The 57,671-nt window shown below is 31.6% G+C and carries 67 protein-coding genes (2 of these 67 cut by a window edge); 38 read left to right on the top strand and 29 right to left on the bottom strand.

What is annotated here, in order from left to right; genetic code table 11:
- Positions 1 to 603, top strand: the final stretch of a protein-coding gene (locus LQ617_RS12810) for a phosphate--AMP phosphotransferase (protein WP_239740515.1). 825 nt of this gene lie to the left of the window's left edge; the window shows 603 of its 1,428 coding nt (coding positions 826-1,428); the start codon falls outside the window, past its left edge; the stop codon is at positions 601 to 603.
- Positions 604 to 844: 241 nt separating this feature from the next.
- Here the strand turns inward: LQ617_RS12810 and mroQ are convergent, their stop codons facing one another.
- The gene (gene mroQ / locus LQ617_RS12805; protein ID WP_239740514.1) at positions 845 to 1,615 is read right to left on the bottom strand and encodes an intramembrane glutamic endopeptidase MroQ; all 771 of its coding nucleotides are present in this window, start codon (positions 1,613 to 1,615) and stop codon (positions 845 to 847) included.
- Positions 1,616 to 1,788: 173 nt separating this feature from the next.
- Here mroQ and groES point away from each other — a divergent pair, with 173 nt between their 5' ends.
- The 3 genes from groES to LQ617_RS12790 all read left to right on the top strand — a co-directional run bounded on the left by groES (position 1,789) and on the right by LQ617_RS12790 (position 4,435).
- Positions 1,789 to 2,073, top strand: coding sequence for a co-chaperone GroES (gene groES, locus LQ617_RS12800; RefSeq protein ID WP_025905068.1), 285 nt, complete (start codon positions 1,789 to 1,791; stop codon positions 2,071 to 2,073).
- Positions 2,074 to 2,116: 43 nt separating this feature from the next.
- Positions 2,117 to 3,742: a chaperonin GroEL gene (gene groL / locus LQ617_RS12795; protein ID WP_037589599.1), complete on the top strand. Its 1,626-nt coding sequence runs from the start codon at positions 2,117 to 2,119 to the stop codon at positions 3,740 to 3,742.
- A 129-nt stretch (positions 3,743 to 3,871) separates the two neighbouring features.
- Positions 3,872 to 4,435: a GNAT family N-acetyltransferase gene (locus LQ617_RS12790; RefSeq protein ID WP_239740513.1), complete on the top strand. Its 564-nt coding sequence runs from the start codon at positions 3,872 to 3,874 to the stop codon at positions 4,433 to 4,435.
- A gap of 31 nt (positions 4,436 to 4,466) precedes the next feature.
- Here LQ617_RS12790 and LQ617_RS12785 read toward each other — a convergent pair whose 3' ends face one another.
- On the bottom strand, positions 4,467 to 4,985 hold the full coding sequence (locus LQ617_RS12785) for a methylated-DNA--[protein]-cysteine S-methyltransferase (RefSeq protein WP_037589576.1): 519 nt from the start codon (positions 4,983 to 4,985) through the stop codon (positions 4,467 to 4,469).
- A 115-nt stretch (positions 4,986 to 5,100) separates the two neighbouring features.
- Between LQ617_RS12785 and LQ617_RS12780 the strand changes: the two genes are divergently transcribed.
- Entirely contained in the window at positions 5,101 to 5,913 is an 813-nt protein-coding gene (locus LQ617_RS12780) for a MetQ/NlpA family ABC transporter substrate-binding protein (protein ID WP_107577452.1), read from the top strand.
- 50 nt (positions 5,914 to 5,963) lie between these two features.
- Here LQ617_RS12780 and LQ617_RS12775 read toward each other — a convergent pair whose 3' ends face one another.
- Positions 5,964 to 6,140 (bottom strand): hypothetical protein, encoded by a 177-nt coding sequence (locus LQ617_RS12775; RefSeq protein ID WP_025905073.1) that lies wholly within the window; start codon positions 6,138 to 6,140, stop codon positions 5,964 to 5,966.
- A gap of 164 nt (positions 6,141 to 6,304) precedes the next feature.
- On the opposite strand from LQ617_RS12775, the gene LQ617_RS12770 reads away from it, so the two are divergent.
- From LQ617_RS12770 to LQ617_RS12715, 12 genes are all read left to right on the top strand, one after another.
- Positions 6,305 to 7,588, top strand: a complete 1,284-nt coding sequence (locus tag LQ617_RS12770) for an aminotransferase class I/II-fold pyridoxal phosphate-dependent enzyme (protein WP_239740512.1) — start codon at positions 6,305 to 6,307, stop codon at positions 7,586 to 7,588.
- Between the two features lie 158 nt (positions 7,589 to 7,746).
- Positions 7,747 to 8,124, top strand: a complete 378-nt coding sequence (pmtR, locus tag LQ617_RS12765; RefSeq protein ID WP_025905075.1) for a PSM export ABC transporter transcriptional regulator PmtR — start codon at positions 7,747 to 7,749, stop codon at positions 8,122 to 8,124.
- Between the two features lies 1 nt (position 8,125).
- Positions 8,126 to 9,001: a phenol-soluble modulin export ABC transporter ATP-binding protein PmtA gene (gene pmtA, locus LQ617_RS12760; protein WP_239740511.1), complete on the top strand. Its 876-nt coding sequence runs from the start codon at positions 8,126 to 8,128 to the stop codon at positions 8,999 to 9,001.
- The gene (locus LQ617_RS12755; RefSeq protein ID WP_126477676.1) at positions 9,002 to 9,658 is read left to right on the top strand and encodes an ABC-2 transporter permease; all 657 of its coding nucleotides are present in this window, start codon (positions 9,002 to 9,004) and stop codon (positions 9,656 to 9,658) included.
- On the top strand, positions 9,655 to 10,320 hold the full coding sequence (gene pmtB, locus LQ617_RS12750; RefSeq protein ID WP_239740510.1) for a phenol-soluble modulin export ABC transporter permease subunit PmtB: 666 nt from the start codon (positions 9,655 to 9,657) through the stop codon (positions 10,318 to 10,320). Before LQ617_RS12755 ends, pmtB begins: the two co-directional genes overlap by 4 nt.
- 17 nt (positions 10,321 to 10,337) lie before the next feature.
- Positions 10,338 to 11,210 (top strand): phenol-soluble modulin export ABC transporter ATP-binding protein PmtC, encoded by an 873-nt coding sequence (gene pmtC / locus LQ617_RS12745; RefSeq protein WP_037589567.1) that lies wholly within the window; start codon positions 10,338 to 10,340, stop codon positions 11,208 to 11,210.
- The gene (locus LQ617_RS12740) at positions 11,207 to 11,935 is read left to right on the top strand and encodes an ABC transporter permease subunit (RefSeq protein WP_198471941.1); all 729 of its coding nucleotides are present in this window, start codon (positions 11,207 to 11,209) and stop codon (positions 11,933 to 11,935) included. Before pmtC ends, LQ617_RS12740 begins: the two co-directional genes overlap by 4 nt.
- A gap of 61 nt (positions 11,936 to 11,996) precedes the next feature.
- Positions 11,997 to 12,200, top strand: coding sequence for a hypothetical protein (locus tag LQ617_RS12735; RefSeq protein ID WP_025905081.1), 204 nt, complete (start codon positions 11,997 to 11,999; stop codon positions 12,198 to 12,200).
- A 50-nt stretch (positions 12,201 to 12,250) separates the two neighbouring features.
- Positions 12,251 to 13,441, top strand: a complete 1,191-nt coding sequence (locus LQ617_RS12730) for an amidohydrolase (RefSeq protein WP_239740509.1) — start codon at positions 12,251 to 12,253, stop codon at positions 13,439 to 13,441.
- A gap of 144 nt (positions 13,442 to 13,585) precedes the next feature.
- Positions 13,586 to 14,293, top strand: a complete 708-nt coding sequence (locus tag LQ617_RS12725; RefSeq protein ID WP_037589561.1) for a GntR family transcriptional regulator — start codon at positions 13,586 to 13,588, stop codon at positions 14,291 to 14,293.
- Between the two features lie 9 nt (positions 14,294 to 14,302).
- Positions 14,303 to 15,838, top strand: coding sequence for a gluconokinase (gene gntK / locus LQ617_RS12720; RefSeq protein WP_198471943.1), 1,536 nt, complete (start codon positions 14,303 to 14,305; stop codon positions 15,836 to 15,838).
- 12 nt (positions 15,839 to 15,850) lie between these two features.
- Positions 15,851 to 17,209: a gluconate:H+ symporter gene (locus tag LQ617_RS12715; RefSeq protein WP_239740508.1), complete on the top strand. Its 1,359-nt coding sequence runs from the start codon at positions 15,851 to 15,853 to the stop codon at positions 17,207 to 17,209.
- A gap of 82 nt (positions 17,210 to 17,291) precedes the next feature.
- Here the strand turns inward: LQ617_RS12715 and LQ617_RS12710 are convergent, their stop codons facing one another.
- The 3 genes from LQ617_RS12710 to LQ617_RS12700 all read right to left on the bottom strand — a co-directional run bounded on the left by LQ617_RS12710 (position 17,292) and on the right by LQ617_RS12700 (position 20,876).
- Positions 17,292 to 18,530 carry an L-lactate MFS transporter gene (locus LQ617_RS12710; RefSeq protein WP_204168745.1) on the bottom strand — a complete coding sequence of 413 codons (1,239 nt, stop codon included), beginning with the start codon at positions 18,528 to 18,530 and terminating at the stop codon, positions 17,292 to 17,294.
- A 675-nt stretch (positions 18,531 to 19,205) separates the two neighbouring features.
- Positions 19,206 to 19,757 (bottom strand): thioredoxin family protein, encoded by a 552-nt coding sequence (locus LQ617_RS12705; RefSeq protein ID WP_025905087.1) that lies wholly within the window; start codon positions 19,755 to 19,757, stop codon positions 19,206 to 19,208.
- 81 nt (positions 19,758 to 19,838) lie between these two features.
- On the bottom strand, positions 19,839 to 20,876 hold the full coding sequence (locus LQ617_RS12700) for a S66 family peptidase (RefSeq protein WP_239740507.1): 1,038 nt from the start codon (positions 20,874 to 20,876) through the stop codon (positions 19,839 to 19,841).
- 154 nt (positions 20,877 to 21,030) lie between these two features.
- On the opposite strand from LQ617_RS12700, the gene LQ617_RS12695 reads away from it, so the two are divergent.
- Together LQ617_RS12695 and LQ617_RS12690 are read left to right on the top strand one after the other, a co-directional pair.
- Positions 21,031 to 21,579 (top strand): HAAS signaling domain-containing protein, encoded by a 549-nt coding sequence (locus tag LQ617_RS12695; RefSeq protein WP_239740506.1) that lies wholly within the window; start codon positions 21,031 to 21,033, stop codon positions 21,577 to 21,579.
- A complete protein-coding gene (locus tag LQ617_RS12690; RefSeq protein WP_239740505.1) occupies positions 21,576 to 22,415 on the top strand; it encodes a DUF4097 family beta strand repeat-containing protein in 840 nt (279 codons plus the stop codon). The genes LQ617_RS12695 and LQ617_RS12690 overlap by 4 nt, the downstream gene beginning before the upstream one ends.
- Positions 22,416 to 22,458: 43 nt before the next feature.
- Here the strand turns inward: LQ617_RS12690 and LQ617_RS12685 are convergent, their stop codons facing one another.
- Together LQ617_RS12685 and LQ617_RS12680 are read right to left on the bottom strand one after the other, a co-directional pair.
- The gene (locus LQ617_RS12685; protein ID WP_481816977.1) at positions 22,459 to 23,496 is read right to left on the bottom strand and encodes a C45 family autoproteolytic acyltransferase/hydolase; all 1,038 of its coding nucleotides are present in this window, start codon (positions 23,494 to 23,496) and stop codon (positions 22,459 to 22,461) included.
- Positions 23,497 to 23,829: 333 nt separating this feature from the next.
- Positions 23,830 to 24,801, bottom strand: a complete 972-nt coding sequence (locus tag LQ617_RS12680) for a bile acid:sodium symporter family protein (protein ID WP_037589548.1) — start codon at positions 24,799 to 24,801, stop codon at positions 23,830 to 23,832.
- Between the two features lie 224 nt (positions 24,802 to 25,025).
- Between LQ617_RS12680 and LQ617_RS12675 the strand changes: the two genes are divergently transcribed.
- Positions 25,026 to 25,214, top strand: coding sequence for a hypothetical protein (locus tag LQ617_RS12675; RefSeq protein WP_037560030.1), 189 nt, complete (start codon positions 25,026 to 25,028; stop codon positions 25,212 to 25,214).
- Between the two features lie 71 nt (positions 25,215 to 25,285).
- Positions 25,286 to 25,858, top strand: coding sequence for a hypothetical protein (locus LQ617_RS12670; RefSeq protein WP_204253049.1), 573 nt, complete (start codon positions 25,286 to 25,288; stop codon positions 25,856 to 25,858).
- Here the strand turns inward: LQ617_RS12670 and LQ617_RS12665 are convergent.
- A complete protein-coding gene (locus LQ617_RS12665; RefSeq protein ID WP_239740503.1) occupies positions 25,848 to 26,783 on the bottom strand; it encodes an LPXTG cell wall anchor domain-containing protein in 936 nt (311 codons plus the stop codon). The two genes, LQ617_RS12670 and LQ617_RS12665, sit on opposite strands and share 11 nt — an antisense overlap.
- 242 nt (positions 26,784 to 27,025) lie before the next feature.
- Between LQ617_RS12665 and LQ617_RS12660 the strand changes: the two genes are divergently transcribed.
- On the top strand, positions 27,026 to 27,244 hold the full coding sequence (locus tag LQ617_RS12660) for a hypothetical protein (RefSeq protein WP_025905095.1): 219 nt from the start codon (positions 27,026 to 27,028) through the stop codon (positions 27,242 to 27,244).
- A 60-nt stretch (positions 27,245 to 27,304) separates the two neighbouring features.
- Here the strand turns inward: LQ617_RS12660 and agrA are convergent, their stop codons facing one another.
- From agrA to LQ617_RS12640, 4 genes are read right to left on the bottom strand one after another with little or no spacing between them, the layout of a single operon-like run.
- Positions 27,305 to 28,021: a quorum-sensing response regulator AgrA gene (agrA, locus tag LQ617_RS12655; RefSeq protein ID WP_103360855.1), complete on the bottom strand. Its 717-nt coding sequence runs from the start codon at positions 28,019 to 28,021 to the stop codon at positions 27,305 to 27,307.
- On the bottom strand, positions 28,018 to 29,334 hold the full coding sequence (gene agrC, locus LQ617_RS16155) for a quorum-sensing sensor histidine kinase AgrC (RefSeq protein ID WP_107596810.1): 1,317 nt from the start codon (positions 29,332 to 29,334) through the stop codon (positions 28,018 to 28,020). Before agrC ends, agrA begins: the two co-directional genes overlap by 4 nt.
- Positions 29,335 to 29,363: 29 nt before the next feature.
- On the bottom strand, positions 29,364 to 29,504 hold the full coding sequence (agrD, locus tag LQ617_RS12645; RefSeq protein ID WP_107565491.1) for a cyclic lactone autoinducer peptide AgrD: 141 nt from the start codon (positions 29,502 to 29,504) through the stop codon (positions 29,364 to 29,366).
- On the bottom strand, positions 29,501 to 30,076 hold the full coding sequence (locus LQ617_RS12640) for an accessory gene regulator AgrB (protein WP_239740502.1): 576 nt from the start codon (positions 30,074 to 30,076) through the stop codon (positions 29,501 to 29,503). Before LQ617_RS12640 ends, agrD begins: the two co-directional genes overlap by 4 nt.
- A 475-nt stretch (positions 30,077 to 30,551) precedes the next feature.
- Here LQ617_RS12640 and pglS point away from each other — a divergent pair, with 475 nt between their 5' ends.
- The 4 genes from pglS (at position 30,552) to LQ617_RS12620 (ending at position 33,998) form a co-directional block, all read left to right on the top strand.
- A complete protein-coding gene (gene pglS, locus LQ617_RS12635; RefSeq protein WP_037589539.1) occupies positions 30,552 to 31,586 on the top strand; it encodes a 6-phosphogluconolactonase in 1,035 nt (344 codons plus the stop codon).
- A 16-nt stretch (positions 31,587 to 31,602) separates the two neighbouring features.
- Positions 31,603 to 32,379 (top strand): carbon-nitrogen family hydrolase, encoded by a 777-nt coding sequence (locus LQ617_RS12630; protein ID WP_239740501.1) that lies wholly within the window; start codon positions 31,603 to 31,605, stop codon positions 32,377 to 32,379.
- 123 nt (positions 32,380 to 32,502) lie between these two features.
- A complete protein-coding gene (locus LQ617_RS12625; RefSeq protein WP_239740500.1) occupies positions 32,503 to 33,243 on the top strand; it encodes an ABC transporter ATP-binding protein in 741 nt (246 codons plus the stop codon).
- Positions 33,240 to 33,998, top strand: a complete 759-nt coding sequence (locus tag LQ617_RS12620) for an ABC transporter permease (RefSeq protein ID WP_239740499.1) — start codon at positions 33,240 to 33,242, stop codon at positions 33,996 to 33,998. The genes LQ617_RS12625 and LQ617_RS12620 overlap by 4 nt, the downstream gene beginning before the upstream one ends.
- A 97-nt stretch (positions 33,999 to 34,095) precedes the next feature.
- Here the strand turns inward: LQ617_RS12620 and LQ617_RS12615 are convergent, their stop codons facing one another.
- The gene (locus LQ617_RS12615; RefSeq protein ID WP_424355183.1) at positions 34,096 to 35,475 is read right to left on the bottom strand and encodes an aldehyde dehydrogenase; all 1,380 of its coding nucleotides are present in this window, start codon (positions 35,473 to 35,475) and stop codon (positions 34,096 to 34,098) included.
- 114 nt (positions 35,476 to 35,589) lie between these two features.
- Between LQ617_RS12615 and LQ617_RS12610 the strand changes: the two genes are divergently transcribed.
- Entirely contained in the window at positions 35,590 to 36,564 is a 975-nt protein-coding gene (locus LQ617_RS12610) for a Gfo/Idh/MocA family protein (RefSeq protein ID WP_239740497.1), read from the top strand.
- Positions 36,557 to 36,859 (top strand): hypothetical protein, encoded by a 303-nt coding sequence (locus tag LQ617_RS12605; protein WP_126477122.1) that lies wholly within the window; start codon positions 36,557 to 36,559, stop codon positions 36,857 to 36,859. Before LQ617_RS12610 ends, LQ617_RS12605 begins: the two co-directional genes overlap by 8 nt.
- 42 nt (positions 36,860 to 36,901) lie before the next feature.
- Here the strand turns inward: LQ617_RS12605 and LQ617_RS12600 are convergent, their stop codons facing one another.
- Genes LQ617_RS12600 through LQ617_RS12590 form a run of 3 tightly spaced genes read right to left on the bottom strand, consistent with a single transcriptional unit; the run spans position 36,902 to position 38,733 of the window.
- Positions 36,902 to 37,177 (bottom strand): GNAT family N-acetyltransferase, encoded by a 276-nt coding sequence (locus LQ617_RS12600; protein WP_025905106.1) that lies wholly within the window; start codon positions 37,175 to 37,177, stop codon positions 36,902 to 36,904.
- A gap of 21 nt (positions 37,178 to 37,198) precedes the next feature.
- Positions 37,199 to 38,125, bottom strand: a complete 927-nt coding sequence (locus LQ617_RS12595; RefSeq protein WP_239740496.1) for a manganese-dependent inorganic pyrophosphatase — start codon at positions 38,123 to 38,125, stop codon at positions 37,199 to 37,201.
- 59 nt (positions 38,126 to 38,184) lie between these two features.
- On the bottom strand, positions 38,185 to 38,733 hold the full coding sequence (locus LQ617_RS12590; protein WP_239740495.1) for a cysteine hydrolase family protein: 549 nt from the start codon (positions 38,731 to 38,733) through the stop codon (positions 38,185 to 38,187).
- Between the two features lie 88 nt (positions 38,734 to 38,821).
- Between LQ617_RS12590 and LQ617_RS12585 the strand changes: the two genes are divergently transcribed.
- A complete protein-coding gene (locus LQ617_RS12585; protein WP_239740494.1) occupies positions 38,822 to 39,928 on the top strand; it encodes a glycoside hydrolase family protein in 1,107 nt (368 codons plus the stop codon).
- 14 nt (positions 39,929 to 39,942) lie between these two features.
- Entirely contained in the window at positions 39,943 to 40,395 is a 453-nt protein-coding gene (locus LQ617_RS12580; RefSeq protein WP_345773053.1) for a DUF1801 domain-containing protein, read from the top strand.
- A gap of 255 nt (positions 40,396 to 40,650) precedes the next feature.
- Here the strand turns inward: LQ617_RS12580 and LQ617_RS12575 are convergent, their stop codons facing one another.
- From LQ617_RS12575 to LQ617_RS12520, 12 genes are all read right to left on the bottom strand, one after another.
- Positions 40,651 to 41,463: a prephenate dehydratase gene (locus LQ617_RS12575; protein WP_239740493.1), complete on the bottom strand. Its 813-nt coding sequence runs from the start codon at positions 41,461 to 41,463 to the stop codon at positions 40,651 to 40,653.
- Positions 41,464 to 41,477: 14 nt separating this feature from the next.
- Complete coding sequence (locus LQ617_RS12570) at positions 41,478 to 42,536, bottom strand: nitric oxide synthase oxygenase (RefSeq protein WP_239740492.1); 1,059 nt, start codon at positions 42,534 to 42,536, stop codon at positions 41,478 to 41,480.
- 65 nt (positions 42,537 to 42,601) lie between these two features.
- Entirely contained in the window at positions 42,602 to 43,234 is a 633-nt protein-coding gene (gene hisIE / locus LQ617_RS12565; RefSeq protein WP_239740491.1) for a bifunctional phosphoribosyl-AMP cyclohydrolase/phosphoribosyl-ATP diphosphatase HisIE, read from the bottom strand.
- Complete coding sequence (hisF, locus tag LQ617_RS12560) at positions 43,231 to 43,989, bottom strand: imidazole glycerol phosphate synthase subunit HisF (RefSeq protein WP_126477116.1); 759 nt, start codon at positions 43,987 to 43,989, stop codon at positions 43,231 to 43,233. Before hisF ends, hisIE begins: the two co-directional genes overlap by 4 nt.
- Positions 43,986 to 44,690 carry a 1-(5-phosphoribosyl)-5-((5-phosphoribosylamino)methylideneamino)imidazole-4-carboxamide isomerase gene (gene hisA, locus LQ617_RS12555; RefSeq protein ID WP_037589520.1) on the bottom strand — a complete coding sequence of 235 codons (705 nt, stop codon included), beginning with the start codon at positions 44,688 to 44,690 and terminating at the stop codon, positions 43,986 to 43,988. Before hisA ends, hisF begins: the two co-directional genes overlap by 4 nt.
- Entirely contained in the window at positions 44,683 to 45,264 is a 582-nt protein-coding gene (gene hisH / locus LQ617_RS12550) for an imidazole glycerol phosphate synthase subunit HisH (protein ID WP_126477114.1), read from the bottom strand. The genes hisA and hisH overlap by 8 nt, the downstream gene beginning before the upstream one ends.
- Positions 45,264 to 45,842, bottom strand: a complete 579-nt coding sequence (gene hisB, locus LQ617_RS12545) for an imidazoleglycerol-phosphate dehydratase HisB (protein WP_037589517.1) — start codon at positions 45,840 to 45,842, stop codon at positions 45,264 to 45,266. Before hisB ends, hisH begins: the two co-directional genes overlap by 1 nt.
- Complete coding sequence (locus LQ617_RS12540) at positions 45,814 to 46,824, bottom strand: pyridoxal phosphate-dependent aminotransferase (protein ID WP_239740490.1); 1,011 nt, start codon at positions 46,822 to 46,824, stop codon at positions 45,814 to 45,816. Before LQ617_RS12540 ends, hisB begins: the two co-directional genes overlap by 29 nt.
- A 3-nt stretch (positions 46,825 to 46,827) precedes the next feature.
- The gene (gene hisD / locus LQ617_RS12535) at positions 46,828 to 48,084 is read right to left on the bottom strand and encodes a histidinol dehydrogenase (protein WP_025905119.1); all 1,257 of its coding nucleotides are present in this window, start codon (positions 48,082 to 48,084) and stop codon (positions 46,828 to 46,830) included.
- Entirely contained in the window at positions 48,074 to 48,691 is a 618-nt protein-coding gene (hisG, locus tag LQ617_RS12530) for an ATP phosphoribosyltransferase (protein ID WP_025905120.1), read from the bottom strand. Before hisG ends, hisD begins: the two co-directional genes overlap by 11 nt.
- 9 nt (positions 48,692 to 48,700) lie before the next feature.
- Positions 48,701 to 49,531, bottom strand: coding sequence for an ATP phosphoribosyltransferase regulatory subunit (locus LQ617_RS12525; protein WP_204168131.1), 831 nt, complete (start codon positions 49,529 to 49,531; stop codon positions 48,701 to 48,703).
- A 221-nt stretch (positions 49,532 to 49,752) separates the two neighbouring features.
- Positions 49,753 to 50,922, bottom strand: coding sequence for an MFS transporter (locus tag LQ617_RS12520; protein ID WP_206166866.1), 1,170 nt, complete (start codon positions 50,920 to 50,922; stop codon positions 49,753 to 49,755).
- A 144-nt stretch (positions 50,923 to 51,066) separates the two neighbouring features.
- Here LQ617_RS12520 and LQ617_RS12515 point away from each other — a divergent pair, with 144 nt between their 5' ends.
- From LQ617_RS12515 to pcrB, 8 genes are all read left to right on the top strand, one after another.
- Positions 51,067 to 52,542 (top strand): nicotinate phosphoribosyltransferase, encoded by a 1,476-nt coding sequence (locus tag LQ617_RS12515; protein ID WP_037589510.1) that lies wholly within the window; start codon positions 51,067 to 51,069, stop codon positions 52,540 to 52,542.
- Positions 52,539 to 53,360: an ammonia-dependent NAD(+) synthetase gene (nadE, locus tag LQ617_RS12510; protein ID WP_037589509.1), complete on the top strand. Its 822-nt coding sequence runs from the start codon at positions 52,539 to 52,541 to the stop codon at positions 53,358 to 53,360. The genes LQ617_RS12515 and nadE overlap by 4 nt, the downstream gene beginning before the upstream one ends.
- A gap of 64 nt (positions 53,361 to 53,424) precedes the next feature.
- Complete coding sequence (locus LQ617_RS12505) at positions 53,425 to 53,994, top strand: DUF2179 domain-containing protein (protein WP_025905125.1); 570 nt, start codon at positions 53,425 to 53,427, stop codon at positions 53,992 to 53,994.
- On the top strand, positions 53,984 to 54,160 hold the full coding sequence (locus tag LQ617_RS12500) for an NETI motif-containing protein (protein WP_049320405.1): 177 nt from the start codon (positions 53,984 to 53,986) through the stop codon (positions 54,158 to 54,160). Before LQ617_RS12505 ends, LQ617_RS12500 begins: the two co-directional genes overlap by 11 nt.
- A 200-nt stretch (positions 54,161 to 54,360) precedes the next feature.
- The gene (purB, locus tag LQ617_RS12495; protein WP_025905126.1) at positions 54,361 to 55,656 is read left to right on the top strand and encodes an adenylosuccinate lyase; all 1,296 of its coding nucleotides are present in this window, start codon (positions 54,361 to 54,363) and stop codon (positions 55,654 to 55,656) included.
- A 78-nt stretch (positions 55,657 to 55,734) separates the two neighbouring features.
- On the top strand, positions 55,735 to 56,037 hold the full coding sequence (locus LQ617_RS12490) for a YerC/YecD family TrpR-related protein (protein ID WP_025905127.1): 303 nt from the start codon (positions 55,735 to 55,737) through the stop codon (positions 56,035 to 56,037).
- Between the two features lie 234 nt (positions 56,038 to 56,271).
- The gene (locus LQ617_RS12485; protein ID WP_239740489.1) at positions 56,272 to 56,970 is read left to right on the top strand and encodes a M15 family metallopeptidase; all 699 of its coding nucleotides are present in this window, start codon (positions 56,272 to 56,274) and stop codon (positions 56,968 to 56,970) included.
- A 475-nt stretch (positions 56,971 to 57,445) separates the two neighbouring features.
- Positions 57,446 to 57,671, top strand: the start of a protein-coding gene (gene pcrB / locus LQ617_RS12480) for a heptaprenylglyceryl phosphate synthase (protein ID WP_204168130.1). It continues 458 nt past the right edge of the window; only the first 226 of its 684 coding nucleotides appear in the window; its start codon is at positions 57,446 to 57,448; the stop codon falls past the right edge of the window.

Below are 57,671 nucleotides of genomic sequence, written 5' to 3'. Positions count from 1 at the left end.
TTAATATTAGTGTACGAAGGTATGGATGCAGCCGGTAAAGGTGGCAATATTAAAAGAGTTAGAGAAAAATTAGATCCAACCGGTTATGAAGTAAATGCAATAAGTGCCCCAACAGACGTTGAGTTGAATCATCATTACTTATGGAGATTTGCTAAAGATATGCCTAGAAGCGGACATATTGAAATATTCGATAGAAGCTGGTATGGAAGAGTATTGGTAGAAAGAGTAGAAGGATTTGCTACTAAAAAAGAATGGAAACGTGCCTATGAAGAAATCAATCAATTTGAGAAAATGTGGACAGACGAAGGTGCAATTATTCTAAAATTCTTCTTAACTTTAGATAAAGATGAACAATTAAGAAGATTTAAAGAAAGAGAAGAAACACCAGAAAAACAATGGAAAATTACAGACGAAGATTGGCGAAATAGAGAAAAATGGGATCAATATATCGAAGCAAGTCATGATATGATTAAATTAACAAACACAGATCATGCACCATGGCTTGTCGTACCAGCTGACAATAAAAAATCAGCTAGAATCGAAGTTATCAAATACATTATTAAAAAATGTGAAGAAGTATTATGGGGCGTTAAACAATATTAGAATATGTTAGGGACATAATTCCGAGAAATGTCCGTAAGAAGTGTCGTTAGGGACAGAATTCTGAGAAATGTCTCTAAATGAGCGCACATCTAACAACCACAATTCAGAATAATGGAAGTTACAGCATTCTAACAACCACAATTCAGAATAATGGAAGTTAGCCGCCCTCCAAATACAAAAAAATAAGCATATCACTTAAGACTGAGTTCATCAGTTCGGTGATATGCTTATTTTTTTACGTTTAGCTAAACATGCTCAAGATTGTATGATAAATCAGTTGTGAAATTTGAGATTGTTTCTCTAATTGTTCGTTTACTTGATCTTTAAATACAATTTGTCCTAAAACAACTATTCCGTTCATTCCCATATGTGCAACCATTGGTACGATGATACGTTTCGTTAAAACATAAAGTCCGCTAAATACAGTTCCCATTACAACATATATTAATGTATGTTCTGGATCTGAATGTGCTAATGAGAAAATAAAAGAACTGACTAATACTGCTACGATAAAGCTTAACCACTTAGGTGCTTTAATCATATTGTATATTTCTCCGAAAATTAATTTACGGAATATTAATTCTTCTAATATTGGACCTGCTAATACGATATAAACGATTAATATATGTGATTGTTGTGCAATCTTCATGAGATTTTGAGTATTGCCACTTTCTACTGGTTGATTAAATATATATGTATTAATCAAAGCGGCGATGATTTGTCCAAGCATGGCCATTATAATACCTGCAACACACCAGAAAATCACGTATACCCATGGTTCTTTCTTCTGTTGTTCTAATCGAGTTGGATTTTTAATATTTGAGTTCATATACCATAATAATAAAACAGTAATGATAGCTGTTGTTGCCATCCAAGTTAAGCTGATTTCTAATCTTGTGACTTTAGATAATCCTGAATCAGCGTATAAACTATTTGGAATAATTGCGATTGTTTGTACAACTCCAAATAGTAACAGGGTAGCAATATTAACAGTTAATCGATTAAATTGCATTTTCAATTCCTCCAAAAATAAACATGTAAACATTGTACCTTATTTAGCAGAAAAAGAGAAAAATTTAAGTTATATTGCTTGTAATTTTGACCAAATTTGATTATTATAAAAATGTAGTTAGCACTTAAGTATAAAGAGTGCTAACATTATTAGCGCCAAGGAGGATTTTATAAATGTTAAAACCATTGGGAGATAGAATTATTATTGAGAAAACAGAAACAGAACAAACTACAGCTAGCGGGATTGTATTGACAGATTCAGCTAAAGAATCGTCTAACGAAGGAAAAGTTGTTGCTGTTGGACCAGGTAAGCGTCTAGAAGATGGTACAAGACTTACTGTAGATGTTGCTGTAGGTGATCAAGTTGTATATCAACAATACGCAGGAACGGAAGTTAAACGTGATAAAGAAACATATATTATCCTTTCAGAAGATGACATTTTAGCAGTTATTGAATAATTTAGATAATATTTTTGAAGATATTTTATGGAGGTTTTTATAAATGGCTAAAGAACTAAAATTTTCAGAAGACGCTAGACGTTCTATGCTTGCTGGTGTTGATAAATTAGCAAATGCAGTTAAAGTAACTTTAGGACCTAAAGGACGTAACGTCGTTTTAGATAAAAAATTCACTTCACCATTAATCACAAATGATGGTGTTACAATCGCTAAAGAAATTGAATTACAAGATCCATATGAGAATATGGGTGCTAAATTAGTTGCAGAAGTTGCGAACCAAACAAATGATGTTGCTGGTGACGGTACAACTACAGCAACTGTCTTAGCTCAAGCGATGATTCAAGAAGGATTAAAAAACGTAACAAGTGGTGCAAATCCAGTTGGTATTCGTGAAGGTATTGATAAAGCAGTTAAAGTAGCTTTAGAAGAATTACACAATATCTCACAACCAGTTGAGAAAAAAGAAGAAATTGCACAAGTTGGTTCTATTTCTGCTGCTGATGAAGAAATTGGTAAATTTATTTCAGAAGCAATGGAAAAAGTAGGTAATGACGGGGTTATTACTATTGAAGAATCTAAAGGATTCAGCACAGAATTAGAAGTTGTTGAAGGTATGCAATTTGATAGAGGATATACTTCTCCATACATGGTGACAGATTCAGACAAGATGACTGCTGAATTAGAAAATCCTTACATCTTAATTACAGACAAAAAGATTTCTTCATTCCAAGATATTTTACCTATCTTAGAAAAAATCTTACAAACAAATAGACCAATTTTAATTGTTGCTGACGATGTTGATGGAGATGCATTAACAAACTTAGTATTAAACAGATTACGTGGTACATTCACAGCAGTAGCAGTTAAAGCGCCTGGATTTGGTGACCGTCGTAAAGCTATGTTAGATGATTTAGCAATTTTAACTGGTGGTCAAGTGATTACTGATGACTTAGGTTTAGACTTAAAAGAAACAACTTTAGATATGCTTGGTGAAGCAGGTAAAGTTCAAGTTACTAAAGACGACACTACAATTGTTGAAGGTCAAGGTGACTCAGTAAACATCGACGCTCGTGTTGGTCAAATTAAAGCTCAAATTGAAGAAACAACTTCAGACTTTGATCGTACGAAATTACAAGAACGCTTAGCTAAATTAGCAGGTGGTGTTGCAGTTATTAAAGTAGGTGCTGCAACTGAAACAGAATTAAAAGAACGTAAATTAAGAATTGAAGATGCTTTAAACTCTACACGCGCTGCAGTTGAAGAAGGTATTGTAGCAGGTGGTGGTACAGCATTAGTATCTATTTATAATAAAGTAGCTGAAGTTGAAGCAAAAGGCGATGTACAAACTGGTGTAAACATTGTGTTGAAAGCTCTTGAAGCACCATTACGCCAAATCGTTGAAAATGCTGGCTTAGAAGGCTCAATTATAGTTGAAAAACTTAAAAACGCTGACGAAGGTATTGGTTACAATGCAGCAACAGACGAATGGGTAAATATGTTAGATGCAGGTATTGTCGATCCAACAAAAGTTACACGTTCAGCATTACAAAATGCAGCATCTGTAGCAGCAATGTTCTTAACTACTGAAGCAGTAGTAGCAGACATTCCAGAAGAAGAACCAGCAGCACCAGATATGGGCGGCATGGGCGGAATGCCAGGTATGATGTAATTCGGTGAATATAACCGACATTACTAACTAAGAGATATGTATAATCCCCTTTCTAAATGGTATTAAACCATATGGAAAGGGGATTTTTATGTTAAAATGAATCTAATTTGTATTAAAGGAGTAGAAAATATGATTAGACCTGCTGTTAAAGAAGATGCGAAAAAATTAAGTGAGTTAATGTTTATGATTTGGCATGATATGGAGCTATCTTTAGTTGTTCAAAATGATAAAGAAACTGTTTTAAGATTACTTGAACAAGCGAGTGTTGAAAGTGAATATAGAAACCATTATAAACATAGTCAAGTATATGAAGTCGATGGTGAAGTAGCAGGCTTTCTTAATTGCTATAGTGGTACTGACGAAAAACAACTTGAAGAAAATTGGCACAATATTGCATTTAAAGATTCTTTTAAATTAGAAGGAACGCCGTTACCTGAACAAGAAGCGGATAATGGTGATTTATATATTGATTCAGTTGCGGTCTTTTCAGAATATAGAGGTAGAGGTATTGCCTCTAAACTTATAGAAGATGCTTTTGTACGAGCTAAAGAAAGAGGGTTTAAGCAAGTATCATTAAATTGTGAATTTGATAATGAAGGTGCAATGAAACTATATGAAAAACTTGGCTTTAAACCATCATATGATCGAAAACTAAGCGGACATGACTACAAATATATGATTAAATATTTATAACAAATTAAAAAAGTAACATCAGTTGATAATATTAGCCGATGTTACTTTTATTTTTCTCAATATCAAGCAAGATTTCTTTTCGTTCTATACCACTAGAATATCCACCAATTGTACCATCAGCAGCTATCACACGGTGACAAGGTACAAGAATCGTAATAAAGTTCTTACCATTTGCATTTGCAACAGCACGAAAAGCAGTAGGTTTACCAATATTCTCAGCTAACTGCTTATAAGATATCGTCTCGCCAAATGGAATATCACATAAAGCACGCCACACTTTTTGTTGAAAAGGTGTACCAAAGTTAAAATGGATAGGTGTTGTAAATGTAGAAAGATTACCTTCAAAATAAAGAGCTAATTCTTCCTCAAGCTTATCTAAAACATGATTACTTTCATCATTAATTTCTGAATTAAGTTGTTTACGTACAATTTGTAATTCTTCTTCTAACGAAGGCTTATTCGTAAAATGTAACATTAATAAATACTCATTATTAGCAATTGCTAACATTTCACCAGCATTCGTTTGAATTAACTTTTGATATAAAGCCATAATCATCACTCCTAATGAGAGTTTAACATATAAAAATTTGATTGACTTTAGAATAGTAAATGATAATATAATAATTAAACAGATTAGTTTAGTCGGAATTAAGGGAGATGTTTTTATGAAGAGATACATATTTTTAGCTTTGACACTTATTTTATCAGTTGTGGTAGCAGCTTGTGGAAATAATGATGACAAAGAAAAGAAGGAAATTACTATTGCTACATCACCGGGACCTTATAGTGAATTATTCATAAAAGGTATTAAGCCTGAGTTAGAGAAGAAAGGTTATACTGTTAAAGATAAAGACTTCACAGAATTACTTCAAGCTGATGTTGCTTTGCAAGAAGGTAGTGTGGATGTTAACGTTGATCAACATAAAGCGTATATGGATACGTTTAATAAAGAAAGAGATGCTGATTTAACGAATATTACTAAAATACCAACTGTGCCTGCACAAATATTCTCTAATAAAAATAAAAATCTTAAAGGTATTAAAAAGGGAGATACAATAGCTATACCACAAGATCCATCAAATGCAGCTAGAGCGTATCGTTTATTAGAAAAAGCAGGATGGATTAAATTAAATGCAGATAAAAATGATATTAAAATCACGAAGAAAAATATTTCTGATAATCCAATGAATCTTAATATTAAAACGATGGATTCTGCAAATATTCCTAGAATTTTAGACGAAGTTGATTATGCAGTTATACCAGGTTCAATTGTTTACGCTTCGAAAGTTGATCCAGCTAAAGGACTTCTAAAAGAAGATTTAGTAGAAGATTTATATTTACAAGTTGTTGTAGATAGTAAAAATAAAGATGCTAAATGGGTTAAAGATATAAAAGAGGCATATCAATCAAAAGGATTTAAGAAAGTATTAGATAAAGAAAATAAAGATGATTATTGGAAAATACCAAAGCAATCATAATATAAATATAGAGACTAGGACATTACCTTATGTTCCAGTCTCTATATTTTTTACTTCTTTCTATTAGCTTTTTTGCGGTCGCCATTTCTACTTATAAATGCGGCTATTAAAAATAATATTGAAGCGAATGTAAATTGAATGCCTGAGTTGCCGCTTATTTGAATGCCTATTCCAATAATTAAGCAGATTATACCTAAACCAACGAGAACTTTTGTAATTGTAGACATATGTTTTGCTCCTTTGCTTTATTTATTATATCAATTATTTCTTTGTTATCCAAAAAGGGATGATTTTCTAAAATTAAATGATGAAATTTAGTGAACACACTTTTAATTTTCATAATTCTCGTCTAGTATAGAAGTATCATAACAATGAAAGAGGATGACTTTCTATGAACCCACTAGCATTAGAATTAAATGAACAACTGAAAAAAGAATATCCTGTTGTATTAGATATGCTTTCCGATTTAGGTAAATCTATTTATTATCCAAAGGGTATTTTATCACAATCAGGAGAAGCAAAAGGTACTAAGTATAATGCAACAATTGGTATGGCAACTACTGATGAAGGTATTATGTACACAGATGCTTTATATAATCAATTTGGTGACCAAGATCCAAGTGATATATTCCCATATGCACCGCCACAAGGTGATGAACGTTTACGTACATTATGGCAACAGAAAATTTTAAAAGACAATCCTGATTTAAGTGCTGATGATATTTCTAAACCAGTCGTAACAAACGCATTAACACACGGATTATCTTTAGCTGGAGACTTATTTGTAGATGCCCAAGATACAATTTTATTACCTGAACATAACTGGGGTAACTATAAATTAGCTTTTGGTGTAAGACATAGTGCGAACATTGAAACTTACAAAGCTTTTGAAGAAGATGGTAGTTACACTTTAGAATATTTCAAACATGCTTTAGAACAATATAATAAAGAAAAAGTTATTCTCGTGTTAAACTTCCCAAATAACCCAACTGGTTATACACCAGTAGTTGAAGAAGTTAAAGAAATGGTTGAAGCTATTAAACAATTAGCTGACAAAGGTACGCAAGTGATTACATTAGTTGATGATGCTTATTATGGATTGTTCTTTGAAGATGTTTATAAACAATCTGTCTTTACAGCATTAACAGCGTTAAATCACGAAAATATTATGCCAGTTAAAGTTGATGGCGCAACTAAAGAATACTTCTCATGGGGCTTCCGTGTTGGTTTCTTAACATTTGGTAGTCAACATGATGTTGTTAAAGATGTATTAGTTGCTAAATTAAAAGGTTTAATTAGAAGTAACTTATCAAGTTGTTCTTTACCTAGCCAAACTGCAATTATTCATGCAATGGAAGATCCTTCTTTCCAAGATCAAGTTGATCATAACGTGAATATTTTAAAAGAAAGATATGAAGTAACGAAAGAAGTCGCATATCGTGATGAATTTAAATCATTATGGACGCCATATGCATTTAATTCAGGTTACTTTATGGCACTTAAAGTGTTAGATGTAGATCCTGAGCAATTGAGATTACATTTAATTGATAAGTATAGTATCGGTATTATTGCTTTAAATAAAACTGATATTCGTATTGCATTTAGCTGTATTGAAAAATCTGATATAGAACATGTATTTGAATCTATTGCTAAAGCAATCAATGACTCAAAATAATAAAATTAAACAGAGTGTGTATATACAATGCGTATACACACTCTGTTTTTTTTATGTCTAAAAAACGTTGATTTATAAGCTTTTTAGTAAATGAGTTTGACAAATATGTATATAGTGTATATACTGTTTATACACAGTTAGAGAGAGGGAGGTTAAACATGAAGATTCTACTTCAAAATAATAGTAATCAGCCAATTTATGAACAGATTAAAGAACAAATCAAAGCACAAATATTACAAGGTAAAGTAGAACCGGGTGCTTCATTACCTTCTATGAGAGAGTTAGCAAGTGATTTAGGCGTCAGTTTAATAACAACTAAACGTGCATATGTTGATTTAGAACAAGAGCAATTTGTCACGACGATAAGAGGGAAAGGTACTTTTGTAAAATCACAAGACCCCTCAATCATGAAAGAAAAACAATTTATTGTCATAGAGGATTTAGCAAGAGATTTAACTAAACAAGCAAAGTTAATCGGAATGGATGTTAAAGAACTCAATGAAATCGTTAATTTGATTTATGAGGAAGGTGAATAAAATGGTCAATGCGATAGACGTTAAAAATTTAAATTTTAATCATAAAAATCTTAAATTATCAGATGTTAACTTTGAAGTACGTAAAGGTTATGTAACAGGATTTATTGGTGCGAATGGTGCAGGTAAAACAACGATTATACGTATTATTATGGGTCTACTTAAAGAACAAAGTGGAGATTTAAAAGTACTTGGAGAATATTTAAGTGAGAACCCAGTTGATATCAAAAATAAAATCGGCTTTGTATATTCTGAATTATATATGTATGAAAACTGGAATATTAAAACAATCGAGAAAGTCGTCAGTAAATATTATAAACAATGGGACCACGATGTATTTGAAGGATATATTAAAGAATTTAAATTACCTTATAAACAAAAGATTAAGCAATTTTCAACAGGTATGAAAATGAAATTGTCATTAGCAATCGCATTAAGTCACCATGCTGAACTATACATTCTAGATGAACCAACTGCAGGACTTGATCCAGTCGTACGTAATGAAGTGCTTGAAATTTTACAAAGAGAATTAATAGATGAAGAAAAAACAATCTTTTTCTCTACACATATTATTTCAGATTTAGAGAAAATTGCTGATTATATTGTCTATTTAAAAAATGGATCCATTGTTATTAATGAAAGTGTAGAAGATTTAACAGATGGTTATCGAATCATCAAAGGAGACCAATCTATACTTGATGATGAATTAAGATCGTTATTAATCAGCGTTAAAGAAACGAATACAGGTTTCTCAGGATTAACAAGACAAAGTTCAGTATTTGTTGAGTTATTTGGAAATGAAGTAGTCGTTGAAACGCCATCAATAGAGGATATCATGGTAAGAATTGAGAAAGATCAATTCGATAAGGAAGTGGTATAAATGAAAGCTGTTTTCTACCGAAACTTTCAATATGAGAAAGGGTATTACTTACTTTATTTAATTTGTTTCGGATTAGTATTGTTAACGAAATTTACTGTGTCTTTTCAAAGTATAGAACTCATGAATGTATTAGCGGTATATTTTGTCGCAGTCGTTTCAGTTCACAGTATTAATCACGCAATATTTTTAAATAAACAAAGTAGTCAAATCTTTTATATGAGTTTACCAATTTCTAAAGTTGATATTGTAAGAGGGCATTATTTATATAACTTATTAGTAACAGGTATTTCATTTATCATGATTATGTTCTTAGCATTCGTAAAACAAGACACAATATTTATTCAAGCTGGGTTATTTATTGTAGCAACGAACTTATTTACTTTAAGCATCGTTTATCCAACATTTGCACATTTGAATATTAATCAGTTCGGTGCTTGGATATTAGTTGCTATGTATGGCATATTCACAATGTTTTACTTTGGGATATATTCGAATCGGCATTATCCATTTGCTGAGGCATTTGGTTGGAAAATATTTTTATACTATACACCAGCAATCATACTGTTAATCGTTGCAATCATATGGTCGATTCAGTTTAGTAGAGCTATCAAACTAGCTAAACAAGATCAAATTACGGTTTATGGAGGTATAAAATGAAGGCAATCTTATATAGAAACTTAATTTTATCAAAATCATACCTATATTTAATGTTAGCTACAGCATTGTTACTACCATTAATAGTCGTATTACCTCTTAATGGCTTTATTAAAATAGGTATATTAGGCATACTCGTCGTTATGATCCATATTGTGTTCTTAGTACCAATGTATTTTCTATTTAATAAAATCAATAAAAATCATTCTGAATATACATTTCTAAGTTTACCTGTTAAGCAATCAACAGTGATTAATGCTCATTATTTAACAGGATTAATATTTATTTTATTCACACAATTACTACTTGGTTTATGTACAATTGTAGCATTTTTAATACAAGAACCAGGTATGGATGTCTCATATGATATTTCAGGCATGTGTTTAAGTATTGCAGGGAATTTGTTGACGATTAGTTTAATCTTGCCATTTGCTGAGTATAAAAGATTGATCAAAATTCCTATTATATTTTGGATGATTATAGTCGGGGTGATTGTACCAAACTCAATACAGTTTATAGATTATGTGCTTAAATTCTTCTCAGTACAATCGCATATATTCAAGACACACGACATGTCTATATTCTTAGGCTGTTCCATCATTCTATTTATCGTGAGTTATATCATTTCAATTAATAAAGCACGAAAGCATGCAATTACAATTTAAAGGAGAGGTGAATAATCGTGAAATTAAATAATATACAAAAGTATTATGGTAAGCAACATATCCTCAAAAATATTGACTTTGATTTTGGGGATAGCCAAATTGTCGGATTGATTGGTAAAAATGGTGTAGGTAAAACAACATTAATGAAAATTATGAACCAGAATATTATGAAGTATGAAGGAAATTTTAACAAAGAAAATAGTGACAAAGTGGGTTATTTAATAGAAAATCCTAAATTATATTTAAATAAAACAGGCTATTATAATTTAAACTTCTTTAGAAATGTATTAGGGACTAATATTGATGATGATTATATCAATATGTTAATTGAGTCATTTGGTATTAAGCCTTATATCGACAAAAAAGTAAAAAAATATTCAATGGGTATGAAACAGAAGTTATCTATTGCAGTTGCACTTATGAATAAACCACAATATTTGATTTTAGATGAACCGACAAACGGGATGGATCCAGACGGTTCGATTGATGTCTTAAAAACGTTAGAAAAAGTAAGTAAAGATTTGAATATTAAAGTACTCATTTCAAGTCATAAGTTAGAAGATATTGAATTAATATGCGATAGAACGGTATTTATGAAAGATGGTGCGATCGTTGAAGATTATGATATGAAAGCTCAATCTAAAGACGTGACTAAATTTATTTTTGATCATTCAAACTATAATGAAGCACTTAATCTTCTTACGATGAATTACAAAGTAGTAACAAGTAATAAACAAGAATCGATTATTTCAGTAGAAGCGCTAGAAGATTATCAAGAAGTGTTAAAAGCGTTAAGCGCTAAAAATATTTATCCTAAGTTTATTCAAAATAATAAAACGACTTTAAGAGATCAATACTTTAATATTAACAAAGGAGTTGAAGTATCATGAATATCGCCCAACATGTAAAATATGATTTAACGAGAATATTTAAAAGTCCATTAGGCTATTTAGGATTTCTTATTTCATTGTTTCCAGGAATAGCCATCATGATTTCTGTTAAAACATTAGATGGACCATTTGATGCACAAGTTGTATTGGCTATGTTCTTCGTATTTGGAGGACTCGTATTATTAATGTTCTCTATTAGAACGATAGTACGTGATATGCAGTATGGTACGATTCAGTTGTTTTTAAATTCTAAAACAAATAGAGTGAAGTATTTATATGGCAAGTTACTATCTATCATTGGCATTGTTATTATATTTACGATTTTAGGTACGCTATTTACATTATTAGCATCAACTATAATTGATGCAGGCGAATTAAGTGTTTCGGACTATTTCAAAATGTTTGGTGAATTTCTACTTATCATGCTATTTTACGGAACATTATTAAATATCCTTAATTTATTAACTGGTAAATCAGCAGTTGTTTATACTACTGCCATCATATTAATATTATTTTTACCTAACATCTTTGATGCATTGATTTTTATTCCTGAAATAGGGGAAGATTTATCAAAAATGATGAAATACAATCCTTTAGACTTTTTACCAAAAATATTGAATCAAGGTTTACTCACAATGAAAGTATCACAAATTTGGATATCTGTAGCATGTATTGCTGTATTCACAGGTATCAATCATTACATGATAAGAAATAAGAATATTTAATGGTTTATCCCTCATTTCTATGTTAAATTTAAATTATTAGACATAAGAATGAGGGATATTTTTGGGTAAAAAATTTATTAAACATTATATCATTATTGGTATAATATGTATTGTTGCAAGTTTCTTTTTCCACGGTACACCTAGCTCATTAATGATCGGAGCTGGACTAGGATTTTTCCTAACAGCCGTATTAGCGAAATTTGAAAAAGAAGATAAAGTTGATGAACATCCAGATAAATTAAAAGATAAAAATGAAAAAAAGTAGCTACTACATTTTGTGGTAGTTACTTTTTATGAAATTGAGGAGGTGAATCTATGTTACGTAGTTTACTATTCAAAAAGCTCGAACAAAAAGAGCAAGATATGATTAAGCATTATCAATATTTACATCAATATCCTGAACCGTCATTTAATGAAGTGAAGACATCACAATATATAGAAGCGTTTTATGAAAATAAAGACGTTGTAATACATAACCGTATTGGTGGTAATTACGGACTGATTGTAGAAATTGAAGGCAGTTTACCGGGAAGAACAATTGCATTACGTGCAGACTTTGATGCGTTAAATATTACTGAAGATACCGGATTGCCATTTAGTTCTAAAAATAAAGGGTGGATGCATGCTTGTGGGCATGATGCACATACTGCATGTTTGTTAATACTTGCGGAATGTTTGATTGAACTTAAAGCGCATTTACCAGGTAAGATTATGATTATCCATCAACATGCAGAAGAGTTAGCACCAGGTGGCGCAATTGACATGGTGCAATCAGGATATTTAAATGGTGTGGATGAAATCTATGGTATTCATTTATTCCCTGATTATACACCAGATGTTATTTCATATAGGAAAGGTCCAACAATGGGTGGTCGATCATTATTTCACCTTAAAGTTAAAGGAAAAGGTGGTCATGGATCAAGTCCACACCTAGCGAATGACGCAATTATGGCAGCAAGTACTTTCGTAACGAATGTACAAACTGTTGTATCAAGAAGGTTGAATCCATTTGATATGGGCGTCGTTACGATTAGTTCATTTAATGGTTTAGGATCATTAAATGTTATCCAAGATAGTGTTGAATTAGCTGGTGATGTAAGATATATGGAAAGTCGTATTGGGCATCAAATCCATGATGAAATCGAACAGTTAATTAAAGGGTTAGAAGATACTTTTAATATTCAATGTGAGTTTAAATATGAATTAGATTGTATTCCGCTAGTCAATCACTATAAACAAACAGATTATTTAATAGATATTTTGGCAACGAGTCAAGGTGATTATTTTGAATCATTAAAAGAACATGAACAATTAACGAGTTCTGAAGACTTTGCGATATATCTTGAGAAAATACCAGGTACATTTTTCTTTGTTGGATGTAAACCATATGGAATTGATAAAGCGCACTTTAACCATAGTCCAAAATTTGTCGTAAATGAAGATGCTTTATTAACGGCGAGTAAAGCATTAGGGGAAGTTGTACTAAATCGATTATCAATAAAATAGCGCTATATTTATGAGAGTTTAGGATGAAAAAATATCCTGAACTCTTTTTTTTGTATTTTAAAAAATAAGCAGTAACCGTTTACAAATAATTAGAAAACGTTTACAATAACTTGTATACAAGTATACGAAGTTTGGAGGTATTTTATGAAACATCATTATCATTATCCAAGCGAATGGTTAAAGCATCGATCAACGGGAGAGCAAGTAGCGAGTGAACTTAGGCTAGCAATTATAAGTAAGATTATAGAAGAAGGCGATAAGTTAAGTGAAAATAAAATTGCTCAACAATTTGAAGTGAGTCGATCACCAGTAAGAGATGCACTTAAACTCCTGCAACAAGATGGACTTATATCTTTAGAACGTATGGGAGCAGTTGTTATGGGGTTATCTAAAGCTAACCAAAAAGAAATATATGACATTAGGTTAATGTTAGAGTCATTTGTATTTGAAAGATTACTCGTTGAAAATAATGAAGAAGTGATTAAACAACTAAATAAAATATTAAAAATGATGACTGTAGCTGTTGAATTTGAAGATGCAGATGAATTCACGAGATTGGATTTACTATTTCATGAATCAATGATCACTGCTATTCACCATCAATACATTGAAATGATATGGCACAATTTAACGCCAGTTATGGAATGTTTAGTTTTAATTTCGATGAGAAAAAGAATGCAGAATGAACCAGAAGATTTCAAAAGAGTGATACACAACCATAAAGTATATATTGAAGCGATTGAAAATAAAGATAGAAATAAAATGAAAGAAGCATTTCATTTAAATTTCGATGACGTTGATGAACAAATTGATGTCTTGTGGAATTCTCAAACTAATATAGATAGAAAGTAGGATTTTGTAATGAAATATATGATTGGTGTAGATATTGGTACAACGAGTACTAAAGCTGTTATTTATGATAGCGAAGGGAACTTTTTGAAAAAACATAATATAGAATATCCAATGACGACCCATGAAATCGGCGTTGCAGAAGAAAGTCCTGCAGAAATATTCGACGCTGTACTATTTACAGTAAAAAAAGTGATTAGAGAAGTTGGCGCTAAGCCAGAAGAAATCAAATTATTAAGTTTCAGTAGTGCCATGCACAGCTTGATAGCAATGGATAAAAATAATCAGCCATTAACGGAATGTATCACTTGGGCAGATAATAGAGCAAGTGAATACGCAGATAAGATAAATAATGAACATAACGGATTAGAAATATATAAAAGAACGGGTACACCGATTCATCCAATGTCTCCATTATCAAAAATTTATTGGTTAAAACATGAACATGCCGATATATTCAAGAACACTGAGAAATGGATAGATATTAAGACTTATGTATTCTATCAATTATTTGAAACATACGTTATGGATCACTCAATTGGTTCAGCGACGGGTATGATGAATTTAAATACATTAAATTGGGATAAAGATGTCTTAAACTTACTTGAAATTAATGAAACGCAATTACCAGAATTAGTGTCTACAACACATATTATGAAGCAAGTTAAAAAGAATTACGCTGATATTATGGGTATCAATGAAGATACACCGATTGTAATCGGCGCTTCAGATGGCGTGTTGTCCAATTTAGGGGTTAATAGTTATCGTGAAGGAGAAGTAGCCGTAACGATTGGAACGAGTGGTGCTATTAGAACAATTATTGATAAACCAAAGACAGATGATAAAGGAAGAATATTCTGTTACGTATTAACGGAAGATCATTATTGCATCGGTGGACCAGTGAATAACGGTGGTGTCGTTCTAAGATGGTTAAGAGATGAATTGTTAGCAAGTGAAGTTGAAACAGCTAAAAGACTCGGCGTTGATTCATATGATGTCTTAACTAAGATTGCAAGTAGAGTTAAACCTGGGGCAAATGGTTTGTTATTCCATCCATATTTAGCTGGTGAAAGAGCACCGCTTTGGAATGCGAATGCAAGAGGTAGTTACTTTGGTTTGACACTATCTCATAAAAAAGAACATATGATACGTGCTGCGTTAGAAGGTGTTCTACTTAATTTATATACAGTGTATCTTGCTTTAATAGAAGTGATGGATAAAGCGCCTGAACAAATTAAAGCAACAGGTGGATTTGCTAAGAGTGAAGTATGGCGCCAAATGATGGCAGATATATTTGATACTTCTGTTGAAGTACCAGAAAGTTACGAAAGTTCATGTTTAGGTGCTTGCATATTAGGATTAAAAGCTATTGGGGAAATTGAGGATTTTGAAGTTTTAAACAAAATGGTCGGTAAAACATATCAACATGAACCTAATCAAGAGAATGTCGATATTTACCAATCGTTAATTCCGATTTATATCAATTTAAGTCGTAAATTAAATGAAGAATACGATTTAATCTCAGAATTTCAATCAACACATTCATAAGGAGATGTTTATATGTTTTCAGATATTGCACCATTATTAATTGTCGCACTCGCAATTGTTATATTATTAGGTTTAATTATGTGGTTAAAACTTAACACATTTGTATCTCTGATTATCACGGCTATGTTAACGGGTATTATGCTTGGTATGCCACTAAGCAAAGTTATCGGTACAATTGAAACAGGAATGGGCTCTACACTCGGTCACATTGCTTTAATATTTGGTCTCGGTGCTATGTTAGGTAAGTTATTAGCAGACGGGGGCGGTGCAACTAGAATTGCACATACATTGATTAATAAATTTGGTCAAAAACGTATTCAATGGGCAGTTGTAACAGCATCATTTATTATTGGTATAGCTTTATTCTTCGAAGTAGGGTTAGTACTATTAATTCCGATTGTCTTTACAATTGCTAAAGAGTCTAAAGTTTCAACATTATACTTAGGTATTCCAATGACAGCTGCATTATCTGTTACACATGGATTTTTACCACCTCATCCAGGTCCAGTCATGATCGCTCAAGAATTTGGTGCAGATATTGGTCAAGTATTACTATTCGGCTTTATTGTTGCAATACCAGTAACAATTATTGCAGGTCCTATTTTTACAAGATTTGCGAAAAAAGCAATTCCAGAAGCATTTACTAAGTCAGGTGACTTAGCTTCATTAGGTAAACAAAAAACATTCAATATAGACGAAACACCTAGCTTTGGAATTTCTGCTTTAACAGCTTTATTACCAGTATTTATTATGCTTATTTCAACTATTGTAGATTTATTAACAGGCTCACCAGAAAACCCACAAGGTATTTTAGGCTTTATTAGTTTTATTGGTGAAGCGGGTACTGCAATGTTAATTTCAGTATTATTCGCTATTTATTCAATGGGTCTTAAACGAGGATATAAAGTTACAGAAGTTATGGATACCTTAACAAATGCCATTTATCCAATTGGTATGATGCTCTTAATCATCGGTGGCGGTGGTGCATTTAAGCAAATATTAATTGATGGCGGCGTAGGTAAAACAGTTGAGTCACTATTTACAGATACAGCAATGTCTCCAATATTATTAGCTTGGATCGTTGCAGCAGTACTAAGATTAGCATTAGGTTCTGCTACAGTTGCTGCTATTTCAACAGTTGGTATTGTTATGCCATTATTAGAATCATCAGATGCTAATTTAGCATTAGTCGTATTAGCAACTGGTGCTGGTAGTGTAATCGCGTCACACGTGAATGATGCAGGTTTCTGGATGTTTAAAGAATATTTCGGTTTAACGATGAAAGAAACATTCTTATCATGGACGCTTCTTGAAACAGTTATCTCAGTTTCAGGTATTATCTTTATACTATTTATAAGTCTATTTGTATAATTTATTTAAATATGAATATAAAAACCTCCAAATCTGTTTATTTAAAGATTTGGAGGTTTTGTTATGTGTTTTTATTTGATGTTTACTGTGCTTGCATTTCTTTAATTCTTTTAATATCTACTCTGATTAAGAATGAAATCGCTAAAGCTACTACAAAGAATGCTGCGAAAATATATAATGTTGCCATGTAACTTTGTGTAACTTCTCTGACAGTTGCTGATATAAAAGGTCCAACTAATCCAGCTGCTGCCCATGCAGTTAATATATAGCCATGTATGGCACCGAGTTGTTTCGTACCAAATATATCACCGATATAAGCGGGGATAGAAGAGAAACCACCGCCATAACAAGAGATAATGATGAACAGAATAATTTGAAATAGCATTGGATTATCAACGATTGGCAACCATAAGAATAATGCGATTTGTATGACAAAGAAAATTGTATAGACATTTGTTCTGCCAATAAAGTCAGATATACTTGCCCAAATGAGTCGACCAAGACCATTAAACACTCCTATAATTCCAACCATTGTTGCAGCTTGAGCAGGTGTTAAGTTTACAATTTCTTGTGCCATTGGACTTGCGACAGATAAAATCGCTATACCACAAGTAACATTGATAAAAAGCATTAACCATAAATAATAAAACCTTTTAGTTCTAACGGCCTCATTAGCAGACATTTGAACTAAGTCTGGTTTTTTCTTTTTATCTTTTTGAGGATTAAAACTATTAGGTCTATAATATTCTGGTGGTCTTTCTAAATATAAACTAGAGATCAGCATGATAACACAATACACGACTGCTAAAATGATAAAAGTCGAGACAAGATTAAAATGTGTAATGAGAAATTCTATAACTGGACTGGCGATCATTGATGCGAATCCAAATCCCATAATGGCTAATCCTGTAGCCATACCACGCTTATCGGGGAACCATTTTACTAATGTAGATACAGGTGCAATATAACCAATACCAAGTCCAATACCTGATAATACACCATATCCTAAGTAAAGTAAGGGTAAGCTCTCAACGGAAATCGCATAACTAGAAAGTAACAATCCTGAGATGAAAAATATCGTAGAAACAAGTCCAGATAAACGTGGACCAAATTTCTCAACGAAATGCCCCATAAAAGCTGCAGAAAGACCTAAAAATAATATTGCAATACTAAATATTCTAGATACTTCACTTAAAGTAAAGCCTAAATCATTTTGAATATGTTTCGTGAAAACACTCCATGAATAAACAGATCCTATTGAAATATGTATTCCAACAGCTGCAACAGCAATGAGCCACCTGTTTTTGATTTTCTTGTTCATCATATTCCCCCTATAGTAATTGTGTCCAATTGATGTCATTATAGCTAAATTCAGAATATTCAGCAATCAAAATTTTGAAAAAAGTGACATTATTGAACAGTTAGGCAGCATGAATGCATGTTGATTTCATCGCCTTTTTAACAGTTAGGCATTCCTAACTGTTAAAAAAATAGTTGTAAAATACACTTAAGAAATGAAATATTTGAGTTAAGAATGAATCAACAAAAATTCCTATCTCACTGATATACTTTAGTCATAGATAACACAACACGAAGCACAATCCATTCAATTCCTCAAAACTATTTCGTATATGTTTTTTTCATGATTGTAAATGACTTTGTGTAGAACGTGTTTTGATAGTTATCTGTAATTGTAACGTTGAAATGGATCATAAAATGATTCAAGATATTTTTATAAAGTTTCCCGGCTTTATAAAAATACATGTTTCCTTAATTAATAACCCTTCCCCGAAAAGCGCTCGTTAATTCCCGGACGAGCGCTTTTCACTTGCCAATTTTTACATGTTAACTTTAATAACATGAATTTTCAGTTTTTATTGATTTGAAGTATAGTTATATTAGTAGCCATGGGGATGGCGAGAAATTCTCCTAAGTGAATAGGGGCATTCATACATAAATAAGGCTCGGACTAAATGTCCGAGCCTTAATCGTTTAATTATGAAATTGAACTAACGATTGATTCGTATACGTCATCCCAAAATTCTGTTTTATTTTGATAAGTTTCATGGATGCTATGATGTACTTCTTTTTCTTTTTCAGCATATGTTGGATCGTCTTTACTTGGTAAATCTTTGCGAATATTTTCTACAAATTTTTGGACGCTGATTGCTCTTGGTCCCCATACATGTTCTTGTTCATGTTTGTCATTTAAAAATACAAAAATAGGTATAGAGCGAGCAGTACCATTTGTTAAGTATTGATCAATTAAATTTGTATCTTCATCACGATGGAAAGCTTTCACTTCAATATTAGCGTAATCAGCAATGTTTAATAGAACAGGTATGTTCATCATTGCATCTCCACACCAATCTTCAGTAATCACAAGTACTTTATAATTTTTATCTTTAATTTTATCTAATCGTTCATCATTTTTAGGTAATTGGAAAGATTGATAAATATCGAGTAATTGCTCTTTATTTGTTGTCATCTCATTAACATATTCTTTAATGGGTTGTGCCTGTTCATAGTATGTAGCTAACTTTGTCATTGTAAAAATCCCCCTTTGATATACTTAATATTATAACAATTCTGAAATATTTCGCAAAGTACAATACTTTAAAATGAATAATTAATCTACAGCATTATCGATTATTGTAAATGTCTTATTATCGACATCTAATTCAGCTTGTGCACCGTATGGAATAATGCATTTTGGTTCATTATGTCCAAAACTAGCATTATAGAAAACGGGCATATCTTCTTGATGCCACTCTTTTAACATTTTAACCCAGACTTCTTTATATTCTTCATAATATACGTCGTCTTGAGGTCTTCCGATAATAACGCCATTAATTCTATCAAAAATACCCATAGAACCAAATGCACGAACATAATCTTCCATTAACCAAGGTGGGGCATGAACTTCAGCAGTCTCAATGAAAAGAATAGCACCATCAAAGACATCTTTATTAGGGAACACGTCAGTAGCTTTTAAGGAATGGAATAATTCCATACAACCGCCAATAAGATGTCCAGTAGCTTTACCAGAACCATTTAGAATTTCATATCCGTTATTGTCAAAAGATTCCCGGTTAATATTTTTGTTCTTTTCATCCCATTGTAAACCGTATTTTCTAATTTGTGGTGAAGTAGTTACGTTACCGACAACACCATTTTGGAACCACGTTTGATTAATCGATTGAACAGTGTAGTCATCCATCTGAACATTTTCTGCAAAATCAGTTAATAACAATGGTCCGTAAAAGCTAGAAACACCTGCTTGATAAAACATGAAATGAAGTGCAGTCGTGTCTGAATAGCCACTGAAAATTTTAGGGTTATCTTTAATAATATTTAAATCTATGTATGGCCACAATCGAACAGAATCGTCTCCGCCTAATGTACAGATAATAGCTTTAACTTCTGGATCTTGAAGTGCTTGATGTAAATCTTCTACACGTTTTTCTGGATGGTTATATGTAAAGTCAGCACCTTTTAATGCGTGTGGCATGACTTTGACATTTAATCCGAACTCATCCTTTAATCTTTGTATACCAACTTCAGTTCTCCATAATATGTCTTTTTCACCAGCTAAACCTGAAGAAGGTGAGACAATTGCTACAGTATCGCCTTTAGAAAGCTTACTCGGTTTTATTAATTCTTTCACATCATTACCCCCTTATTTGTATATTGAAATTAGTATAGCATACGGGTATAACTTGAAATCAAATAATTCAAATGATAATATAAGTTTGTTTGTAAAAAGAATGGTAAAATAATGAATAATGTAAGGTTAACTTCAGAATATAAGGGGTATTTCTATGGATAAAATAACCTTCCTTAATTACCTTGAGGATGAATTATCTCGACTGCCTAAAGTAGAGCGAGATAAAATAATGTACGAATATGAAACGAAATTTTTTGAATCAGACGATGAACAAAGTTTAATACAAGAACTTGGTGAACCTAAAGCAATCGCCAAGAAAATATATGCAACAAGTGCCATTCATGATGCAGAGTTATCACCCAATTTTAAGAATGTATTTCAAGCAATTTTAGCGACATTAGGACTAAGCTTTTTTAATATAATTTTTATAATTATTCCATTTCTTATCATTGCCTTTGTACTGCTAATTATAGTTGTAATCGGCGCTTTAATGATGTTAGGTCCTATCGTTAGTGTGATTAATGTATTTGTTCATGGTTTTTATTGGGTTGATATTACAAATATCATTTTTTCAATTTCTTTCTTAGGATTAGGACTGATGTTGTTAATAGCCGGGCTTAAATTAATAGAAGTGAGTTACAAAGGCATCTTAAAATATTTAAAATGGTGTGTGAAACTCGTTAAGGGGCGTGCTGAATCATGAAGAAGTTATTTTTATCTGGTCTAGGCATCTTCTTAATTTTTGGCATTTTAGGAACGATACTTTGGTTTACGGTTAATAATAAATATGAAAAGCAAGAAACCTATGAAAAAGTATATAAAAACAATCAAGTAGAACAAGTTATCGTGAATGGGCAAAATACAAATGTTGAAGTTAAAAAAGGGAAATATTTAAGTATTAAATATAATGGTAATCAAGACGTAAACGCGAGCATTGAAAATAATTTATTGCATTTTACGGAAAGAGAAAATAAATACAAATTTAATGCTAATTTTATTCCGTTTAGAAAGACCATTAATCACTTAGTGATCACATTGCCACCTAAAAATTACGAATCATTTAACATTACAACAAATACCGGAAACATTTCAGTTCATGATGCTAAAAGTAATAATAGTAATATGATTACGGACACAGGTGACATTGTTTATCATAATGTAAACTTGAAACATGCTAAAGCAATGACAGACTTAGGCAGTGTTAAAGTTAAACATTCAGATTTAACGGAATTCACAGGCGAAATTAAAACGGGTAATATATCTGTAGATAAAAGTAGTCTTGTGAATAGTGAGATGATTACGTCATTAGGTAATATTAATATTAGCCAATTGAAAAATGAATGCGATATTAAATCTTCAACTGAAGATGGAGATATTTCAATTTCTTATATGAATCCACCCAATAATACTTTATTACAACTTCAATCTGAATCTGGCAATACAAAAATTGAAAATAAAGCATTTAATGGCGAAAAAGTAGGCAAAGGTAAACACGTTATTGAAAGTTATACAGATAATGGAGATATTTATATAAAATAATATGAAAATAGGCTGAGACTTCTAAGTCTCAGCCTATTTTCATTCACTCACTAGCAAATAGAATATCTGAATCAATCTGACCTGTTATTGTAGGGAGGCTAATGGATTTACCATCTAACCATTCTTTGAAATCAAATGTATGTATGGTGCCATTTTCACCAAGTGCTATTTTCATTTTTAATTGGCTAGGTATATATGCTGATGTATGTATCGTACCTGACCAACTTTTAAATAACTTGCTGTAAATTTCATATTGAGGATCATTAAAATATCGAAAAGCATCTTCTAAAGACATTTGATCATTTGTGATTTGGTCAATTCGATTATATCTTTCGACAGACTCTTTAATATAATTTCGATTCTCATGACTTAATATTTCAAAATGATTAGTACATAAATTGTTATGTTTAGTCACAACTTCTCTTGGTGTCGCTTCTACAGTAATTCTCTTGTTTGTTTTATCCATTAAAATATAGCTAAAAGAGCTGCGATGAGGAATTTCATTTAATAGTCTAACAGCATCATCGACATCTTTACATGTTTCTAAGATCAGTCTTCCAATCATATAGCATACAAATCCATCGCCAGGTTTTTTACGATGCATAAAATTATAGCCCATTGCTAGACCATGTTCATTCATGCCATCCATTCTGCCAGTTACTCTAGAAGTAGGGCCGATTTGTGCGTATCCACCATCTGTAGGTTGAAATAGACTAAATCTCCCATCATATGTAGCTGGACTATAATCATAGTTTCTAACCATATAATCTTCTCCTAAGAAGATGGAACAACCACTATCTTTAGCATAAACTCTATAATGACCATAGTTTAACAAGATTGTTTCTAATGGGAATTTTAATGTATCTTGAATCCCCATTAGTTCGTCCCAAATTTTTGGTGCGAATTTTTGATATATATTTTTTGTTTCATCTATATTAATATCGAAGCGGGGTCTTCTAATTCGCCTTTCTTTTTCTCTATTTTGCAACATTTTAGTAGACTTTAACCATTCTGCTTGGGCAACGCCATAATCATAATGGTTACCTCTAAACTCTAATGTTTGCATCTTAACATTTTGCACATTATCACTCCTCATATATTTATTTTGATTGAACTTATGTACTTTGTCACGTAAATCCTCTCATATAATTGGAAATATGATGTTAAAGAGATTGTAATAATCGCTTAACCTATGTAATTTATTACCATGTTATATTTGAATTACCAATTATCTCACAGATTATGTGAGAAGGGGGTATGTAAAATGTGGAATCAAGGATATATTTACGTAAAGAAAATATGGCAAGAATGGTATAGAAGATAATCTATTAAATGACGCTTATAGAACAGCTAGAATATATATTTTTGAAATAAAGGAGCAAGAGACGATATAATGTCTCTTGCTCCTAAATTTTTATATTTGATCTGTTGATGTTCTATAAGATTGCGCTTTATTAGTCTTTTTAGTTTGGTTAGACCATATAATAGCAATTGTAGGTCCAGTGATTAAGTGGATAAAGCTGAATATTGCACCTGGAACAGCGGATAGGGGATTGAAATGTGCTGTTGCGAGTGACACAGCTAGTCCGGAATTTTGCATACCAACCTCTATAGAAATTGCTCGTTTATCTGGTCTGTTAAGTTTGAATAATTTAGCTAATAAGTATCCGATTGTTAAACCACTGACATTATGAAGTAAAACAACGCCGAACATAATAAGACCAGTTTCAATGATTTGTGTTTTATTACCTGCGACTACGCTTGCAAGAATAAGTGAAATAGATACTACTGAAATAATCGGTAATATATCAATAGATTTTTCAGCTACTGGTCTAAAGAATCTTTGTACGATAAAACCTAATATAATTGGGATCAGTACAACTTGAACTACTGATATAAACATAGATGCAAATGATACTTGTAACCATTCTCTTGCAAATAAATATATTAAACTAGGTGTAACAATAGGTGCTAATAATGTAGAAACAGTTGTAATAGAAACGGATAATGCAGTATTTGCTTTAGCTAAATAGCTAATAACATTTGATGCAGTTCCACCTGGACAACAACCTACTAAGATAACGCCTAATGCTACATCAGGACTTAAATTAAGCCCTTTAGCGATTAAATATGCAGTGACAGGCATTACGGTATATTGAAGAATAACACCAATTAATACGCTTTTGGGTGATTTAAATACTTCTTTAAAATCATTTGTAGAGATAGTCATGCCCATTCCAAACATTACAATTCCTAATAAATAAGGAATGTAAGGTGCTATTTGAGCAATGGCATTTGGAAAGCTAAAGCCTAGCACTGCTGCCAAAAGCATCCAAAATACAAATGTTTTATTGATAAACTGACTGAACTTCTTAATATTACTCATATATACACCTTCCAATTAAATAATAATCAGAATATTAACAATAATACAAAAATTTTTCAATACTTTATTTGAATTAATTATTTATTTCACTTATTAATGATGAAATGATACATATATTAAGTGAAATTATACTAAAATATCTATATATCGATAATATCTCGCTTGGAAAAGGATAATATCTTTTATGTATTTTAAATATTATGTTATGATGAAAGAGGTAGAAAATGATGAATGAGGTGACTTCAATGGATTGTATTAAAGGGATATTCAAATTCTTTTTCATCTTAATTGCTATAACAACAGTTGCTGTTGGGGCAGGTATTGCTGTCTTAGCATTTGTGTTTAAAAAAGACTTTGAAGAATTAGAACAAAAAACAAAAGAAATTGTATCTGAAATCGAATCTAATAATTAAAATAAAGGAGCAATCACAATATTTCTGTGATTGCTCCCTTTTTTATATTTAAAAATTAGGAGGGTTTATATTTGCGATATGAGCGTAATGTTTTAATATCCCCAAGACTAGAAAATGACAAGTGTCATCAATTAAAAGCTTTATCTCATAATCTCAAAGTGCCAAGCGAAGATGAATTATATGCCATACTTGAAAGCATTGAATATGACCAACCATTTTTAAAATCGATTACAATTGGAACGAGTAATGAAAAAGAGATGATTAATACAGCATTTCATTTAAAAGCAATCATAGAGTATATGTGGTACGAACGAAAAAAATCTGAAGTATATGTTAATATCGTCATTTGGAAGAATCATGTTGGTTCTTCTAAAAAATATGTTGATAAATTTATGAAGTATGAACCAGATGCGTGGATAATATTAGGATCTCATATAGGTTTCTGCAATTTGTTAAAAAGATTATATAGATTTGAAAATTGGGATGCTAATCGAACATATTGTTCAAATGCGTTATTGTCCCAAACAATGTTTCAAATAGTAGGTGAAAAGTATTTCGAACATATTAAAAGTATCAATCATCTCGGTAAACCAATTATAATCGAAGATGGTAATATCATTTCAAAATTCAACGCTATTGTTTAGACCGCTTCTTTTTGAATATAAAAAATAGAATTGATGAAATACATATGAGTAATGCACTTATTAAATAATTCAAAAAATGTTTTGAACTTTGACCAGTTTCAGGAAGCTTTGATGTTTCTGATTTGGTCTTTTTTTCTTTATGAGTGTGATCGTTAGTAAGTTTATTAGGGTTTGGAATTAAAGAGTCTTTAATAACTGAGATTTGGTATGTCTGATTTTGACTTGGAATATGATTAGAATTCGGATTATCAGTAATTTGACTTTGACTTTGTTGTCCTTGATCTATTTGAGTAGGTTGATTTGTATTTTGCTCAAAAGTTGAAGTAGTCTTGTCGTCAGAATTAAATGTATAATATTTATCCTCTCCTAGTGAAATTGTTGAGTGGCTATCTACGCCGTTAATCTTCACATTAAATTTAGTAGACTTAGTAAATGTATTGGGTATATTGATAGTAGTATTACCGTTCTGATCTGTTACGCCAGATAGTTCTTGATTATCTGCAATGAGTTTAACTTCGACATTATTTAAAGGGTGATAGGTCTTTGAAAGTACATTAATTGAAATGGATTGATTATTTGTATTTGGTATATTGCGTTGGATATTACTAGAAGAAGTCAATCTATATAACTTATTAGGTTCTACAGTAAAAGTTTGATTATTTGAAGTGGTTAAAGTGTAATGAGGTTTAATATTCTTATTAGGAATTTCTATAAATGCTAAACCGTCAGATTTAGTTGTTAATGATTTAACTTCTTGATCCAACTGCAATTGGAAAGTTTCATTAGATATCGGGGTATTATCAGAAGCATAGAATTGAAAGCCAATAGGTGTCATATCATTATGAGCGTGTGCAGTTCGTGACGTATTGAATGATGTAGCGACCATACATACAATACTAAATAAAAAGATTGGGAAAGGTTTCATATTGACCTCCTTTCATCTTATTAATGGTTAGATGATCATCTGATATCATTATGCCATAAACTCAAGTGATATGCCACTATTATTTTATGCTTTTTATATAAAATTTTTAATACAACTAAAATCTTCCTATATATATGTCATTCAAAATTTTTGTCAATGGACGTTTGAATCTTTTTGCAAGTGATAAAATAAAAGAGTAAAATATAATCAGAAAGAGCATAATCTAAAAGGGGATGTCTTATATGAAATGTGCAAGTTGTAATCAAGAAATGGTAGATGATCTTCGTACGAATGTTCCAGGCACTCTAGTTGATGTTAGATTAATAAAAGAAGAAGAGAATGAAGATATTTTAAACAAAGCGATTGCAATACCGAAAGCAGCAGTATGTTTACAATGCGGCGAAGTGAAATATTACATAGAAGATATTGAATCATTTAGAAATGCTATTAACCATGAATAAAAAAGAAAATCATTAATAAAAAACAGCGTACATTTGAAAAAATCATGTACGCTGTTTTGTTTATATTTTTTTAATATTTCGTACAGATGCATAGCAATGCTCACCATTACTAAAATATACTGCACGGTCTTTCGTGTTAATAGTATCAACGTTATTACGATTAATGACATAGCTGTTATGACATCTGAAGAAGCGGTCATCTAAATTAGATAAATCTTTTAAACTGCCATAAAACTCAATTTGTCTATTGTCTAGATGAGCAATTAGTCTATGTGATTTTGATGATGACTCAAAGAACATAACATCATCATATTGAACATATACAGAATTGCTACCTCTCGTTAATTCTATCTTTTCAACGTTTGTATTTTTTGAAAGCATACCTAATCTTATGTATGCAGTGTCTAAACAATCTAACACTCTAGTCTTCAGTTGATCTGGATCATCTTTAAAAATAAAATCCATCGCAGCAACTTTATAAACAAATGTTAAATAAGTCAGTTCACTGTGGCTTGTGACAAAAACAATATTACCAATAGGGTCATACTTACGTATTTCACTTGCTAATGTAATACCATTAATATCAGCATCTAATTGAATATCTAAAAAGTAACAGCCTATATCATTTGAAGATTTAACGTGCTCCAACAATTCATACGGATCACGAGTTGCAAGTTCAATAGTCATTTCTTTTTCTTCAATCATAATATAATTATTGATAATCGTCTGCATGCGCTCTAATTGTTTCGGGTCATCTTCACAAATGATGATTTTCATTGAATCACTTCCTCATTGCTATCATTTAAAATTTCAAGCTTTTGAATAAAGTATTGATTATTAATAAAAGTATCTAAGAAAACATGATCTGTCTTCTCAGTAATTTCTTTCAACGTAGTTAACCCAATACCACGCTTACGACCTTTAGTAGAATAATGATTTTCAAATAGTTTATGTACCTTAGGCGTATCTTTAGAACATTTATTCATGAATACAAGTAAAATCGATTCCTCATTTTTAATAAATGCAATTTGAATCGTTGGATTATCAACAAACTCAGAAGCCTCAATCGCATTATCCATAATGATGCCGATACATCTACTTAATTCAACAATGTTCATATTTATATGATCAATCTGTTCAGTAATCTCAACACTAATATTGATATTCTGTTCTTGAGATTGAATAATTTTCGTCGTTAATAAACCCTTAATTTCTCTAACATGTAAATTTTGAAGACCATTAATTTTTATCGCATTTAATTTCATATCATCATGAAGATGTGCAATATTTTGGTCAAAGTAAGTTCTCAAACCATCCATATCATCTTCTCTAATATATTCAGATAACGTCGCTAAAATATTTACATAATCATGACGAAACTTACGCATCTCATTATTAATCTGCTCAATCTGCAACGTATACTTATAATACTGATTGATTTCTTTCTTCGTACGCTGCAAAGCCATCTCTCTAATAACCGTGAAAGAAATTAAAATAATAAAAATAGCCGCAACACATACATAAATCACATAAAATAAAGTTTGAAATTCAAACTCTTTTTCAGTATTGTAAGACTTTGGCATGTACACGTAGAACACCGTAAAAGAAAGACCTAAAAATGCTGCTAGCAATAGTAGGTAGATACGGTTGTTATATAAATAGCTTAACTTAAGCCTATTCATTAATTGTCTTATTATAATCGCTATTGATACTGAGATTATAAAATGAAAGACAAAATAAAATACATGTGTTGATATTGCAGAAGGTTCTATATTAAAGATGAGTCTAATTAATAAGGATGATAAATAATCTGAAACTACTGAAATGATTATGACCAGTAATGTATTTATAATCCCAAATATTCTAAATTTAAAGTAGAAAAAGACTCCCAAAAAAGTTATAACAAATATTATAGATGCTACACCAACTATAAAATATAAAGCAAGAGAAGGGATCATGTACCCTAATAATAGGATGACATAATCCCTTTTTGAATATCGATAGTTTTGAGTTAGTGCTAATAAAACTACAAATAATGATGTTTGAAACAAACCATATATAATAGTCTCTGTAATTGATAATTGTGCCATATACTTACACTTCCCAAATTATATATTACTTATTGTTTTTCGTTTAATAATTCTTGTGGTACTTCTGTTTCATCTAAGAATACGTTACAACCTCTAATTACCGCTTTTTCACCGATTGCTGAAAGGATATTTGATACTGATTTTGAAAATAGGCTAGATAATAAATTCATGATAATGTTTCCTCCTCTTTGTAAAATATAGGTAATAGTGATACTGCTTCAAAGATTAATCCTAAACATATTAATTGTTGATAGGGTTCTTTAAGGAATAAAGTTAATACTATCAAAAATGTTGCTGCTAGGATTGATCTTAGTTTAAGTCCTTTTTTCCATTTGCCTAATATTGGGTGTTTCTTTGTTTGCATTGGTGCGTACTTTATAATGATAAGATATCCGACTAACGCTATGGCTAAGAATGGCCAATAGGGCATGTTGGTATTTATGATTATAAGTGGTGCAACGACAAACATGATTAGGCTTTGTATCGTACATAGAAATGTGGACTTAGCGTGCGCGCCAAACGCGAAATATCGAATGGCAAAATAACTAAGATGTACAATAAGTGTGTATAAAAATATATGGCATAGAAGGGCAGCGCCGTATATAACTATGGTCTTCATCATATTCCCTACAAATACTTCTAGTCCATACTTTACCTTTAAATAACTAACATGATCTAGATTATTTGAATTTTGAAGACTTGCAGCAATTTTATCTATTTGTGTTTGGACAGGTTGATACATAGCGCCCCTCCTTCATAATGATTATAGAACATGTTGATTTACATTTTACTTCTTTTGCCTAACTGTATTATTTCAATGCCTAACTGTTTGAATTTATAATATATTTGTATTTTAACATAATTTTAATGCAGTTAAGAACTTAAATTAACGACTTAGGGAAAATATAAAATTCTATTATTGAAATACTATAATATATTTAGTGAATATTTAATTTTTTATGATAAATTAAAAAGTTTAAATATAAAGGAGGATCCTTTATGGCAGGCGATATCGTCAATGCTATTTGTAGTATTTTTAATTGGTTAGTGGAACTTTTTAATGGGTTGTTTACTTAAATATCTGCTGTGTTTGATACGTGGTTATTCATATAATAAATATTGTAACGTGTACCATTTGGTATGCGTTTTTATTATAGTTATTGAGCGTTTTCATGTAGAATGATAATAAAGAACAAATTAGGGAGGAATTTAATTTTATGAAAACGAAAGGTTATATTGGAAGTTATACGAAGAAAGAAGGAAAAGGGATTTATCGTTTTGATGTTGATGAGAATGATCAAACAATCGAGAAGGTTGAAGTTGGTTATGAAGTTGAAGCATCTACATATTTAACGCAACATGGTCAATTTTTATATGCTATTAAAAGAGATGGCGATGATTGCGGTGTTGCAAGTTTTAATATTAATGAAGATGGTAGTTTAACATATATAAATGATTGCTTAGCTTCACAAGAAGGAACGGGTTGTCATATTTCAGTTTCTGAAGACGGTCAATATTTATTTGAAGCTGTTTATGGTAGTGGTTATGTAAGACTTTATAAATTAAACGCTGAAAATGGCGAAATTATTGAATTAATAGATGTGTATAAAGGTGAAGGTCATGGACCAAATGAAGCAAGACAAGAAGGTAGCCATATACACTTTGCAGAACAGACACCAGATTTAGATTATATCGTTACAGTTGATTTAGGTGCAGATGTGATCAGAACATTTAAATTCTCTGATGAAGGATTGGAATTATATGAAACATTAGAAGTTCAAGCTGGAAGCGGTCCAAGACATATTGCGTTCCATCCAAGTGGTGTTTACGCATACTTAGTGAATGAACTGAGCAATACGATTCAAGTGTTGTCATATAAAAATGGAGTGTTTGCGACAATCAGTCCAGCAATATTAACGATTCCTGAAGACTTTGATTTAAATTCACAAGTTGCTGCTGTTAGATTAAGTCATGATGGACAATTTATTTATGTTTCTAATAGAGGACATAATAGTATAGCTGTTTATAAAATATTAGGTGATGGTGCAAATGTTGAATTAGTTGAAATTGTAACGAGTGGTGGAACTTGGCCAAGAGATTTAAATATCACACCAAGTGATTCGTTTATAGTTGTTGCACATGAACATTCATATAATTTAGTATTATTTAGTCGAAATAAAGAGACTGGTAAGCTGACAGAAATAGAGAACGAACAAAAAGCTGCAGAAGGCGTTTGTGTTCAATTTATATAATGGTAGGTGATGAACGTTGAAAATAGCACTATATCAGATGCATGTAATACCTGGAGAGCCTGAAAAAAATATTGAAAAAATTAATCAATGGTTAGATGAGTTAGATGATGAAATTGACATAGCAGTGTTACCTGAAATGTGGAACACTTCTTATCGATTAAATGAGTTAACCGAACTTGCTGATGAAGACGGTCAAAGAATTTTACCTTTCTTAGAGCAAAAAGCAAAAGAAATCCACAAACATATTGTTGCTGGTTCAATTGCATATAAAAAAGGAACTGAAATTTATAATCGAACAATTGTCGTCAATAACGAAGGAAAGTGCATTAATACTTACGACAAAGCACATCTTGTACCAATGTTTAATGAACATCATTTCTTAACTTCAGGTAGTAAGAAATCAACTGTATATGAGTTAGATGAAATAGAGATGGGAACGATTATTTGTTATGATTTAAGATTCCCAGAATTAACACGTTCATTAGCTTTAGAAGATGCAAAAGTAATTTTTGTTCCGGCACAATGGCCGAAATCAAGAATTGATCATTGGAAAGTATTATTACGTGCTAGAGCAATTGAGAACCAAGTGTACATTATTGCTTGTAATAGTGTTGGTACTTGTGATGAAAATGAGTTTGGTGGGCATAGTTTAGCATATGCACCAGATGGTACATTAATTGATAGTTTATACTATGATGAAGATACATTAATCGTAGATATAGACTTTGATTCGCAAGAAAAAATTCGTGAAGCCATTCCTATTTTCAATAGTTTAAGAACAGATTTATATTAGGTAGATGTAGTTAGAGACTGGGATATTATATGATATTCCAGTCTCTTATTATCTTACAAATGTCATATTGAACATTTGTAGAAAAAGTATAAAATCAATTATAAGACAGAAAATAGTTAAGGCATGGAGATGATTTATTTGGTAAGTAGTGTAGCAGTCCAATTTAAAAATGTAGAATATAAAATAGAACGGTCACTAATTTTAAAAGGTGTTACAGGTGACATTTATAAAGGTAAACTCACTTCTATAATCGGACCATCAGGTGCAGGAAAATCAACACTGCTCTCTTTAATTAATTTATTAAAGTCTAGTACAAGTGGCGAAATATTCATTGATCAACAATCTATTCAAACATATAATCCAATGGAACTTAGAAGAAAAGTACAACTGGTTTCTCAAGACGCGACGATGATTAAAGGAACTGTAAAAGATAATTTAGAACTGCCATTAATACTTCAAAATAAAAAAATGACAGATGAAGAAGCTAAATATTATTTGAAGATAGTCGATTTGCCAGAAACTTTCTTGAATAAAAATAGTAAAGAATTATCAGGTGGAGAAAAACAAAAGTTATCATTAGCACGATCACTCGTTAATAAACCTAAAGTGATATTGCTAGATGAAGTGACATCGGCATTAGATCGAAACTCAAAGCGTGCAATTGAACAGCTTTTACAAAAAATTATTAAAGAACACGAAGTTACGATGATATGGATTACACATGATATTAATCAAGCCTTTAGAATGAGCGATTACATATGGGTTATGATCAATGGAGAAGTTGCACAAGCTGATACAGCTGAAAGTGTTAAAAATTCAGAACAACCAAACGTCAGAAGCTTTATAGGAGAAAAATTAATATGAGTATAACATCAATCGTGTTAATGTTTATTTTTATTATTATTCCGATCGTTATTTCGAAAAGTTTTAATTTAGGATTAGGGAAAGATACATTAATTGCAGCTATTCGATCATTTGTTCAACTGTTAATTGTAGGGTATATTTTACAATTTATATTTGATCAAGAAAGCCATATTTTTATCATTTTAATGGTCATGCTCATAATAGGTGCTGCAACACAAAATGCGCGAAAAAAAGGTTTGGAAATACCAGGTATCACATGGAAATTATTACTCGCTTTTATAGCAATAGAAGTCATTACACAAGGTATCTTATTAGGATTTAAAATAACACCACCAACAGCACAATACATCATACCGATAAGTGGCATGATTGTTGGTAATGCGATGGTATTAAGTATATTGTTCTTAAATAGATTTATGTCAGAAGTTAAACAAAATGAAAATGTGATAGAGCTTGTTCTTTGTTTGGGAGGTACGCCTAAACAAGCTATACATAAGCAACTGATCACTTCTATACAGTCTAGTGTTATACCAACTATAGAACAACAAAAGACAATTGGTCTTGTTCAATTACCCGGTATGATGAGTGGTCAAATTATAGGTGGGGCAGATCCAATTGAAGCGGTACTCTTTCAAATATTAATCGTATTTATGTTATTAACAAGTGCTACAATGACGAGTGTAATATTAGGTTTCTTATCATATCCAACTTTATTTAATAAAAAGCAGCAACTCATTGAAAGTCAATATAAATAAAAATAAGCATATGGTTAAGACGTTAAAGAATGTCTATACCATATGCTTATTTTATATGCTTAAATTTAATTGTTTCGCCATTAGTAACACTTATGTATTACTTTTTAAACATGGCTCTCACGTATTTAGCTTTTCCTTTATAAGGTGGGAAAAGGACACCAGTTTCTAGTTTAGTTGTTTTAAACATGATGCTCTTTTCATTGCTAAAGAGTTCAAATGAAGCTTTGCCATGATATTTACCAATACCTGAATGACCGACGCCACCAAATGGTAAGTTATGATTACCTAAATGTAAAAGTGTGTCATTGATACAACCGCCACCGAATGATATTCTTCTGACGACTTCATCAGTATGATTTTCGTCTTCACTAAATAAATATAATGATAGTGGTTTTGGCTTATTCTTGATAAATTGAATGGCGTCGCCGAATGCTTCATACGTCATAATAGGTAATATTGGACCAAAGATTTCATCTTCCATTAGAATATCATCAAATTTAACATTATCGACAATAGTCGGTTCTATATAGCGATTCTCTCTGTCCGAGCTACCACCGTAAACGATGTCACCATTAGTTTGATTAAGTAAATTCACTAATCGATCTGTATGACGTTCATTTACGATTCGGCCATAATCTTCACTATTTTGTGCTGATGAGGTATAAAACTCTCGAATAGTTGTTTGAATCGCTTTAATGAATTGTTGTTTAATCGATGCGTCGATGATGACATAATCTGGTGCTACACATGTTTGACCGGCATTAATGAATTTACCAAATGCGATTCTTTCTGCTGCTACTTTAATATTTGCAGTCTTATCTACAATTGCAGGACTCTTTCCACCTAATTCAAGTGCTACTGGAATCAGTTGTTTACTAGCTTGTTCATAAACAATTTGTCCAACTTTTGTAGAACCCGTAAAGAATATAAAGTCGAATGGATAAGTTAACAGTTCTTCAGTTACAGTTTGATCACCAGTTATACAAGATACATATGAAGGGTTAAATGCTTCTTGTATAATTTTTTCTATAATAACACTAACATTTGGTGTAAGTTCTGAAGGCTTGATAACTGCACAATTTCCAGCAGCAATGGCGCCGATTAAAGGTTCGATAACTAGTTGAAACGGATAATTGAACGGACCGATGATTAAGACTGTGCCATATGGTTCGTTAATTGTGTAACTTTTACCTGGGAATAAAAATACAGGTGTGTTCACGTTTCTTTTACTTGCTAAACTCTTGACTTCTTTTAGCATGAAAGAGATACTTTTGTAAATGTAACCTATTTCAGTAGCATAAGATTCAACAGAATTTTTACCTAAATCTTGTTGCAATGCTGAAATTAAGGCACTTTCATTTGATTTAATGGATTTTCTTAGTGCTCTTAACTGTTTTTTTCTGAATTTAATATCTTTTGTTACATCACTATCAAAAAGTGATTGTAAGTTTTCGAATTGAGTCGCGATAGTCAATATGGATGTCTCCTTTATACTTCTATTGTTTATATTTTAACAATAGTTATAATTAAAAGCGAAGTGTTTATTTATGAAATTTTTATTTTTTAAAAAATAACGAAAAGGTGAAATAATATGAGATTTGGATTTATAGGTACCAATTGGATAAGTGATAAATTTATAGAGAATGGTTTAGAAGTTGAAGCGTTTGAACCATATGCTGTCTATTCACGTACTGAAGAAAGAGCAGACTATTATAAGGAGAAACATCAACTTACTGAAACATTCACAGATTTAGAGTTATTTTGTCAATCACCTAATTTTGAAGCGGTATACATAGCATCACCAAATGCGTTTCATTTTGAACAAGCAGAAACAGCGATTAAAAATAAAAAACATGTCTTAATCGAAAAGCCAGCGACAATTGTTCAAGAGCAATTTGAAGCATTATCTAAACTTGCTTATGAATATAATGTTACTGTTATGGAAGCTATGAAATCAACATTATTACCACCATTTGTAGAATTTACAAATGATCAAATTGATATTGGTGAAATTAGATATGCTGATTTTCATTATCACCAATATTCTTCAAGATATGATAACTATAAAAAAGGCATCATAGAAAATGCTTTTAAACCTGAGTTAGGGAACGGCGCTTTAATGGACTTAGGTGTTTATGCAGTAGCACCAATGATACATTTGTTTGGTATGCCACAAAGTATTAAAGCAAATGGCTTTAAATTAGATACTGGAGCAGATGGACAAGGTAATGCGATATTGGATTATCCTACTTTCCAAGCAACAATTAGTTATTCAAAAATATGTGACCGCCCCAGCCCTTCAGAAATAGTAGGGGAAAATGGTTATGTATTAATTGATAAGATAAGTGCACCGTCAAATATTAAAGTATTTAATAGAGAAGGTGTATTACAGAAAGAATATAATAATGATTCACCGTTAACAATGAAAGATGAAATAATTGAATTTATTAAGTGTGTACAGAATCATAAGGTAGAGTCATCTATTAATACACATCAAAGATCATTAGAAACGATTAAAGTATTAGATGAAATTAGACAGCAAATTGGAGTTCAATTTAATGTCTAAAAAGTACTTCATCATTACATCTGTGATTATTATCGTTTTATTGTTAGTCGTGGCATTTGTGCCATTTAAACAAAACCCATCATCGACATCAAGAGTGGTCGTTGATCACTTTAATCATAAGTATGCATTTCCGAGTTGTTATGACTACGAAAAAGCATCAAATTATATCGATGAAGTAACATATAAAGATGCTCAAGATTTAAAATATCCACCTATGAATACGTGCACAGAAGAAAAGGCAAAGCCTCAATATAAATCATTGCTTAAACGGTTATTAGAAAGTACAGAAATATAAAAAATCCTGACGAAATGATATCATTTCGTCAGGATTTTTTGATTATTTCTTTAATACATCGTGTGTGCTTTCATCTTTAGTCATAACATCTTTAACGTACGGACAAACTGGATCAATTACTTTCTCTTCAGATCTTGCTTTTTCAATAACAACATCAACCAATTTTCTAGCAATACCTTGTCCTCGTAGTGAAGGATCTACAAATGTATGATCGACTACAAGTGTCTTGCCGTCTAAGTCTTGATACGTGATTTCTGCTTCAAAATCATTCTCAGAATTGCCTACATAAAATTTGTTTGTACCTTGTTTGATTTCCATTTAAAGCACACTCCTTATAAATTATTTACCTAATAATTCATCAATAGGTGGAACGACTTGTTTCTTACGAGAAACAACGCCAGGTAATACAGCGACATTTCCTTTTAATTCAGTGTTGAATGCTTTTGTTACGACTTGTTGTTCTTTACCTAAAGCAATAGCAGTTGAGTCACTGTTTAAGATATCTGTAATAACAAATACAAATAAGTCATATTGTTCTTTAGCAATAATTGCGTTGATTTCATTTTCAACGTCTTCTTGAATTTCAAGAACTTCGTTTACATCAACAGTATTAACTTGTGCAATACGTACGACTTTATCACCCATGTTGAATGATTTAGCATCCATATTTAAAAGGAATTCAGGTGATTTACCTTTTACTGAAGCACCAGCTTTTAACATTTCTAAACCATATTCATTTAAATCAACATTGGCAATTTTAGCTAATGCTTCACAAGCTTGTTTATCTTGTTCTGTGCATGTTGGTGATTTAAATAGTAATGTATCAGAAATAATAGCTGAAATCATAAGACCAGCAATTTCAGGTTTAATTTCAATACCATTTTCTTCGTACATTTTTTTAAGGATTGTAGTCGTACAACCAACTGGTTCAGCTCTGTAATATAATGGAGCTGCTGTTTCAAAATTGCTGATACGGTGATGATCGACAACCATTGTAATTGTAGCATCTGTAATGTCATCTGCACTTTGTTGGAATTCATTGTGATCGACTAAAATAACGTCTTTATCTTTTAAAGGTGTTTCTAATAATGCAGGTGCTTGAACTTTGAAATAATCCAATGCAAATTGTGTTTCGTCTGAAACATCTCCAAGTCTTGCAGCTTGAACGTCATTTCCAAGTTCTTTTTGTAAATCTTCCATTACTAATGCTGAAGCAATTGTATCTGTGTCAGGATTCTTATGTCCAAATATAAATGTGTTTACCAATGTAATTTCTCCTTTTGCTTTGAATATTCTGTCACTTTATTTTAACATGAACACCTTGTCTATTCTACAACTGCGCCTATACTATTTTCAAAATGTGTAAGTGCCCATTCATGTCCAGCTTGGTTAAAAGAAGCGACACAATTCTTTGGAATAATAATTTGATAATTTAAATTGTAAGCATCGACAGCAGTATGTAACACACAAATATCTGTACAAACGCCAACAATTTCAACAGTATCAATATGTCGTTCTCTTAATAAACTATCAAGATTTGTACCGAAAAATGCACTATATCTTGTCTTATCTATCCAAAATACATGATTAGAATGTTTGATTGAATCGTATTGAGGCTTTAATGAGTTATATAAATTTCGACCTTCTGTACCTACAATATTATGAGGTGGAAATAATTTTGTTTCAGGATGATATGGATCATTCTCATGGTGATAGTCCATTAAATAAAAAATTAAATCTTCATTCGAATTGTATGTTTCAATTTTGTGGTGAATATTTTGTTCAATTTCTTGACCTGGTTCTCCGCATGTTAACTTACCATCTGTCGCAACGAAATCATTTGAATAATCAACGATAATGAGTGCTTTCTTCAATTATATTCCCCCTAATTGTTTATAAAATGTTTTCAGTGTAATATAAATATACATGCAAGTATACGCTATATTAAGGTGGTTATGAAGTATGAAGCATATTGTTAATGTGAATCGTTATGGTGCTAAAGGTGGTTGTGGAATAACGGATACAGTTGGTATTCAATTAGCTTTGTTACAAGCTAAGAAAGGACCAGTAACTGTTTATATACCTAAAGGTGTTTATCATATTATTTATGAATTAGTGATATATGAAAATACAACGCTTATTTTACATGATGAAGCAGTGTTAATCAGAAAATCACCTACAGCTATGCTGAAAAACGGACATAGATTGAAAAAATACTATGGCTATGAAGGTCATGGTAATATCAATATTATCGGTGGGACATTTGATGCATATGGACATACAAATAATACAAATAACACGATCATGTCTATTGGTCATGCACGAAATATTCAAATACATAATGTGACATTTAAGAATGTTGTTGGTGGGCATGCGATTGATGCATGTGGCTTAGATGGTTTTTATGTAAATGAATGTAAGTTCCTAGGATTCCGTGACGATAGTGGAACGAGGTTATTTAGTGAAGCTGTTCAAATAGATATTCAAACTGAAGGGGCATTTCCTAAATTTGGGGCGACAGATGGTACGATAACTAAAAATGCACTGATCGAAAACTGTTATTTCGGAAATTCAGGTGATCCGAACATGTTACCTTGGAATAGAGCAGTCGGATCTCATGCAAGTATGTATGATGTGTTTTATGAGAATATAAATATTCAACATAATACTTTTGAAGGGTTAGGGGATTTCGCAGTTACTTTATTAAAAGCGAAAGATTCAACTGTTACAAACAATCAATTTATAAATTGTGAGGGTGGCATACGCTATTTAGCAGTACCAACAGGTAAATATTCTGTAGATATCCATAAATTAAATAGAGGCGGACAAGCAGGGTCAACTATTTTGATAGGTGATAATACATTTAAAGATATTAAAAGTAAACCAAGTATTTTAATTAAAAGTTATGAAGACGTTATGAATAAAGATATTTATATTTATAATAATCATTTTGAAGGAGCATCTTCAAATAATATTAAATTCATTAAGACGACAGATATTTATTTATGCAATAACCGTAATTTAAGCAATATCAAACAAGATCAAGTTGAGAACCTTATTCATATTTAATTAAAATGGAGGACATGATGAATAGCATAGACCGTTATATAGAACAAATTGATGCAAAGAAAAAAGAAGCATATATTCATTTGCTAGATACAATCAAAACACATTTACCACCTGGCTATGAACTAGTCATGCAATACGGTATGCCGACATTTGTAGTACCTTTAGATAAATATCCAAAAGGTTATTTAAATAGAGCAGACGAACCACTTCCGTTCATTAGTCTTGCTGCTCAAAAAAATCATATTGCCTTATATCATATGGGCTTATATGGGATGAAAGAATTGAAAGAATGGTTTGAGAATAGATACAAAGAACAAGTACCAACTAAATTAAATATGGGGAAAAGTTGTATTAGATTCACAAACAATAAAAACATACCCTTTACTTTAATAGGTGAATTGAGTGAAAAAGTCACTGTAGATGAATGGATACAAAAATATGAATCAGGACATAGAAATCAAAAATAATAGTTTTAGTGATGATTACTTGAATTATACGAGAATGCTTTATTTTATGCATAAAATTGGAGATTTGTATCGATTTTGTAAAGTGCTGACGCCTGAGGGAATAGTATGAGCGAGAGACTACAGGCTCGAGCCATACCCTAGGTAAGCATGCACGAACAAAATCGTAGATTATAAAAAAACACCCTATTTACTGAATAAATCAGTAAATAAGGTGTTTTTTAATTTGAGTTAGGAATTATATCCCAAACTATTTATTTATGTAATTCGCTTATCAAAATTACCTAGCACTTTTACATTAAAGTCTAATGTTTTTAGGATTGTAATTACTTTTTTCATTTCTATATCTTCAGCGCTACAATCTGCTTGAACAAAGAAATGATACATACCGAGTTGCGTTTTGAGTGGTCGTGACTCAATCCATGATAGGTTGATATTAAACAAAGCAAATGTATTTAATATACTTGCTAATAAGCCTGGTTTATCTTGGTCAGGAGTAATTAATAAAATGCTATCTGTTGCTTTTTCAACATGTTTTTCTTCAGCTGATAAAATTAAAAATCTGGTTGTATTATGTGGGTAGTCTTCGATGTGTTCATGTAATGCTTCAACATCGTCATTAGATTTTTCTAAACCAATTGGTGCAATTGCGCCAGTATGTGCATCTATTTCATCTAAACTTTGAACAGTACTGTCAGAATATCTGTATGCAAAGTTATGATTTTTAATAAATTTAGATGTTTGATTGATCGCAGGGGCAATAGAAACAACTTCTTTAATATCTTCTAATTTCGCGCCTTTTTGAACATAAAGAGAAAATGATATATCTAGATGTAATTCGTCTATAACGTGGATTTTCTGTTCTGTTAATGAATCGGCAATGATGTTGATTGTACCTTCGATAGAATTTTCAATTGGGGCAATTGCGATGTTTTGTGGGTCAGCTTCAATTGCTTTAACCACTTCGTATAAATTTGACTTAGGAATATATTCATTGATTTCATCTGGCTTATATTTAAGTGCTGCCATATGTGAAAATGTACCTAGTGGTCCTAAATAATATAACTTCATAAATGACTTCCTTTCTAATGCATTGGACAACCTTGTTGATTCTGTCTGTATAAAAAGTTTGGACTTCTCATCTCATTATCATAGCCTTTATGATAATTATGTACAAGTGAAGGTGAAAGAGGCGGTGCAAGCCAACTCCATTTTCCGGTCACTTTTCTATTAGCTTTACATTCATTTTCTTCAAATTTCTTAAATTGTTTAGAAGCATTATAATGATCAACAATTGCAACACCCGCTTCTTTATACGAATGATAAATAGCATAATTAAACTCTACTAAAGCTCTATCTCTCCAGTAACTTGATGTTGTCGTCGTGTCAAAATCAAATGCTTCTGCAATATCTTTTAATTTATTATAACGATATTCGTCTGTAAAATTTCTAACGCCTATTTCAGTTTCCATGTACCACCCGTTGAATGGGGCAGTATGATAATATATACCACCAATTTCTAAATCCATATTTGAAATGATGGGTACTGCATACCATTTCAGTTGTAGTGATGCTAACTTAGGATACTGTTTATGAGTGATGTCAATTTCTTTAATGAGTTCTTGTGGATATTGATGGATTTTAGGGCGTTGTTGATTAATTCGATACATTAATGGTAGTACATCAAAATCAGTTTGAGGACTTTGCCAATTTAAATGGCGTGCTAATTTCGTCATTTCAATAGATTTAGGGTCGCCCTTATCTCCGTATCCTGCATATCTAATCAATTGTTCATTCATAATTTCTATTTGGTTGTTATATATGCTGATCATGGGTTTGATTTTTCCATCATTTGTAGCATCTTTAATGTGACTTTCAATTGAAGTAATAAATGCTTGTTCATCTTGAATATGTCTTAAATCTCTAACCGTCAATTTATCCCAAAAAAGTCTACCAATACATCTATTTGAATTTCTCCAAGCTACTTTCGAACCATATTCTAATTCCTCGGTAGTGTGAGTATAAGTACCACTTTGTGAAATTTCATGTTCTATTTCTTGTATTCTTTTATTCATTTGTAATTCTGATATTTCTAATTCTTTATACATTTCATTAATAAAAGCAGTCGCTTTATCTCGTAACATAAATACACCTCTATGTACTAGTATAAGCGACTGCTAATTTTTGACAATATATGAATTATGACAATTTACCAATTATTAATGTCTTGTCGTTCACCTTTAAAATTACCTGACTTTTTATGACGTTCTTTCAATACTGATATGACATCTTCAAATTTAACACCTCTATCATGTAGTAATACGAATAAATGATAAAGTACATCAGCGACTTCATTTGTGAGTTCTAATTTATCATCTTTCATCGCTGCAATAACGACTTCAAATGATTCTTCTCCATATTTTTTAGAAATTTTATCTATACCTTTATTAAGTAAATAATTTGTATATGATTTAGGATTATTAGAATCAACACTTTCTTGAATAGTCGTTTCTAATGATTCAAGCGTGTATGGTTCATCAGTATTAAAACAACTAACAGATCCAGTATGACAAGTAGGGCCATCAGGATTGACTTGTAATAAAATCGTATCTTGGTCACAATCTAATTGTATATCGATAACATGCTGGATATGATTGGACGATTCGCCTTTTTTCCATAGACGCTCTTTACTTCTTGAATAAAACCAACAGACTTTATCTTGAATGGTTAAGTTATAAGCTTCTTCATTCATATAACCTAACATTAATACTTGTCCAGTTTGGTAATGTTGTAAAATTGCTGGTACAAGACCTTTAGAAAAATCAGGTGCTAATTCACTCATCGTACATTCACTCCTTCATTAGATAAATGTGTTTTGACTGCTTGTATCGTTGTTTCTTTATCGTGAAAAATACTTGCAGCGAGACCTGCAGATACATCCGTTTGTTTAAATAAATCAACAAAATGCTGACTATTACCGCCACCACCTGATGCAATAACAGGTAAAGAAACCCGTTGATTAATTTCAGTTAATAAACGATGATCAAATCCTTGTTTAACGCCATCGTAATCCATACTAGTAATTAATAATTCACCAGCGCCGAGATTTTCAACTTCTTGAACCCAATCTAACACACGTTTATCTGTACGCTGTTTACCACCATGAGTATAGCAATACCAATCTTGATGTTCTTCTTCCCATTTAGCATCAACTGCGATACAGATACATTGTTTTCCGAACTTATCACTCGCTTCACGAATAAATGTTGGATTACGCAAAGCACTTGAGTTTAATGAAATTTTATCAGCACCATGATTAAGTAATACCGAAATATCTTCAAGTGTACTAATACCACCACCAATAGTAAGTGGTATGAATAATTTTGAAGCTGTTTCTGATATGATATCTAACATCATTTGATGTCCATTTTCTGTCTTAGAAATATCTAAGAACACAAGCTCATCTGCCGCTTCTTGATTATAATATTCAGCTAATTCAACTGGATGTCCAATATCTCTCAAACCTTTAAATTTTATGCCTTTAACGACACGTCCATCTTTAACATCTAAGCATGGGATGATTCTTTTTTTGATCATTCAATACCCTCCCAAAATGCATCCGTATTTGCTGCTTTTCCAACAATTGCAGCGTGCACATTTAATGCATCCAGTTGATCTATGTCATCTTTATTTCTTATACCACCAGATGCAATGACAGGAATAGATGTAGATTGTACTAATTTACCTGTTAATTCAAAGTTTGGTCCAGACATTTTTCCGTCTTTTGAAATATCTGTATAGATAATTCCGCCGAGAGGGAATGTGTTGATTTTTTCAATAAAATCAAATAGGTCTATACCGGCATCATCGAGCCAACCGTTTAGTTTGATTTTTTCAACATACGCATCGACAGATAAATATATTTTGTTAGGGAACTTATTAGTCACTTCTTTTAACCAGTCTAAGTCTTGTATGCCTTTAGTGCCGACGATAATGTACTCAACGCCTTTATTTAAATATGATTCAATTGTTTCAACACTTCGAATACCGCCACCAACTTCAATTGGTAAATGAGTTAAACTGACGAGTTGTTCTATGTAATCTGCTTCTGTTGGTTGTTGATTTTTAGCGCCGATTAAATCGATGACATGAATTCTAGAAACTCGTTTAAATTTTGAATAGAAAGCAATTGCTTCTTCTGCAGTTCTAGGCATAGATTCTTTAGAATCATATTTACCTTCAGTTAATCTCACGCTTGTGGAATCTATTAAATCTATTGCTGGCCAAATTTCAATCATTTAAAAAACCTTCTTTCAATGCTTGGTCTAGTATTTTGAGTCCATAATCACCACTTTTTTCTGGGTGGAATTGTATACCGATAATATTTTCTTGTTGCACGATAGCAGTAATTGGTTGTCCATAATCTGCTGTAGCAACTATAGGTAAATCAGTAGAGACATGATAAGAATGTATAAAGTAAACATCACCATCAAGAAGTGGATGTTCACTTTGTAAATTGTTCCATCCTAAATGAGGAACAGGGTAGGGACTCTCTATAGGTATAACGTTCCCTTGCAATAAATTTAATCCTTTTGTTGAACCTTCCGCACTGTATTCAAATAACACTTGCATACCTAAACAAATGCCAATGATTTTATGCGTATCTTTAATATCTTTAATCACTTTGTCTAGACCACTTGATGTTAATTGTGTCATAGCATCTTTGAAGTGCCCGACACCAGGAAGAATGACATGTGTACTATTTTTTATAGTTTCTTCATCTGAAGTTAATATGGCATCATATCCTAAATGTAAGAGGGCACGTTCAATATTTTTAATATTACCAAGTCCATAATCAATGATTGCAATCATTATTCAATCACACCCTTAGAAGAAGGGATACCTGCATAATCATCTTGTGTTAATGCGATTTTTAAACTTCTGGCAAATGCTTTAAAGATCGCTTCGATTTCATGGTGTGTATTGCCACCTCTAATTAAATCGATATGTGTTGTTAATCTTGCATTAATCACAAGTGCTCTAAAGAATTCCTCAACAAGTTCTGTATCAAATGTGCCAACTTTTTCACGAGAAAATGTCGCATTAAATGATAAATATGGTCTGCCACTAATATCTGTTACAACTCGTGCTAAAGTTTCGTCCATTGGTATATAGAATGAACCATATCTTGTAAATGATTTTTTATCTTTAACGACTTCAAGCAGTAATTGACCTATTACAATGCCAATATCTTCAACAGTATGATGGTCATCTACATGTGTATCTCCATCAACTTCTATATTTAAGGCAATACCACTATGAAAACTAAACAACGTCAACATATGGTCTAAAAAACCAACACCTGTATTAATGTGTGAATCTTCTCCATCTAATCGTAGTTGAATTTTGATATCTGTTTCTTTAGTTGATCTTTCTTTTTGATAAGTCATATTCTTGTCTCCATTCTTTAACGATTTTTTCAAGTTCATTTAATTCAGATTCTGTAGCAATAGAGTATCTAACAGTTTGTTGCATGTTTGGTTCATCATAAAATCTTGGTAAATAGCCATGGTCATAAATATACTGACCTAATGATTCTGCTAAATCTCCATAAGTAAATACGAAATTTGTTTTTGAAGGTATGACATGGATAACATCGCTCACATGTTGTTCAAAAATATTTCTTAATTGAATACTCAATTGTCTTTGTTGTGTTAATAATGAATGTACAAGTTCTTTGTTACTGAAAATTTCAGTCGCAATATTTAAAGTTAATGTGTTTAAAGGATACGGATGTGCGATACGATTTAAAGTTTGAATGGTCTTCTCAGTTGAAATGACGATGCCGACTCTTAAACCAGCTATTGCAAATGCCTTACTTAACGTACGCATTTGAATGATATGGTCTTGCAATTCAATATCATATGCATCTCCAAAATCTAAATAAGCTTCATCAATAATAAAATAACCACCAATTGCCTTCATTTCATTCGCAATTTCTTCTAAAAATGATTTAGGATATTGAATGCCTGATGGATTATGAGGCACACTCATAATGAAAAATGCTGGCTTTAATTCTTGGATTGATTGCTTAATTTTATCTAATGAGAATGTATAGTCATCTTCTGCATCAACATAATGAATAGGGCGATTAATCTGATGTGCATATGCTGTATACATGAAGAAATCTGGATTAAGTGTTAAGACTGGTCCATCAGGTAACGCAATCATGCATTTTTGAATCCACTCATCTGAACCATTCGCTGCAGAAACTTGGTTAGGTGATAATTGATAGTAGTCTGCATAAGACTTGATAAAGGCATCATATTCCTCATCAGGATAAAAATTAAAATTTGAATTGGCGATAATATTTTTTAAAGTTGCATCATCTAATGCAGGAATAGGGCTTTCATTCTTGTTTATTCTAATCATGTTTCACGACTCCTCGTTGTTTGTTAATCTCACTTCTAAAGATTGTTTATGTTGATATAAACCTTCTTGTTCAGCTAAAGCTATAGCACTAGGTGCAATACTTTGATAAGTGTGTTCATCTAAATGAATGACAGAATGACTCGTTAAGAAATCATTGACTGTTAAGCCATTCGAGAATCTTGCTGTTTTATCAGTCGGTAATACATGACTTGGTCCAGCAGCATAGTCACCAATTGCTTCTGGTGAATATTGACCTAAGAACATTGCTCCGACGTATTTAATTTTACCAATATATTTGCTTGGATCAGTCGTTTGAATGGATAAATGTTCTGGCGCAATATAATTAATGACTTCTATCGTTTCATGAATATCACGCGTTAAAATTGGATAATGATAATTTTTGATACTTTGTTCGATAATCTGTTTTCTTGGTGCTTGATCTATAGCTTGTTGTAGTTTCTGTTGAACTTTTGTTAAGAATGAAGAATCTGTTGAAACTAGAAATGTTCTAGCCTGTTCATCATGTTCTGCTTGCGCTAATATATCTTGAATGATGTAATCTACATTTGAATTTTCATCAGCAATAAGTGCAATTTCACTTGGTCCAGCTATTTGATCAATACCAACTACACCGTATAATAACTGTTTACTTAATGAAACAAATTGGTTACCAGGTCCAACAATTTTATCTACTTTCGGAATTGTCTCAGTACCGAACGCTAATGCAGCGATACTTTGAGCACCACCAACTTGGAATACACGATCAACACCCGTAATATGGCATGCAGCAAGTATTGCTGGGTCGATACCATCTTTTTGAGGTGGGGTAACAACAATAATTTCTTGAACATTTGCTACTTTAGCAAGGGTAGCTGTCATCAGAACTGTTGATGGGTAACTTGCTTTTCCACCTGGTACATAGATACCGACTTTTTCAATAGGGTGATAAAGTTGGTAAGTTTGACCTGTAGTTACATTTTCATGTTTAATTTTTTGTTGGAAATTTTTAATTTGTTCAAAGCTTGTTTCAAGTGCTGATCTTAAAGTGTCTGAAATAAGATTGATGCTGTTTTTTATATCATATTGTGGGACTTCAAGTTGCTCTAAATCAACATTGTCAAATTTTTTATTATAACGAAATAAAGCTTGGTCTTGCTGTTCTTTAACATCTTGGATAATTTTTTTAACATCTTCAGTATTACTTTCGTCTGTTAATCTATCTTGTTCAAATTTATTTATGAATTCCGTTTTAGATAGCATTCATCGACACCCCGATTTCTTCTATAAATGATTCAATCATATTTGATTTACTAAAAAATGCATGTTTATTTGTAATCAATTTAGCATTGATGTCACCAATGGATTCTTTTTCAACAAGTCCATTAGATTTTAATGTCGTACCTGTTTGGACGATATCAACGATAGCATCAACCATATTCACTACTGCTGCTAATTCTACAGATCCTGATAATGGAATAATTGAGACATCTTGACCTTTATTTTTAAAGTATGCTTTCGTCGTTTTAACATAAGTCGTCGCAATTTTTTTGTATTCTGTTACTTCAGGTTTACTTGCAACAGCAAAGTGACAATAACCAAAAGGTAAATCAACTAAGTTGTTTACATTGAGTTTATCTTTTTCATCAAGAATATCACTGCCTGTAATACCAATATCTGCAATGCCTTCTTCAACATATGTTGAGACATCATTTCCTTTAACAAGAATAAATCTAACGTTCGCAACTTCAATTTGAAGTTTACGTTCTCTATTATTTAAGGCGTCTGCCCATTTTGGGTTGCCATTTTCATCAATAAATTTTATGAAATCTTTTAATAAACGTCCTTTACTTAATGCAACTGTTAACATAATGACCTCCTATGATAGTTGAATACCAAATCCAAAACCTTCTAACGTACCGTTATAATGTCCGCCTGAAGCGATTGGATTTCGATTGTTATTTTCATAAAGCTGAATGAAGCTCCCAACATAATATGATTTTGGGGGCATTGTTGTTATATCTAAATGTATATGGTTAATACCTGATGCTTCTAATGTCGCTTTCCAATATTGTAAAGATTTATATGTTGGATGGTCAGTATCAGCAAAAGTTGTTAAAAAGTCTAATTGTTGATGAGTAGGTGTTTTAAGTAATTGTACGAGTGAATGATTTTGTGAAAGTAGTTTAGAAATTTTTGAAATATTTCTTTCACTAATAGCCGTAAATAATTCTTCGTTTTGTTCTTCTTTAGAAAGTAAAAGATCAAATAATTGATAATGTCCAATAACAGCAAAATCAACATTTAAATCAAGTTCATTTTGGATAAAGTCATGTATATATTCATAACATTGCAACATGTCATTCCTTTTAGGATTAAAGATTTCAACACCTAAATTTGTATATATATGTTCATTAATTGCGATAGGGCCAGCATATGTTACGGAACGTGCATCAAGGTTATATTCACGACTATAATGTTGGATTTGATCCGTCCAATCATTTCTTAAACTATAAAATGCATCGCCATTTTTCCAAATGCTTCTAGTATCTAAACTATTCAAATCATCTTGTGTTAATTGTTTCCAATGAAGCTTTTCTATAAAACTCATATCAATCACTTCGAAATTTCGTGCACTAAAATATTTTAGAAATCTAAGTTCTTTTTCTTTCTTTTGAATAACGTCATCTCTGTATTTTACATAATCCATATTATAAACCTCGCTTTTACTCTCTACCAAGTTAAAGTATTTATTTAATTATAAATGATACTATAACATGCATAACGAAACATATCAATTGAAAGTTCTGAATATTTAAAATATCAAAAAAATATATAAAAAATAAACCCATAGACATTTGAATTGATCAAAGTCTATGGGTTTAAATTATATTATAGCGATGAGATTTTAATTTTTATGAATAGCTTAAATTATGCTTCAACTTTTGTAGGTGTTCTATGAATAAGTAATAGAATAAATACGATAAATACAAACGCAGCAATCATCGTAAAGAATATTGTGCCGTTTGATAATTGTATAATCGTTCCACCAAGCATTGGACCAATGATACTACCAACACTAAATGACATGGCTATCATTAAATTACCGGCTGGTAGATTATGCTTTGGTGTTAAATCTGTCATAAAGCTTACACCTAAGCCATAAAAAGATCCTGTAAATAATCCTGCGATTAAGAATAATCCCATCATAATAAATGTACTCGTTGGTAAAAAGTCTCCTAACATAAACACGATGCTGCCGATTAATGTTAATCCAGTTAATACTTTCTTTCTACCATGAATATCACTAAACATACCTAATGGAACTTGGAAAAGAATAGCACCAAGACTAAATGCAGGTAAGATTAATGTAATACTTGTGACATCAAGTCCATTTCTTAAACCATAAACAGGGAAGTTACTATGTAATCCTGCTTCAAATAATCCATATAATAATGGAAACATAAACGCTATCCATGATGTTTTTATAACATCTCCAAAGTTTTTTAACGTATTTAATATACTGACTGGTCTAACATTAGATGAAGGGAATTCATTGTGTATTAAAAGGACTAATGAAATTGTTATTAATGAAAGTATTGCTGAAAGGATAAATGGTAAAGCTTCCGAAACGTCTACAAGTTTAGCTAATAGGGGTCCTAACATAAAACCTGCTGAGAAACTGAAACCATAAACAGAAATCGTTCTTCCTAATTTTTCTTTAGGTGTAATATGTGTTAACCAAGTTTGCGTGCTAAAGTGTAACATATTATCACCAATTCCAATTAATAGTCTTAAAATAAACCAAATAGATAATGTCTTTAAAGTTGGAAATAACAATAAAGATAAAGCAACTATGGCTCCACCAACTAATATCATATATTTAAACCCAGACTTTCTAACAAGCCCTTCGATAAAGAATGATGACAAGAATACACCTATATATAATGAAGTTGCATGTAAACCATTCAATGAACTTGAAATACCATTACGTTCAAAGATGACCGATATAAGTGGTAAGAGCATTCCTTGTGAAAAACCAGAGACAGCTACAATAATTGAAAGTATAATAAATAATTTTTTGAATGAAGAATTTTTCATTTGTATGCCTCCTTGTAAATTTTACATCTTTAGTATTTTATCACAGAGGTAAATGACTTGATATATTTAAGTTACTTTTTAATTTTTAATTTAAAAAGTATGATAAAATAATATAAAATTAGATAACCTGAGGAGTATTGAATAATGTATAAATATGAAGACGATAGTTTGATGTTACACACGGATTTATATCAAATCAATATGGGTGAAACTTATTGGAATGATGGTATTCATGAGCGTACTGCTATTTTTGATTTGTATTTTAGAAGCATGCCATTTAATAGCGGCTATGCTATTTTTAGTGGATTAGAAAGAATTGTGCAATTTATTGAGCATTTTAAATTTACAGAGTCAGATATTGAATATTTAAGAGAAGTTGGATATCAAGATGATTATTTAGATTATTTAAAGTCATTGCGATTTACAGGGAATATTAGAGCAATGAAAGAAGGGGAACTTTGTTTCAATAATGAACCACTCATTAGAGTAGAAGCGCCACTTATACAAGCACAGCTCATTGAAACAGCACTTTTAAATATCGTGAATTTCCAAACGTTAATTGCGACTAAAGCAAGTAGAATTAAACAAGTTGTTCGTGATGAAATAGTAATGGAATTTGGTACTAGAAGAGCGCAAGAAATGGATGCTGCGATTTGGGGTGCTAGAGCAGCAATGATTGGTGGATTTGATTCTACAAGTAATGTCAGAGCTGGTAAATTATTTGGTATTCCGATTTCAGGAACACATGCGCATTCAATGGTTCAAACATACGATGATGAATATACAGCGTTTAAAAAATATGCTGAAAGACATAAAAATTGCGTGTTTCTAGTAGATACTTTCCATACTTTAAAATCAGGTGTGCCGAATGCGATTAAAGTAGCGAAAGAATTAGGAGATAAAATTAATTTTATCGGTATTCGACTAGACTCAGGAGACATCGCTTATTTATCTAAAGAAGCAAGAAGAATGTTAGATGAAGCTGGCTTTACAGAAGCAAAAATCTTCGCTTCAAATGATTTAGATGAACAAACAATTACAAGTTTAAAAGCACAAGGTGCAAAAGTAACGGCATGGGGTGTCGGTACGAAACTGATTACAGCATATGATCAACCTGCATTAGGTGCTGTATATAAACTTGTAGCAATCGAAGAAGAAAATGGTGAATTATCAGATCGCATCAAAATTTCTAACAATGCTGAAAAAGTTACAACACCAGGTAAGAAAAATGTTTATAGAATTATCAATACTAAAACGAATAAATCTGAAGGCGATTATATTACATTAGAAGATGAAGAGCCGAATAAAGAAGAACGTCTAAAAATGTTCCATCCTGTTCACACTTATAAAATGAAATATATCAAACATTTTAAAGCTGTCGATTTACATCATGACATTTTTAAAGATGGTAAACGTGTGTATACACTTCCAGAAATTAAAGAAATTAGGGAATTTGCTTTTAACAATTTAGATATATTATGGGAAGAAAATAAACGTTATTTAAATCCTGAAGAATATCCAGTAGATTTGAGTAAAGCATGTTGGGATAATAAAAATAAAAAGATATTCGATGTAGCTGAAAGAGTAGCAGAAGCGATAAAGGATGTGGAAGAGTCATGAGAGATTTACAATCAATCATTGTCAAAGAAATGAATGTTAAAAAATCAATCGATCCCAAAAAGGAATATGAAGAAATTAAGCAGTTCTTAAAATCTTACGTTAAAGCACATAGTTTTGTTAAATCTTTAGTGTTAGGTATTTCTGGCGGGCAAGATTCAACATTATTAGGTAAAATCGCGCAATTAACTGTAGATGAATTAAATGCTGAAGAAAATCATCAATATGAATTTATCGCAGTAAGGTTACCTTATGGTGAACAATTTGATGAACAAGATACACAAGATGCATTAGATTTTATCAATCCAAGTAAACGTGTAACAGTCAATATTAAACCGGCAGTGGACGCGAGTATTCAATCTTTAAAAGAAGCGGGCGTTGAATTAACTGATTTTCAAAAAGGTAATGAAAAAGCGAGAGAACGAATGAAAGTTCAATATTCAATTGCTTCAGCTAATAGCGGACTTGTACTTGGTACGGATCATTCTGCTGAAAATATTACAGGTTTCTATACGAAATTTGGAGATGGTGCTTGTGATGTTGCACCGTTATTCGGACTTAATAAACGCCAAGGCAAAGCCATTTTAAAATATTTAGGTGGTCCAGATCATTTAATCAATAAAGTACCAACTGCTGATTTAGAAGAAGATAAACCTGCTTTACCTGATGAAGAAGCGTTAGGCGTAACTTATGATGCAATTGATGACTTCTTAGAAGGTAAAAAAATCAGTGAGAAAGATCAAGAAATTATTCAAAATCACTATGTAAGAAATGCACATAAAAGAGAAATGCCTTATAACCGTTACACATGGCCAAAATAATGCGTGACTTTCATAAGTTTGCTTGATAAAATGATTCCAGTATTTTGATTTATGGAGGGTTTAAATGTCAGCTATATTAGATAATCCATGGTTAATGGTGCTATCTATATTTGTCATTAATATAGTATATGTATCCTGTTTAACAATGAGAACAATTTTAACATTAAAAGGATATCGATATGTGGCCGCTGCTGTTAGTGTACTTGAAGTAGTTGTTTATGTTATCGGGTTAGGTTTAGTAATCAATAGTCTTGACCAAATTCAGAATATATTAGCTTATGCGCTTGGATTTGCTGCAGGCATCATTGTCGGCATGAAGATAGAAGAGAAAATTGCATTAGGATATATCGTTGTGAATGTTACAACAGCTGAATATGAAACAGATTTACCAAGAACGTTAAGAGATTTAGGTTACGGTGTTACACATTACGTTGCTAAAGGACGAGATGGTGATCGCTTAGTGATGCAAATTTTAACACCACGTAGATTCGAATTAAAATTAATGGATACAATTAAACAATTGGATTCTAAAGCCTTTGTAATCGCTTATGAACCTAAGAATATACACGGTGGATTCTGGGTTAAAGGTGTACGAAGCAAAAAATTAAAGGCGTATGATACGGATGAAGTTTAGAGTAGAAGACAATGAAACGATTGAAATGTGTCTCAAAAGAATGAAAGCTCAAGGTTATACACCTGTAAAAAGATTTGAAAAACCTGTATTTATTGAGAAAGAAAATGGTGACATTGAAGTTCTTAAACAAGAAATACAATTCGTAGGTAAGAAAATCAAAGAATGATTATAAATCTGGGACATGAGAATGTGGCCCAGATTTTTTTCTACTTTTAGTTTATTCTCCTAGTGTTACAATATATAATGAAAGATATTAGGAATAAAATTATAAATCACGAACAATTTTGTATTTTTTATAAACAATGTACGTGTTCGTAGAAGTCTGTTATACTATAAATGACTAAAATATGTTAGGAGAATTTATCAATGATTGAACGTTATTCAAGAGAAGAAATGGCTAATATTTGGACAGAACAAAATCGTTTTGAAGCTTGGTTAGAAGTTGAAATACTAGCTTGTGAAGCATGGAGTAAATTAGGACACATTCCTGCAGAAGATGTAAAGCTTATAAGACAAAATGCTAAGGTCGACGTTGATAGAGCTAAAGAAATTGAACAAGAAACACGTCACGATGTTGTGGCATTCACAAGACAAGTTTCTGAAACTTTAGGTGAAGAACGTAAATGGGTACATTACGGTTTAACTTCAACAGATGTTGTTGACACAGCGTTAAGTTATGTCATTAAACAAGCAAATGAAATCATTGAAAAAGACTTAGAAAGATTTTTAGAAGTATTAAAAAATAAAGCAATTGAACATAAAACGACTTTAATGATGGGTAGAACACATGGTGTACATGCTGAACCAACAACATTTGGTATTAAAATGGCACTATGGTATACAGAAATGAAACGTAACTTAGAAAGATTTAAACGAGTTCGTGAAGAAATTGAAGTTGGGAAAATGAGTGGTGCTGTTGGAACATTTGCAAACATTCCACCAGAAATTGAAGAGCATGTATGTACAGAATTAGGATTAGGTTGTGCGCCAGTTTCTACGCAAACACTTCAACGTGATCGCCATGCTTATTACATTGCGACATTAGGATTAATCGCAACATCTATTGAAAAATTCGCAGTAGAAGTTCGTGGCTTACAAAAAACTGAAACTCGTGAAGTTGAAGAAGCTTTTGCTAAAGGTCAAAAAGGTTCTTCAGCAATGCCTCATAAACGTAATCCAATTGGTTCTGAAAATGTGACAGGTTTAGCACGTGTGATTAGAGGATATATTACGACTGCTTATGAAAATGTACCATTATGGCACGAAAGAGATATTTCACATTCATCTGCAGAAAGAATTATGTTACCAGACGTAACAATCGCATTGGATTATGCATTAAACAGATTTACGAATATCATCGATCGTTTAACAGTATATCCAGAAAACATGAAACGTAATATCGATAAAACATTTGGTTTAATTTATTCACAACGTGTTATGTTAACGTTAATTAATAAAGGTATGGTAAGAGAAGAAGCATATGATATCGTTCAACCAAAAGCAATGGAATCATGGGAAACTCAAACACCATTTAGAACATTAGTAGAACAAGATGAAAAAATTACAAACTTGTTAAGTACTGAAGAATTAGACGAATGCTTCAATGAGAAACATCATTTAAATCAAGTCGATACAATATTCAGAAGAGCGGGTATAGAATAAGACACATTTTACTGTACTTTAATAGGTTAGTGCGTTAAAATGCAATTAATGAACTTATATTAAACAGGGGTTGATTTTTTGCAAATTGAAAAATTAAGAGGAAAAGCATTAGATGAACTATTTGATGCAGTTCTTACACTAGAAACTCGAGAAGAATGTTATCAATTTTTTGATGATTTATGTACAGTAAATGAATTACAGTCATTGTCACAAAGATTACAAGTGGCTAAAATGATTAAACAAGGATACACTTATGCTCATATAGAAAAAGAATCAGGTGCTTCAACTGCAACAATTTCAAGAGTTAAACGCTCATTGCAATGGGGTAATGATGCATATACGATGATTCTTGAAAGAATGAATATTGACTTCGAAAAATAATCATAAATATGTATGAGGGGGAGCGAGACAGAAAACTAATTTGTGAAAAAGATTTCGTAGTCTCGCCCCGGCAAAGATGGCTAGAGTTGAAAAAGTTTGAAACAAGCGCATTTCAATTCAGTCATCTACTGCCAAATGACTAAGAGAGACTGAGACATTTTATTATGTCTCAGTCTCTTAATTGGTTAAAATAGTATAATAATAGTAAATTTTATGAAATAAGGAGCTTTACGCATGAAGAAATTATTTTTAATAATTGGCATATCTACTTTAGTATTAAGCGCATGTAGTGATGATCAGAATACAGATAAGCAATCAACTAAAGAAGAACATACTCAAAAAGATAAAAAAGAGACTGCACAAAAATCTAAAAAGCAAGAACAAAAGAAACATAAAGTGACAAAGAAAGATGGCATCACTTATGTTGACGGGCATGTTTTTGTAAACAAAAAAGTAGGCTTACCACATGATTATGCCCCAGGTGAAAATAGTACTGCAAGAAATCAATTAAATAAACTAATACAAGATGGAACGAATGAAGGTTTAGACTTAGTATTTAGAAGCGGATATCGTTCTTACGAAAATCAAAAACAACTATATAATGATTATGTAGCAAGAGATGGTGAAGAAGCGGCCAACCAATATAGTGCTAAACCAGGACAATCAGAACATCAGACAGGATTAGCATTTGATGTAGGTTCAAACTCAGCAACTTACGATTTTAGAAAGTCGTTCGGAAATACAAACGAAGGAAAATGGATTAAAACACACGCACATCAATATGGATTTATCATTAGATATCCATTAGGTAAAGAAAAAATAACAGGATACCAATATGAACCATGGCATTTAAGATATGTCGGTAAAGAATTAGCAGAAAAAATTTATAAGCAAGACACAACATTAGAAGAATACTTTGATTACGGTAAATAGAAGTTGTGAGAGAGATTGAATATGTGAGTTAAAGAGTTAGTAAACTCACAAGATAGTAAAAGATGTGAGTTAAAGAGGCAGTAAACTCACGAGATTGTCGAATATGTGAGTTAAAGAGGTAGTAAACTCACAAGATCGCAAAAGATGTGAGTTAAAGAGGCAGTAAACTCACAAGATTGCAAAACATGTGAGTTAAAGAGGCAGTAAACACACGAGATCGTAAAACATGTGAGTTAAAGAAGAATTAACTCACGAGATTGTAAAAGATGTGAGTTAAAGGAGCAGTAAACTCACATGTTCACCAAACTCACACTTCACAACTTCACAAATATACATCTTCATCTTAACCGTATCTTAATCAATGTAAGAAGCGAAATTTTTCGCTTCTTTTTTTATGATAATTGTCCTATTTCATTTCGGAATTTAATCTTAAAAATGCTATAATTAATCTTATGATAATTAAAGGAGTTTAAGTATGTACGATATAAATTTGTGGAGTCACGTATTTAAATTAGATCCAGCGAAATCTATATCAGATGAGGACTTAATGAAAATATGTGAATCTGGGACGGATGCTATTATAATTGGCGGTACTGATAATGTTACGGAAGATAATGTACTAAATTTAATGAGTAGAATTAGACGTTATCCGTTACCTTGTGCACTTGAAATTTCTAATATTGAAAGTGTTGTGCCTGGTT

The sequence above is a fragment of the Mammaliicoccus sp. P-M59 genome (genome assembly GCF_022386135.1).
GTDB classification, from domain to species: domain Bacteria; phylum Bacillota; class Bacilli; order Staphylococcales; family Staphylococcaceae; genus Mammaliicoccus; species Mammaliicoccus sciuri_A.
The sequence above is the reverse complement of the archived record's forward strand: the minus strand, read 5'-3'. Positions and strand labels throughout refer to the sequence as shown.

Coding starts and splice junctions, on each gene's coding strand:
- LQ617_RS12785 (WP_037589576.1), bottom strand. CDS start 4,985: ATGGCTTTATATCAAAAGTTAATTCAAACGAATGCTGGTGAAATGTTA.
- LQ617_RS12575 (WP_239740493.1), bottom strand. CDS start 41,463: ATGAAGTTATATTATTTAGGACCACTAGGTACATTTTCACATATGGCA.
- LQ617_RS12520 (WP_206166866.1), bottom strand. CDS start 50,922: ATGAAAAATTCTTCATTCAAAAAATTATTTATTATACTTTCAATTATT.
- LQ617_RS12570 (WP_239740492.1), bottom strand. CDS start 42,536: ATGTTACGAGATAAAGCGACTGCTTTTATTAATGAAATGTATAAAGAA.
- LQ617_RS12675 (WP_037560030.1), top strand. CDS start 25,026: ATGATGAATGAGGTGACTTCAATGGATTGTATTAAAGGGATATTCAAA.
- LQ617_RS12660 (WP_025905095.1), top strand. CDS start 27,026: ATGAAATGTGCAAGTTGTAATCAAGAAATGGTAGATGATCTTCGTACG.
- LQ617_RS12580 (WP_345773053.1), top strand. CDS start 39,943: ATGATGAATAGCATAGACCGTTATATAGAACAAATTGATGCAAAGAAA.
- LQ617_RS12790 (WP_239740513.1), top strand. CDS start 3,872: ATGATTAGACCTGCTGTTAAAGAAGATGCGAAAAAATTAAGTGAGTTA.
- LQ617_RS12500 (WP_049320405.1), top strand. CDS start 53,984: ATGAAGTTTAGAGTAGAAGACAATGAAACGATTGAAATGTGTCTCAAA.
- LQ617_RS12715 (WP_239740508.1), top strand. CDS start 15,851: ATGTTTTCAGATATTGCACCATTATTAATTGTCGCACTCGCAATTGTT.
- hisG (WP_025905120.1), bottom strand. CDS start 48,691: ATGTTAACAGTTGCATTAAGTAAAGGACGTTTATTAAAAGATTTCATA.
- LQ617_RS12515 (WP_037589510.1), top strand. CDS start 51,067: ATGTATAAATATGAAGACGATAGTTTGATGTTACACACGGATTTATAT.
- hisB (WP_037589517.1), bottom strand. CDS start 45,842: ATGACTTATCAAAAAGAAAGATCAACTAAAGAAACAGATATCAAAATT.
- agrA (WP_103360855.1), bottom strand. CDS start 28,021: ATGAAAATCATCATTTGTGAAGATGACCCGAAACAATTAGAGCGCATG.
- purB (WP_025905126.1), top strand. CDS start 54,361: ATGATTGAACGTTATTCAAGAGAAGAAATGGCTAATATTTGGACAGAA.
- LQ617_RS12725 (WP_037589561.1), top strand. CDS start 13,586: ATGAAACATCATTATCATTATCCAAGCGAATGGTTAAAGCATCGATCA.
- LQ617_RS12600 (WP_025905106.1), bottom strand. CDS start 37,177: ATGGAAATCAAACAAGGTACAAACAAATTTTATGTAGGCAATTCTGAG.
- pglS (WP_037589539.1), top strand. CDS start 30,552: ATGAAAACGAAAGGTTATATTGGAAGTTATACGAAGAAAGAAGGAAAA.
- mroQ (WP_239740514.1), bottom strand. CDS start 1,615: ATGCAATTTAATCGATTAACTGTTAATATTGCTACCCTGTTACTATTT.
- groES (WP_025905068.1), top strand. CDS start 1,789: ATGTTAAAACCATTGGGAGATAGAATTATTATTGAGAAAACAGAAACA.
- LQ617_RS12730 (WP_239740509.1), top strand. CDS start 12,251: ATGTTACGTAGTTTACTATTCAAAAAGCTCGAACAAAAAGAGCAAGAT.
- LQ617_RS12585 (WP_239740494.1), top strand. CDS start 38,822: ATGAAGCATATTGTTAATGTGAATCGTTATGGTGCTAAAGGTGGTTGT.
- LQ617_RS12605 (WP_126477122.1), top strand. CDS start 36,557: ATGTCTAAAAAGTACTTCATCATTACATCTGTGATTATTATCGTTTTA.
- LQ617_RS12690 (WP_239740505.1), top strand. CDS start 21,576: ATGAAGAAGTTATTTTTATCTGGTCTAGGCATCTTCTTAATTTTTGGC.
- LQ617_RS12780 (WP_107577452.1), top strand. CDS start 5,101: ATGAAGAGATACATATTTTTAGCTTTGACACTTATTTTATCAGTTGTG.
- LQ617_RS12540 (WP_239740490.1), bottom strand. CDS start 46,824: ATGATTAGAATAAACAAGAATGAAAGCCCTATTCCTGCATTAGATGAT.
- LQ617_RS12755 (WP_126477676.1), top strand. CDS start 9,002: ATGAAAGCTGTTTTCTACCGAAACTTTCAATATGAGAAAGGGTATTAC.
- LQ617_RS12610 (WP_239740497.1), top strand. CDS start 35,590: ATGAGATTTGGATTTATAGGTACCAATTGGATAAGTGATAAATTTATA.
- nadE (WP_037589509.1), top strand. CDS start 52,539: ATGAGAGATTTACAATCAATCATTGTCAAAGAAATGAATGTTAAAAAA.
- hisD (WP_025905119.1), bottom strand. CDS start 48,084: ATGCTATCTAAAACGGAATTCATAAATAAATTTGAACAAGATAGATTA.
- LQ617_RS12505 (WP_025905125.1), top strand. CDS start 53,425: ATGTCAGCTATATTAGATAATCCATGGTTAATGGTGCTATCTATATTT.
- LQ617_RS12775 (WP_025905073.1), bottom strand. CDS start 6,140: ATGTCTACAATTACAAAAGTTCTCGTTGGTTTAGGTATAATCTGCTTA.
- gntK (WP_198471943.1), top strand. CDS start 14,303: ATGAAATATATGATTGGTGTAGATATTGGTACAACGAGTACTAAAGCT.
- hisA (WP_037589520.1), bottom strand. CDS start 44,690: ATGATTGAAATTTGGCCAGCAATAGATTTAATAGATTCCACAAGCGTG.
- LQ617_RS12640 (WP_239740502.1), bottom strand. CDS start 30,076: ATGTATCAACCTGTCCAAACACAAATAGATAAAATTGCTGCAAGTCTT.
- agrC (WP_107596810.1), bottom strand. CDS start 29,334: ATGGCACAATTATCAATTACAGAGACTATTATATATGGTTTGTTTCAA.
- LQ617_RS12770 (WP_239740512.1), top strand. CDS start 6,305: ATGAACCCACTAGCATTAGAATTAAATGAACAACTGAAAAAAGAATAT.
- hisIE (WP_239740491.1), bottom strand. CDS start 43,234: ATGAGTGAATTAGCACCTGATTTTTCTAAAGGTCTTGTACCAGCAATT.
- LQ617_RS12740 (WP_198471941.1), top strand. CDS start 11,207: ATGAATATCGCCCAACATGTAAAATATGATTTAACGAGAATATTTAAA.
- LQ617_RS12695 (WP_239740506.1), top strand. CDS start 21,031: ATGGATAAAATAACCTTCCTTAATTACCTTGAGGATGAATTATCTCGA.
- pmtA (WP_239740511.1), top strand. CDS start 8,126: ATGGTCAATGCGATAGACGTTAAAAATTTAAATTTTAATCATAAAAAT.
- hisF (WP_126477116.1), bottom strand. CDS start 43,989: ATGATCAAAAAAAGAATCATCCCATGCTTAGATGTTAAAGATGGACGT.
- LQ617_RS12680 (WP_037589548.1), bottom strand. CDS start 24,801: ATGAGTAATATTAAGAAGTTCAGTCAGTTTATCAATAAAACATTTGTA.
- LQ617_RS12705 (WP_025905087.1), bottom strand. CDS start 19,757: ATGACAAAGTTAGCTACATACTATGAACAGGCACAACCCATTAAAGAA.
- pmtR (WP_025905075.1), top strand. CDS start 7,747: ATGAAGATTCTACTTCAAAATAATAGTAATCAGCCAATTTATGAACAG.
- groL (WP_037589599.1), top strand. CDS start 2,117: ATGGCTAAAGAACTAAAATTTTCAGAAGACGCTAGACGTTCTATGCTT.
- hisH (WP_126477114.1), bottom strand. CDS start 45,264: ATGATTGCAATCATTGATTATGGACTTGGTAATATTAAAAATATTGAA.
- LQ617_RS12710 (WP_204168745.1), bottom strand. CDS start 18,530: ATGAACAAGAAAATCAAAAACAGGTGGCTCATTGCTGTTGCAGCTGTT.
- LQ617_RS12525 (WP_204168131.1), bottom strand. CDS start 49,531: ATGGATTATGTAAAATACAGAGATGACGTTATTCAAAAGAAAGAAAAA.
- LQ617_RS12485 (WP_239740489.1), top strand. CDS start 56,272: ATGAAGAAATTATTTTTAATAATTGGCATATCTACTTTAGTATTAAGC.
- agrD (WP_107565491.1), bottom strand. CDS start 29,504: ATGAATTTATTATCTAGCCTATTTTCAAAATCAGTATCAAATATCCTT.
- LQ617_RS12665 (WP_239740503.1), bottom strand. CDS start 26,783: ATGAAACCTTTCCCAATCTTTTTATTTAGTATTGTATGTATGGTCGCT.
- LQ617_RS12620 (WP_239740499.1), top strand. CDS start 33,240: ATGAGTATAACATCAATCGTGTTAATGTTTATTTTTATTATTATTCCG.
- pmtB (WP_239740510.1), top strand. CDS start 9,655: ATGAAGGCAATCTTATATAGAAACTTAATTTTATCAAAATCATACCTA.
- LQ617_RS12625 (WP_239740500.1), top strand. CDS start 32,503: ATGGAGATGATTTATTTGGTAAGTAGTGTAGCAGTCCAATTTAAAAAT.